This window comes from Paenibacillus rhizolycopersici, assembly GCF_014947195.2.
GTDB lineage: Bacteria > Bacillota > Bacilli > Paenibacillales > Paenibacillaceae > Fontibacillus > Fontibacillus rhizolycopersici.
This window is the reverse complement of the sequence record NZ_JADCNN020000002.1, coordinates 287052-344722: the sequence shown is the minus strand read 5'-3', so window position 1 is coordinate 344722 and position 57671 is coordinate 287052. Positions and strand designations below refer to the sequence as shown.

At 55.5% G+C, this 57671-nt stretch carries 39 protein-coding genes, 1 pseudogene and 1 riboswitch (2 of these 41 cut by a window edge); of the genes and pseudogenes, 31 read left to right on the top strand and 9 right to left on the bottom strand.

The features are described 5' to 3' along the window. On the bottom strand, positions 1-504 hold the 5' end (the start) of the coding sequence (locus tag IM700_RS03720; RefSeq protein ID WP_193416841.1) for a YeiH family protein. The gene continues 591 nt to the left of window position 1, outside the view; the window shows 504 of its 1095 coding nt (coding positions 1-504); it begins with the start codon at positions 502-504; the stop codon falls past the left edge of the window. Between the two features lie 130 nt (positions 505-634). Here IM700_RS03720 and IM700_RS03715 point away from each other — a divergent pair, with 130 nt between their 5' ends. Beyond that, entirely contained in the window at positions 635-1519 is an 885-nt protein-coding gene (locus IM700_RS03715) for a LysR family transcriptional regulator (protein WP_193416840.1), read from the top strand. Between the two features lie 201 nt (positions 1520-1720). Here the strand turns inward: IM700_RS03715 and IM700_RS03710 are convergent, their stop codons facing one another. Then, positions 1721-2473, bottom strand: a complete 753-nt coding sequence (locus IM700_RS03710; RefSeq protein ID WP_193416839.1) for an SDR family NAD(P)-dependent oxidoreductase — start codon at positions 2471-2473, stop codon at positions 1721-1723. Between the two features lie 254 nt (positions 2474-2727). On the opposite strand from IM700_RS03710, the gene IM700_RS03705 reads away from it, so the two are divergent. The 4 genes from IM700_RS03705 (at position 2728) to IM700_RS03690 (ending at position 7504) form a co-directional block, all read left to right on the top strand. Then, positions 2728-4008, top strand: coding sequence for a methyl-accepting chemotaxis protein (locus IM700_RS03705; protein ID WP_193416838.1), 1281 nt, complete (start codon positions 2728-2730; stop codon positions 4006-4008). A 208-nt stretch (positions 4009-4216) separates the two neighbouring features. Then, complete coding sequence (locus tag IM700_RS03700) at positions 4217-5935, top strand: methyl-accepting chemotaxis protein (RefSeq protein WP_193416837.1); 1719 nt, start codon at positions 4217-4219, stop codon at positions 5933-5935. 112 nt (positions 5936-6047) lie between these two features. Continuing rightward, on the top strand, positions 6048-7163 hold the full coding sequence (locus tag IM700_RS03695; RefSeq protein WP_193416836.1) for a threonine aldolase family protein: 1116 nt from the start codon (positions 6048-6050) through the stop codon (positions 7161-7163). Continuing rightward, positions 7160-7504, top strand: a complete 345-nt coding sequence (locus IM700_RS03690; protein ID WP_193416835.1) for a DsrE family protein — start codon at positions 7160-7162, stop codon at positions 7502-7504. Before IM700_RS03695 ends, IM700_RS03690 begins: the two co-directional genes overlap by 4 nt. Positions 7505-7562: 58 nt before the next feature. Here the strand turns inward: IM700_RS03690 and IM700_RS03685 are convergent, their stop codons facing one another. Beyond that, positions 7563-7895: an ArsR/SmtB family transcription factor gene (locus IM700_RS03685; RefSeq protein ID WP_193416834.1), complete on the bottom strand. Its 333-nt coding sequence runs from the start codon at positions 7893-7895 to the stop codon at positions 7563-7565. Positions 7896-8156: 261 nt separating this feature from the next. Beyond that, a riboswitch (cyclic di-AMP (ydaO/yuaA leader) is annotated at positions 8157-8331 on the top strand. Positions 8332-8490: 159 nt separating this feature from the next. On the opposite strand from IM700_RS03685, the gene IM700_RS03680 reads away from it, so the two are divergent. Then, positions 8491-10308, top strand: coding sequence for an APC family permease (locus tag IM700_RS03680; protein ID WP_193416833.1), 1818 nt, complete (start codon positions 8491-8493; stop codon positions 10306-10308). A 56-nt stretch (positions 10309-10364) separates the two neighbouring features. After that, a complete protein-coding gene (gene pyk, locus IM700_RS03675) occupies positions 10365-11780 on the top strand; it encodes a pyruvate kinase (protein WP_193416832.1) in 1416 nt (471 codons plus the stop codon). 45 nt (positions 11781-11825) lie between these two features. Here the strand turns inward: pyk and IM700_RS03670 are convergent, their stop codons facing one another. Together IM700_RS03670 and IM700_RS03665 are read right to left on the bottom strand one after the other, a co-directional pair. Next, positions 11826-13793: a PTS fructose transporter subunit IIABC gene (locus IM700_RS03670; RefSeq protein ID WP_193416831.1), complete on the bottom strand. Its 1968-nt coding sequence runs from the start codon at positions 13791-13793 to the stop codon at positions 11826-11828. 141 nt (positions 13794-13934) lie between these two features. Next, positions 13935-15881, bottom strand: coding sequence for a BglG family transcription antiterminator (locus IM700_RS03665; RefSeq protein WP_193416830.1), 1947 nt, complete (start codon positions 15879-15881; stop codon positions 13935-13937). A gap of 168 nt (positions 15882-16049) precedes the next feature. Between IM700_RS03665 and IM700_RS03660 the strand changes: the two genes are divergently transcribed. After that, complete coding sequence (locus IM700_RS03660) at positions 16050-16844, top strand: protein-glutamine gamma-glutamyltransferase (protein ID WP_155606829.1); 795 nt, start codon at positions 16050-16052, stop codon at positions 16842-16844. A 56-nt stretch (positions 16845-16900) separates the two neighbouring features. Here the strand turns inward: IM700_RS03660 and IM700_RS03655 are convergent, their stop codons facing one another. Next, positions 16901-17278 (bottom strand): hypothetical protein, encoded by a 378-nt coding sequence (locus tag IM700_RS03655; protein ID WP_239483561.1) that lies wholly within the window; start codon positions 17276-17278, stop codon positions 16901-16903. 187 nt (positions 17279-17465) lie between these two features. Here IM700_RS03655 and IM700_RS03650 point away from each other — a divergent pair, with 187 nt between their 5' ends. From IM700_RS03650 to IM700_RS03600, 11 genes are all read left to right on the top strand, one after another. Then, complete coding sequence (locus IM700_RS03650) at positions 17466-17921, top strand: VOC family protein (RefSeq protein WP_155606828.1); 456 nt, start codon at positions 17466-17468, stop codon at positions 17919-17921. Positions 17922-17983: 62 nt separating this feature from the next. Beyond that, the gene (locus IM700_RS03645) at positions 17984-18685 is read left to right on the top strand and encodes an SDR family NAD(P)-dependent oxidoreductase (RefSeq protein WP_193416829.1); all 702 of its coding nucleotides are present in this window, start codon (positions 17984-17986) and stop codon (positions 18683-18685) included. Between the two features lie 663 nt (positions 18686-19348). Then, on the top strand, positions 19349-21640 hold the full coding sequence (locus IM700_RS03640; RefSeq protein WP_239483560.1) for a helix-turn-helix domain-containing protein: 2292 nt from the start codon (positions 19349-19351) through the stop codon (positions 21638-21640). A 233-nt stretch (positions 21641-21873) separates the two neighbouring features. After that, positions 21874-22869, top strand: coding sequence for an ABC transporter permease (locus IM700_RS03635; RefSeq protein ID WP_239483559.1), 996 nt, complete (start codon positions 21874-21876; stop codon positions 22867-22869). Positions 22870-22884: 15 nt separating this feature from the next. After that, positions 22885-23790, top strand: a complete 906-nt coding sequence (locus IM700_RS03630; RefSeq protein WP_193416828.1) for a carbohydrate ABC transporter permease — start codon at positions 22885-22887, stop codon at positions 23788-23790. A 139-nt stretch (positions 23791-23929) separates the two neighbouring features. Then, a complete protein-coding gene (locus IM700_RS03625; RefSeq protein WP_193416827.1) occupies positions 23930-25594 on the top strand; it encodes an extracellular solute-binding protein in 1665 nt (554 codons plus the stop codon). 171 nt (positions 25595-25765) lie between these two features. Then, positions 25766-27487, top strand: a complete 1722-nt coding sequence (locus IM700_RS03620) for a right-handed parallel beta-helix repeat-containing protein (protein ID WP_193416826.1) — start codon at positions 25766-25768, stop codon at positions 27485-27487. Between the two features lie 24 nt (positions 27488-27511). After that, positions 27512-29950, top strand: coding sequence for a glycoside hydrolase family 95 protein (locus IM700_RS03615; RefSeq protein WP_193416825.1), 2439 nt, complete (start codon positions 27512-27514; stop codon positions 29948-29950). Between the two features lie 6 nt (positions 29951-29956). Beyond that, the gene (locus IM700_RS03610) at positions 29957-32332 is read left to right on the top strand and encodes a glycoside hydrolase family 95 protein (protein WP_193416824.1); all 2376 of its coding nucleotides are present in this window, start codon (positions 29957-29959) and stop codon (positions 32330-32332) included. Between the two features lie 333 nt (positions 32333-32665). Next, positions 32666-35164: a glycoside hydrolase family 38 N-terminal domain-containing protein gene (locus IM700_RS03605; protein ID WP_193416823.1), complete on the top strand. Its 2499-nt coding sequence runs from the start codon at positions 32666-32668 to the stop codon at positions 35162-35164. A 131-nt stretch (positions 35165-35295) separates the two neighbouring features. Further along, complete coding sequence (locus tag IM700_RS03600) at positions 35296-35664, top strand: MmcQ/YjbR family DNA-binding protein (protein ID WP_193416822.1); 369 nt, start codon at positions 35296-35298, stop codon at positions 35662-35664. A gap of 27 nt (positions 35665-35691) precedes the next feature. Here IM700_RS03600 and IM700_RS03595 read toward each other — a convergent pair whose 3' ends face one another. After that, on the bottom strand, positions 35692-36648 hold the full coding sequence (locus IM700_RS03595) for an AraC family transcriptional regulator (protein ID WP_155606820.1): 957 nt from the start codon (positions 36646-36648) through the stop codon (positions 35692-35694). Between the two features lie 120 nt (positions 36649-36768). Here IM700_RS03595 and IM700_RS03590 point away from each other — a divergent pair, with 120 nt between their 5' ends. From IM700_RS03590 to IM700_RS03540, 11 genes and pseudogenes are all read left to right on the top strand, one after another. Continuing rightward, the gene (locus IM700_RS03590; RefSeq protein ID WP_193416821.1) at positions 36769-40128 is read left to right on the top strand and encodes a DUF5107 domain-containing protein; all 3360 of its coding nucleotides are present in this window, start codon (positions 36769-36771) and stop codon (positions 40126-40128) included. A gap of 684 nt (positions 40129-40812) precedes the next feature. Continuing rightward, positions 40813-41757: an aldose epimerase family protein gene (locus tag IM700_RS03585; RefSeq protein WP_193416820.1), complete on the top strand. Its 945-nt coding sequence runs from the start codon at positions 40813-40815 to the stop codon at positions 41755-41757. A gap of 41 nt (positions 41758-41798) precedes the next feature. Continuing rightward, on the top strand, positions 41799-43589 hold the full coding sequence (locus IM700_RS03580; RefSeq protein ID WP_193416819.1) for a sensor histidine kinase: 1791 nt from the start codon (positions 41799-41801) through the stop codon (positions 43587-43589). Next, positions 43582-45213 carry a response regulator gene (locus IM700_RS23345; protein WP_193416818.1) on the top strand — a complete coding sequence of 544 codons (1632 nt, stop codon included), beginning with the start codon at positions 43582-43584 and terminating at the stop codon, positions 45211-45213. Before IM700_RS03580 ends, IM700_RS23345 begins: the two co-directional genes overlap by 8 nt. Positions 45214-45363: 150 nt before the next feature. Next, complete coding sequence (locus IM700_RS03570; protein ID WP_193416817.1) at positions 45364-46698, top strand: ABC transporter substrate-binding protein; 1335 nt, start codon at positions 45364-45366, stop codon at positions 46696-46698. 66 nt (positions 46699-46764) lie between these two features. Continuing rightward, positions 46765-47643: a carbohydrate ABC transporter permease gene (locus IM700_RS03565; RefSeq protein WP_155606814.1), complete on the top strand. Its 879-nt coding sequence runs from the start codon at positions 46765-46767 to the stop codon at positions 47641-47643. Then, complete coding sequence (locus tag IM700_RS03560; RefSeq protein ID WP_239483558.1) at positions 47643-48461, top strand: carbohydrate ABC transporter permease; 819 nt, start codon at positions 47643-47645, stop codon at positions 48459-48461. Before IM700_RS03565 ends, IM700_RS03560 begins: the two co-directional genes overlap by 1 nt. Before the next feature lie 35 nt (positions 48462-48496). Then, the gene (locus IM700_RS03555) at positions 48497-50698 is read left to right on the top strand and encodes an alpha-galactosidase (protein ID WP_239483557.1); all 2202 of its coding nucleotides are present in this window, start codon (positions 48497-48499) and stop codon (positions 50696-50698) included. 71 nt (positions 50699-50769) lie between these two features. Next, a complete protein-coding gene (locus IM700_RS03550; protein ID WP_193416816.1) occupies positions 50770-51624 on the top strand; it encodes a DsbA family protein in 855 nt (284 codons plus the stop codon). Positions 51625-52016: 392 nt separating this feature from the next. Next, positions 52017-53012 carry a copper amine oxidase N-terminal domain-containing protein gene (locus IM700_RS03545; protein WP_193416815.1) on the top strand — a complete coding sequence of 332 codons (996 nt, stop codon included), beginning with the start codon at positions 52017-52019 and terminating at the stop codon, positions 53010-53012. A gap of 91 nt (positions 53013-53103) precedes the next feature. Next, positions 53104-53403, top strand: a pseudogene (locus IM700_RS03540) (Hsp20 family protein); the annotation flags it as partial. On the opposite strand, the gene IM700_RS03535 reads toward IM700_RS03540, so the two are convergent. Further along, on the bottom strand, positions 53333-55621 hold the full coding sequence (locus IM700_RS03535) for a molybdopterin oxidoreductase family protein (protein ID WP_239483556.1): 2289 nt from the start codon (positions 55619-55621) through the stop codon (positions 53333-53335). The pseudogene IM700_RS03540 and the gene IM700_RS03535 overlap by 71 nt on opposite strands. Then, a complete protein-coding gene (locus IM700_RS03530; RefSeq protein WP_193416813.1) occupies positions 55590-56822 on the bottom strand; it encodes a nitrate/nitrite transporter in 1233 nt (410 codons plus the stop codon). The genes IM700_RS03535 and IM700_RS03530 overlap by 32 nt, the downstream gene beginning before the upstream one ends. Positions 56823-57299: 477 nt before the next feature. Between IM700_RS03530 and IM700_RS03525 the strand changes: the two genes are divergently transcribed. Beyond that, positions 57300-57671, top strand: the beginning of a protein-coding gene (locus tag IM700_RS03525) for an aldehyde dehydrogenase (protein WP_239483555.1). Its footprint extends 1053 nt past the window's final position; only the first 372 of its 1425 coding nucleotides appear in the window; the start codon lies at positions 57300-57302; the stop codon falls past the right edge of the window.

Here is a 57671-nt window from a genome sequence, read left to right as displayed (position 1 = left end):
GGCGGTATCGTCTTCCTTGGCTTTGAGAATCGGTGAAACGGCGGCGATCGCTGCCGCTCCGCACACCCCGGTGCCGATCCCCAGCAGCAAGGAGAGGGAGAGATCCGCCTTTAGCCATTTGCCGATCAGCAGAGTGGCGATCATGCTAAAGGCGATGGTTACGGCATCTCGAGCCAGAAGAGGCAGGCCCTGTTGCAACACGACGTCCAGGTTCAGTTTCAGCCCAAACAAAACGATTGCTAAACGGAGCAGCTGCTGGGAAGCAAACCGGATGCCTGGACGCAAGGATTCCGGGTATCCGACGAATTGCCGGTAGAGGACGGCTAGCAAGATCGAACAACCAAGCTGTCCGATCCGGTTGAAGCCGGGTAGTTGAGCAAGTCCAAAGCCAAGCATGGCGATCACAAGCGTAAAGCCGATGCCTCCGAACAGGAGCTCGGTTTTTTTTGCGGTTTCGGGCGTTGTCGGCAAGACTGTTTTAGAGGGTAATAAGGAAGTTGACATGTGATTTCACCTCCGTTGATTTGCCCATTTAGCTTAAATCCGCTTTAATAATAAGTAAAATAAATCATGTATATTATTATGATAAGTATTTGATTATGAATGAGATGATTGATCATAAGGAGGAAGCAAAATGGATCCGGCTCTTGAGGTATTTATTACTGTCGCGGAGAAGCAAAGTTTTACCCGAGCGGCCGAAATGTTGCATATGACGCAGCCGGCGGTTAGCCAATATATCCGTTCCCTGGAACAGGCGCTGGGAACCAAGCTGCTTGACCGCAGTAATAAATACGTACGCTTGAACCCGGCGGGACAAATCGTATATCATCATGCCCGGGAAATTTCCGGGTTGTATGCGCGGATGCAGTATCTCATCGACGACATGAAACACGCGGCGCGAGGGGATTTGTCGATCGGTGCCAGCTATACGTATGGGGAGTACGTGCTGCCGCATGTGTTGGCTGTGATGATGGCGGGGTATCCGGAAATCAAACCGACGATCACCATCGGTAATTCCAAGGAAATCGTGGAGTTGGTGGGAAGCCGTCGGCTGGACGTCGGCATCATTGAAGGGGAGGTTCGGGATGAACGCTACCGGATCGTGCCGATTGCCGATGACGCGATGTATGTGGTTGTCCCTGCCGGACACCGTTACGCCGAGCGTAGGGATCTTCGCCTTATCGACTTGCGCGAGGAAACCTGGATCGTCCGGGAAGCTGGCTCGGGGACACGCGAAGCAGTAGATCATCTGTTTGCTCAGCATCGTTTTCACCCGGAGCGATTAATGGAATTCGGCAGTACACAAATCATTAAGGAATCGGTAGAGGCGGGGCTTGGAATTAGCCTGTTGTCCAAAGCGGCGGTGCGAAAGGAAATGGCACTTGGAACACTGAGGCTGTTGGAGATGGAAGGTTTGCCGTATTCCCGTCAATTTTCTCTAGTTACACAGGCCTCTCCCTTTTACACCAAGGCAATGGAAGTGTTTATGGAACTGGCGCAGGAACTGCGGTCATTTTAGAACAATGTATACAGGCATGTGCTGGAGCAGGAAGGCATTAAGTTGGCATATCCATCCCATCGGGTCTTTCTCGAAACGGCGGCGGAAACGTCCGGCGAGATGAACGCCGCCGGTTCTAGGCAATATGAAGCTTGAGCCTGGGTAAACGATAAATGGTCTTTAATTAAGAAACATCCCGCGGGCCGCCGCGGGATGTTCTTGTTATATCGTATAGGGTACCGCTTCGAACGTCTCTGCCTTCGCGATAGCTTCCTCCAGCGACAGACCGGTGAAGCTTTGCGCCGGGAAGTAGCGTCCGCTCTTCTTGTCGTCGACGAAAGCGCCGACCACGATCCCCGGCAGCACGCTTTCCACTGAGTTCGGGGCCTGCGGGCCACCCAAATCGGTCCGGCACCAGCCTGGATCGTTCAAATTGATCATGACGTCGGTGCCTTCGAGGCGAGAGGCCAAATCCTTGGTGAACTTATCGAGCGCTGCTTTGCTAGCCGCGTAACCGGCTTGCTCCGGCTCGTTTTTGATCCCGCTGGTGGTGTTGATGACTCGGCCAAAGCCGCGTTCGACCATCTTGGGGATCAGGCGGTTGCAAATCGTCGTGATGGAAATGAAATTAATTTGAAAGCTTTGTTCGAAATCCGAGACCGGGGTCTGCCAATAATCGGTACGGTAGGCGATTTGGACTGCAGCATTATTGAAGACGATGTCCACCGGCGTGCCGTTGGCTTCGATTTCATCCAGCATCGCCACGACTTCTCGGTGGTTGGCCAGCTCAGCTTGAACGGAGTAGACTTGGACACCGAATGCCCGGATCTCCTGCTCCATCTGCCGGGTATGCTCCTGGTTGCGGCTGTGCAGGATCAGGTTACATCCCTGCTCGGCCATAAACATCGCCGTTTGATAACCTACTCCGCGGCTGGCTCCGGTAATGAGCGCCCATTTTCCTTTCATATTGACCATTCCGATATCCTCCCTGTTTGCGATTCTTCTACGTTGATGTCATAACCCATCTCATTTTACTAGAATTGAAAGCGGTTTACCATCATCCACTCTTATTTGACTGTAGTGATTTGGGACTATATAATGGACAACACATGTAATATTTGGAACTTATGACCTATCTAAATACTAGGAGGAGATCCCTGAATCGCTTCAAATTTTGCTAGAGGAAGTTTAAATTATACCCTACTACGAACAAGACAGGTGATGCTAAGATGAATCGAATTCGTAACATTTCTATCCGTACGCGGATCATGGTGCTCGTCTTTTTGGCGATGTTCGTCTCAAATACCGCTCTAGTCGTAACGTTATCCTATAGCCAACATCATGATTTTTTCAAGCTGATTACGCCATCCTTAGGGTTAAAGGCATTGATCATTTTTATTGTTTTTGAAATTTTCGCGGTAATCATCTCCGAAGTGTTGTTGGTTCGTCCGCTCAAACAAGGGGCGAAGCTGGCTAATTCGATGGCCGAGAACGATTTGTCCGCTGAGATTCGGGTGACCCAGCAAGGAGAAGTGGGCCAGATGATTCAGTCGCTTCAGAAAGCCAGAGATAACTTGAAGCACCTGATTGCAACGATCCAGTCCTCTTCTGAACGGGTGACGTTGTCTTCGGAAGAGCTGAACCAGATTATTGAGCAGGCCAATGGGCAAGTGCATGAAATCAACGAAGGGGTCAAGCTCCTGCTGAACGTGTTTACCCAAAACGCGGAAAGCATGAAGCAAACCGCCGTTGCCATTTCAGAGATTACGAACCATTCGCAGACGACGGCAGAACTGGCCAACCAAATTGCAGAGCGAGCCCAGTTGGTCATAGATTCCGCGGAAGACGGAAAGAATTCGGTGGACTCCATCGTTGAAGCCATTAATGATCTGGCGGCGAATACGAAGCACGTCAGCGGCGAAGTGCTCGGGTTAGAGGAACAGAGCCAGAAAATTACCGAGGTCGTTAGCATTATTAAGCAAATTTCCGAACAAACGCATCTGTTAGCCCTCAACGCTGCCATCGAGGCAGCCCGGGCCGGGGAAGAGGGGAGAGGATTTGCGGTCGTCGCCGGACAAATTCGAAAGCTGGCGGAGGATACGAATCAATCCTTACAGGAAATCGGCAGCTTGGTCGAAGATATGACCGTTCGAACCGGCAGCGTCGTGGTTGCAGTCGCCCAGACCGAGGAGAAGGTCCAACAGGGCGTAACGCAATCAGGAAACGTCAAGACGATGATCAAACAGATCTTGGACAACATGGAGAACACCTTTGCCATGCTGACCGAGATTTCCGATGGAGTGACCACCCAGGCGGCTTCGCTCGAGGAAATGAGCGCAACGTTGGAGGATGTGAATGGCACCATCGAGTCGGGGCTAGAGGTATCCGGCGAGATTCAAGGGCAGCTGGGTACACAGGAGAAGATCTTCGGCGATATCGGGAAAACCTCCGGTAAGCTGGTAGAATTGTCCGAGAATATGAACGGATTAACGAACGTGTTTAAGCTTTAATATTTAACAACCATATGAAAAGAACGCTTGTAGATGACAGGCGTTCTTTTTTATATGCAAAATGTCGAATAGTGTCAGAAAATAGCGGAGATAAAATGAATTTTATGTCGAAATAAGGCGTTTTGTGTCTATATTGTCTCGGGATTTTAGCCGATATAGTAATCAACCTACTTGATTTTACAGAAAATAAATAATAGGAGGGGTTATATTGAGCGCCTGGATCCATCGATTAAGAAACATCAAGATCGTGCATAGCGTCGTGATGTTGTGGGTGTTGTCTCTGCTAGCCACTACGGCAATTGGGGTTGTAGGGATCAACTCGATTTTTCAAATGAATTCCACGACGGAGGAGATTACCTCTGAGATTATTCCCAAGCTGAAGGATTGGGAGGACGTGAACGGTCACATGGGCAACTTGCGCAATACGGTGACGAAAATCATCGACCGCGATTACGATGAGGCCATGATCCAAACGTATGAGGATTTGAACGGTCAAATCTCGGCTATCCTGGATCGGAATGTGGCGGCTTCCCAAGATAACCCGGAAGAAGGAGAGTTGGCGAAGAAAGCCGCTCAAAGTTATGAAAAATACGTATCCTATCTTCCTACCTTGATCGAACAACGAAAGCAAGGTCTTGTCGCCGATCGGAACTTGACGAACGTGGAAATGGCCGAGGCAGGCAATCAATTGACCCAGGACATTCTAAACATCGTCGATTACCAGAAACGCGTGGCTGAAGAGAAAAGCGAGGCTTCGAAACAGCTCTATGAAGCGAGTATCCGGTTTTTTGTCGTGATTTTCGGCGTGGCACTTCTACTCGTTAGCGCCATCTCCATTCTCGTCGTCCTGATGATCCGCTCCTCCATGAAGGACTTCATCTCCAGGGTCGAACGGGTTGCGGAAGGCGATGTAACCATACAATTTAACGGCAAACTCAGCAATGAATTCGGGATGATGAACCGGGCTTTAAACAAGACGATTAGCTCGATTCGCACGATTTTGCAAATCATTGGGCAAGATTCACAGAAGTTAACCCAGCAAACCATTGCGCTGACCGCCTCCTCCGAGGCGATGAAAACGAGCGTTGGCGAAGTCTCGACGGCCATCCAGGAGGTTTCTCTCGGCTCCGTCAATCAAGCGGAGGAATTGGCTTCGATGACAGAGTCCTTCCAGGCATTCGGAGACCGATTGGACGAAATCACCCGCTCCTTGGAGACGGTAGATGGGGCAGCAAAGCAAGTGAACGATAAAGCACAGAACAGCAGTGGCAAACTGGCCGAGTTGGTCACCTCCGTGAGGGGGATTGCCGATTCGTTCGAGGAGACGCAAAGCAAGGTTCATAACTTGACGGGGAGCCTGACTCGCGTGACGGAAATTACTCGATTGATTAGCGACATCTCCACGCAAACCAATCTGTTATCGCTGAATGCGTCTATCGAAGCTGCGCGCGCAGGTGAGGCGGGCCGGGGGTTTGCCGTGGTAGCTGGAGAAATTCGCAAATTAGCGGAACAAACGCAGCATTCTTCACAAGGAATCGACGAGCTGCTGCAGGAGATCGGATTGGAAATGGACGGAGTATCGGCAACTTCGGCCAGAACGGGCGAAGTACTGGCTCGGCAGTCAGAGGTCGTCATGACGACGATGGAGGTTATTCAGGAGATTATCCGTTCCATTCGGGAAATGATGCCGCAGATCGAAGATATCACCGGTTCTGTGGTCACCGTCAACGAGGATAAGAACCGGGTTCTTCTGACCGTGAGCTCGGCTTCTGCCGTAGCAGAACAAAACTCAGCCTCTTCAGAGGAAATCTCCGCCTCGGCCATCGAGTTGAACGGCACCACCCAGGATATTGCCCAGGCGATTAAAGAGCTTGAATCGCTTTCGATTGAAATGATTCAAGAAGTGGAGAAATTTAAATTGGTGTAAAGAAGAGACAAGTCCTACCGGGCGATCATCGATTCCTGCTCCGAATCGAGCTATAATAAGCATGAATTCACAGTTTATGCAGACAGCTTGGAGAGAGGAGCGGCGAAGAACGATGTATGGAAACGAAGGATCATCGGACAAGAAATCGTTAAAGGCGGCTTTCGACCGGACGGTCTATCAAGTGGTGGGCCACGGTAAACGAAATGTGGGGGTGCTGCAGCAGGCTTTTTCCGGGATCGATGGTGAGCTGGACAGCGACATGTACGGTATGGGACCGTCCCTGGAAGCATTCGAAGCAAATATGGCCGGGGTGCTGGGCAAAGCCTCGGCGGTGTTCTTTCCCAGCGGTACGATGGCCCAGCAAATCGCCTTGCGAATCTGGTGCGATCGCAAGGGGACGAAACGCGTAGCCTATCACCCCTTATGCCATTTGGAGATTCATGAGGAAGACGGCTTGAAGGAACTGCACGGAATCGAACCGATTCTTCTGGCGGACAAGGACCGGCTTATTGGATTGGAGGACGTACAGCAACTTGGCGAGGACGTCTCGTGCCTGTTGTTGGAACTGCCCCAGCGCGAGATCGGCGGCCAGTTGCCGCCGTTCGAGGAGCTCGTGGCGATTTCCGAGTTCTGCCGGGAGAAAGACATCAAGCTCCATCTGGACGGAGCCCGGCTGTTCGAAGTTCTTCCCTACTATCAAAAAACCGCGGCGGAAGTGTGCGTCCTGTTCGACAGCGTCTACATCTCCTTCTACAAGGGCATCGGCGGAATCGCCGGAGCCATATTGGCCGGAGAGCCGGAGTTCACAAAGGCATCCAAGGTGTGGAAGAGACGTCACGGCGGTGACCTGATCAGCTTGTATCCGTATTATCTCAGCGCAGATTACTATTATGAGCAGCGCGTTGGGAAAATGGATTTGTATTATCGGCAGGCGCAAGAGCTGGCAGAGTGGTATAACCGATGCCATCAGATGAAGACGGTCCCGGCCGTTCCGGTTTCGAACATGTTCCACGTCCATGCGGATGTCCCCAAGGAACGGCTGGAGCATAGCCTTGTTGAAGTGTACCGGGAAACCGGCGTTGGGTTAACCGCCGTCCTCAAGGAGAAGGCGGATGGAGGCTGTTCCTTCGAGGTGAGTCTCGGAGACCGTTATGGCGAGGTGCCGAAAGACCGGATGCAGTTGACGTTTGAACTGCTCGATCAGAAGCTGAGAGGAGAATCGCTTTGAACCGAAAAGTTATTTTTCTAACGACCGACAGCTTCGGGGACGGTGACCGGGAACTGGGGATGCAGCTGTTGGAAACGTTCCTAACGTTGTTGAAGCAGCGGGAACAGGAGCAGCTTCCGGCGGCAGTATTTTGTGTAAATCGGGGTGTTCTTGCCCTAACGGAGCAGTCGTTTGCTTCGTTGCACCTGAAGGAGCTGGCGAGTCGCGGTGTGCCGGTATTGGCTTGTGGGACCTGCGTTAACTATTACGGCATCCAGGATCAACTCGCAGCTGGCGAGGTGTCCAGTATGGGGCGTTTTATGGAACTGGCTGCGCAATATGAGGTCTTGACGCTGGCTTGATCTCGGCCGAAGAAATCATCAAAGAAACACCGTAAGAATTACGGCATTTGCCGTTTTCTTACGGTGTTTTTTGTTGATCCGGGCTTTGAATTTCCTGTAAGTATTCGTCAAGCCGGTTAAACCGCTCTTCCCATAAGTTTCGGAACGAGGCGATCCACTCGTCCAGCTCCTGCAGGGGTTCCGGCCGAAGCCGGTAAATCCGGCGATTCGCAACAGGTTGAACCTCGACGATGCGGGCTTCATTCAGCACCTTGAGATGCTTCGATACCTGCGGCTGCCGGACTTGGAGCCGATCCGCGATTTCTCCTACGGTTAGTGGACCGTATCGCAGCAGTTCAACCATTTTCAGTCGATGGGGTTCGGCAAGCGCGCTCAAAGTTGCAGTATTCATCGGTCTCACTTCCTTATTTCGAGTATACCTTATTTGGTCGCAAATATTCCAGTAGGGGAATATGAATAATTCACATCACTGTCGACCATCGTCTTATTTCCTCGTAAATTCAAGTCCGTACGAAATAATTAGCGTAGAAGAGCGATGTATACGCGTACCTCGACAATGCGGATCGCATTTCGTTGCCAATCCGCCTTAAACTCATCTTTACACTTTTTAGGGCGGGGAGTATGATTCATCAGTGGTAATTTTTATATGGCAAATACCTGATCGCTGAATTCTTTATTCAGTAAGAAACGGGGGAACCAACCGAAACGGGTCGTGAGGCTTCGTTTCTGGGGTGAATCGCTTGTTTTGGCTATCCTGGCCATGAGCGTAGGGCTGCTTTCGTGCCCGAATCCGTCAGCTAACTCCGTAAGCGTCCGAAAGAGGGAATTGTCGCGGATATTCGCTTGAGTTTCAAATAAAGCGGCCGCGGGAAGGTCCAACTTTCCTGCGGCCTTTTTGTGTTGTTCTCTGCGGGAATGGGGAGCCTATAGAACCACGAATGGTTAGAGATATAAGGTTATTTAAGGGATGAAGAGAGGAAATCACCATGGTGAACAAAATTAAGCGAGTACTGATCGGCAGACCGATGAAAAGTACCGAAATTGAAGGGGAGAAACTGAGCAAGCTCAAGGCGTTGGCAGTACTGTCCTCGGACGCTTTATCGTCTGTGGCTTACGGGACGGAGCAAATTCTGATCGTCTTGATGGCGGCGGGATTTTCGGCCGTCTGGTATTCCATCCCGATCTCGTTTGCGGTTCTGGGGCTTTTACTTATTCTGATTTTGTCGTATCGGCAAACGATTTACTCCTACCCCGCCGGGGGCGGGGCGTATATCGTGGCGATGGATAACCTTGGGCGATCGACAGGTTTGCTGGCCGGCGGCTCGCTCCTGGTCGATTATGTTCTGACGGTGGCGGTCAGCTCGTCGGCGGGAACGGATGCCATTACATCCGCTTTCCCGGCGCTGCATGATCAACGGGTGTTGATTGCGCTGCTAATGATCACCTTGTTAACGCTGATGAATCTTCGAGGGGTAACGGAGTCAGCATCCGTATTGGCTATTCCGGTATATCTGTTTGTCGCGTCCATCTTTGTTCTGATCCTGTCGGGGTTGTTTAAATATTTGACCGGTGGAATTCACGCGAGCGTGCCAGAGATGGGGACGGCGGTTTCCGATATAAGTCTGTTCCTGCTGCTCAAGGCGTTCAGTTCCGGCTGTTCGGCCTTAACCGGGGTAGAGGCGGTATCCAACGCCATCCCGAACTTCAAGCAGCCGGCGGAACGTAATGCTGCAGCTACGCTGGTGATGATGGGTGTCATTCTCTGCACCATGTTTATCGGAATCAGTGCGCTGGCCTATTGGTACGGTATCGCTCCTGATCCGAAAGCAACCGTTGTCTCACAGATTGCCGAGTCGACCTTCGGCCGGGGCGCGTTATACTACGTCATCCAGGCGATTACAGCGCTGATCCTGTTCCTGGCCGCCAACACGGCTTACTCAGCCTTTCCCTTGCTGGCGTTTATGCTGGCCAAAGACAAGTACATGCCGCATGCGTTTATGGTGCGCGGGGACCGGCTCGGTTTTTCGAACGGAATTATTTTCCTTGGCGTGGCTTCGGCGTTGCTGGTTCTCGGGTTCCATGGCAACACGGAGAGCTTGATTCCGTTATACGCGGTTGGCGTATTTATTCCGTTCACCTTGTCGCAGCTCGGGATGATGATTCGATGGCTAAAGCTGAAGCCGCAAGGATGGGTGTTCCGGTTTGTCATCAATACGATTGGGATGCTGACAACGCTGGGGATTACGCTGATCTTCATCATCACCAAATTTTCGCATATATGGGTCGTATTTATCTTCTTACCGCTGGTGATGTTTATCTTTTACCAAATTCATCGTCATTATTTAAATATTGCCGACCAGCTTCGAATCCAGATGGATACGGAAAAACCTTGCATCAAAGGCAGCACTATCGTCGTGCCGGTTGCGGGCGTTACTCGCGTCGTGATGAACTCGTTGAGCTACGCCAAATCGCTGACGGACAACGTTGTCGCCGTGTATGTCGGGTTTGATGACGAAGAAATTGACCGCATGGAGAAGAAGTGGAAGGAATGGAACCCCGGGGTTCGGTTAATCACGCTCCGTTCCAGCTTCCGCAGCATCATCCGGCCCATCATGAAGTTCATCGATACGGTGGAATGGAAAACTGCAGAGACCGACCATATTACCGTCCTAATTCCGCAGTTTATTACCCGGCACTGGTGGCAGAATATTTTGCATAACCAATCGAGCCTTTTGCTTCGGGCCTATTTATTCAATAAAAAGGACATTGTCATTGCAACCGTTCCTTACCATCTGCAAAAATAATTCGTTTCGCCGGCTTGACGCATACTAACCTAAACGTTACCTAAGGAGGTTTCAAGGTGCTGCGGACAAAAATCATTTGCACGTTAGGCCCCGCCTGCGACTCGGTTTCCGTGCTGAAGGAAATGATTCAGGGCGGGATGACGGTCGGCCGACTGAATATGGCCCACGGGGAGCTGGAGGAGCATGTGGCCCGCATACAGCGGGTGCGGCAAGCCGCGCAAGAACTGCATAGCTTTGTACCGATTATGATGGATATCAAGGGGCCAGAGGTGCGCATCGGGAAATTGCGGGAACCATTCTGCGAGCTGATTGCCGGAGAAGAGATGGTGCTTACAACAGAGCCGCTAGACGGAGACGCCGCGAAAATCTCGGTCAACTATCCCGAAATGCCGCAGGTTGTGCAAGCGAATGATCGAATCCTGATCGATGACGGGTTGATCGAGCTGCGCGTCATATCGGCCGAGGGGGCTGAAGTCCGTTGCCGCATCATCAGCGGCGGGAAGCTCAAGCCGAACAAAGGCGTCAATCTGCCTGGGATCAAAACTACGCTGCCTGGCGTGACAGAGCGAGACATTCGGCATATTCATTTTGGCCTGGAGAACGGGGTGGAGATGATCGCCGTATCGTTTGTTCGCAAAGGTGACGATATCCGTGAAGTTCGGCGGATTTTGCAGGAGAATAATGGAGGACACGTCCAGATCATCTCCAAAATCGAAAATGAGGAAGGCGTGCAAGATCTGGAGGATATCATCGAGGCTTCGGATGGAATCATGATTGCGCGCGGCGATCTTGGGGTAGAAATTCCGGTTGAGGAAGTGCCGATGCTGCAGAAAGAAATGATCGACAAGTGTAATCTGGCAGGCAAACCGGTTATCGTCGCCACGCATATGCTGGAGTCGATGCAGGTGAATCCAAGGCCGACGCGCGCGGAAGTCAGTGATGTTTACAACGCCGTGATGCAGGGAGCCGACGTCGTCATGTTGTCTGGCGAGTCTGCCGCAGGGAAATATCCGGTAGAAGCGGTGCGAACCATGGCTGCCGTCGCGCGCAAGGCCGAATCGATGATCGACTATCGGGAAGCATTCAATCGGAGAAGAAAGCTGCACGGCACCAATATCACGGAGGTGATCAGCCAAGGCGCGGTTAGCGCCTCGCTGGAGCTGAGCGCTAAAGTGATCATCACGTCCACCGAAAGCGGCTTTACTGCCAGGATGGTCTCGAAATATCGACCCGAGGCGCCGATTCTGGCGATTGCCCATCACCCGCATGTCTTGACCAAGTTGATTCTGTTGTCCGGGGTGTACCCTTATTTAGGGGGGCCGGTAACGACAACGGATGAGATGTTAACCTCAGCGATCGACAGCGCCCGCCGAGCGGGTTATGTCCAGGACGGCGACACCGTGGTCTTCTCGGCAGGATTACCGTTAGGCCAGGCGGGAACAACGAATCTGATCCAAATTCAACAGGTATAACAAAAATCCCCCGGACCGCCTTGGCGGCTCGGGGGATTTTCTTTGTTAGTGGACTTGATCCAGGAGCTCATAGGCTTCCTGTTTGGATTTTACTTGCAGCAATTGCTCGCGGAACCCGTCGTCCATTAGCTTGCGGGACAGCATTTGCAGAATTTTTAGATGCTCATTGCCTTTGTTCTCGGCGGGGACGGCGATCATGAAAATCAGCTTCGCGGGCGAACCGTCCGCGCTGCTCCAATCGACGCCTTCGGGCTTTATCCCGAATACGACCTGGGGTTTTCGCACCGCTGCCGATTTCCCGTGCGGCACCGCGACGTTCATTCCGATTCCGGTGGAACTCTCCTCCTCGCGCTTCAGGATGGCCTGTTTAAACTCAGCCGGGGAGGTCAGTACGCCTTCAACGTTCAGCTTGGCGATCATCTCGTCGATGACCCCGTCCCGCGTTGAAGCCGACAGGGAAGGCTCAATTAAATCCAAGCTGATGATATCGGTTAGTTTACTCACCGGGCGATGGACTTCGGAAACCGGCGTGCTCGCCGGGCGGACGGCTTCCGGACGCGGTGTTTCTATAGCCGGAGCAGCCTCCTCCACAGCGCTTGCCCCAACCAATTGAGGTTCAACCTGGTCTTTCTTCAGCAGCTTGATCATCAAGGCGGTGACAATGGAGCCAACGATGACGGCTACGAAGAACATGAGGATGTTATCGACAGCCCCAAGCACGGCAACGATCGGTCCGCCATGGGCGACACGGTCACCGACGCCGCCCAGCATGGCGATCACGGAACCGGCCATCGAGCCGACCATGATGCTGGGAATGACGCGCAGCGGATCTTGCGAAGCGAACGGAATCGCCCCTTCGGTAATCCCAAACAGGCCCATCGTAAAGGCGGCCTTCCCCGATTCCCGTTCTGCATCATGGAACTTGCGCTTGAATAAGAACGTGGCCAGACCCAGTCCGATCGGCGGAATACAGATCGCGACGGCGATCGGACCCATGATTTGATAATTGCCCTCCGCGATCATCGCGGAGCCGAACATGAACGCAACCTTGTTGACCGGGCCACCCATGTCGAAGGAGATCATAGCGCCGAGGATCAATGCCAGCAGAATCGAGCTGGCTCCTTGCATGCTGGCAAGCCAGCTCGTCAGCGATTCGAATACCTGAGCGATCGGACCGCCGAGCAAGTAAATGAAAGCCAAACCGACGATTAACGAAGAGAGGACCGGGATGATGATAATCGGCATGATCGGATTGATGGCCTTCGGCACCTTCCACTTCTTGATCCATAGCGCGACGTAACCGGCCAGGAAACCGGCGATGATCCCGCCGATGAACCCGGCTCCGGCTTCACTGCCGTAGAAACTGCCGTTTGCGGCGATATAACCGCCAATGATCCCGGGAGCTAAGCCGGGCCGGTCGGCGATACTAAAGGCGATGAACCCGGCTAATACCGGAACCATGAACGTAAAAGAGGCGGCTCCGAGCTTCTCAATCGTCTTCCAGAACGAGTCCTCAGGAATTTGCAGGCCGCCCGGTGTGGGCACGCCACCGATTGAAAGAGCGATGGCGATCAAGAGACCGCCTACGACGATAAACGGAATCATGTACGAAACGCCGCTCATCAGGTGGCGATAGAAGGCATTTTGCTGCTTGGCGCCGGTCTGCTTCGCCGGTGTGCCTTCGCTGCCGCCTTGGCCTTGGTATACCGGTGCTTCGCCGCGAACCATCTGCTTGATCAGCGTTTCCGGATTGCGGATGCCTTCCTGCACGCCAACGGCAATCAGCTTCTTGCCGACGAATCGGCTTTTGTCTACCGATTTGTCGGCGGCGATGATAATGCCGTCCGCTTGGCGGATATCTTCATCGGTGAACTGGTTCTCCACCCCGATCGAGCCCTGAGTCTCGACCTTCATCTCGATGCCTAGCTTGTCGGCGGCTTTTTGTAGATTTTCCGCCGCCATGTACGTATGGGCAATCCCGTTGGGACATGAGGTAATCGCCAATAATTTCATGGATGTTTCCTCCTGTATTCAAAGATCGAAATCGTTTACATCACCCATCTTATCGTAAAAAGAACGGCGGAAAAGAACTTTAGATTACCGCAAGTTCCGGAAAAACCGGATTATATCCTGCATGAGTTGTTTGAAGATGCACTACAAGCTGCCAAGGAGTTCCTCGGGCGTTTCCGCACGCACCATTCGCTCGATCGTCGAGGGTTGTTCGCTAAGAAGGGACAAGCGTTGAAACAGCTTCTTCATCATCTCTTGCTCCTGCGGGGCAAGCGCCAGCATGAACACAATGGACACCTTCTCCTCCTGCCAATCCAGCGGCTCTTCCAGGGTAGCAACGGCAATCCGTGATGTCCGAATCAACTTAGGATCGCCATGCGGGATTGCGATCCCGCCGCCGATGGTCGTGGACGAGAGCCGCTCCCGCAGTAACGCCTGATGTGCATAATCCTGTTCGACGAACCCCTGCTCTGCCAGCCGATTGGCCAACAGCTCGATCAATTCAAATCGATGGTTGATCGCAAGTCGCGGAAAGACGAGCGAGGGCTGAGTATACGAACTTATAATCGAACCGGCGTGATCGGTATGACCGGATCCATGATCGAGCTTGCCGATGAAGTCGGTAATCTTCTGCACTTCGCCGGCCTCCAGCAACGGGGACACCGTGATGGAGGGGGTGTTCACATGTTCCAGCGGAATCGTGGAGATGATAAAGTCGACCGTATGGTTCGCCAAATACCCAACAAGGTCCGCCTTCCGAACGGAATCCAGTACTTGCAGCTCGGGGAATTTTCGCTCCAACTTGGAGCGAAGAATTTGTGACATGCCTACCCCCATGTGACAGACGGTCACGACTGTTTTCATTTCTTCGGCGGGCTGGCTGAGTCGCTCCACCGCGGCTTGGAAATGCAGTGTCAGATAAGCCGCTTCCTCTTCGGGAATGGCAAAGGGATACCCTACGCTTAACTCCTTTGTTGCAGAAATGACCATGTCGAACATGTACGGATACATTTTCTTAATGTCCTGCAGCATCGGGTTCGAGACGGTGAGTCCATAGCTTAACCGATTTAACGTGGAATATAAATGAATACGCAGCCCTTCCATCAAGACTTCATCTTTGCCAAAATCCACCCAGGTTAAGGCAGACATTTTCCGGATTAACGTTTCCGCCAAACCGCGGGCTTCGGCCGTTTCCGCCGCCGTGTCCGTTCCGGGCTCCGCCGTTTCGATCCGCGCCCGGGAGCGGATTTTCCCTCCGAGAATATGGGCGGTCAAATAAGCCGCCTCGTTCTCCGGAAACCGTACGGCAAAGAGGCGTTCCAGTTTTCGGATAAAAACTTCGATCCTGCGGAATTCCGGTTTCTCACGGACAATGATCTTCTCCTGTTCAGAGAACTTAATCGGCTGCTTCAGCTTCGTCCGTCGAATCATTAGCAGCGTATGGATCAGCAAATTGTCCAACGCCTCGTCCGTAAACGCAAGCTGCGCATCAAGCTCAAGCTGCTTCAGCTCCCGGGTGACGATATCGAGCTCGTGGGCGGCAAATCGATCCTTGATGAAGGCCTGGCCGGCTTCTCCGGTCAGTTGGGATAACTTGGACAATGCCGAGCGCTTGTCGCGCTCTTTCCCCTCGATCAGGACACCAACCTTCTGTTTGGAAACGACGGACAAGTCTCGTTTATCCAACCATTCACGTAAGGAGTCCAAATCCTTTTTGATGACCGATTTACTCGTATAGTGCTTGTCGGCCAGCTCCTGAATCGTTATCGGTTTCGTCTCCATAAGCAGTTGATACGCTACAGCGATCAGCCGTTCCTCGCCCGTTTCCTGTTCTTTGCTCTTGGTGGACTGAAGAAGCCAGGCGGCGATTTCGGACTTGTCTTGCTCGGTCATATCCAGCGTAACCCCGAATCCGGGTTTGCGGACTAGCCGGGCGTTGGATACCTGGGCCAAATCTCGGTTGATTTCATCTAAATCGTTGCGAATGGTTTTCTCGGAGCAATTGAAATGCAGGGCGATATCCCGGACCACCAAGTGAGGCCGAGTATCGTTGAGCAGCATATGTATAATCTCTTTCTGACGGTTGTTCATCGTTTGCGTCACCCCTTGGATATGGGAGTTAAGTGCCTTTTTAGGCTATAACGCGCTTCGTCTAGCTTTTCTGGAAAAGGCAGATTCGATACGGGTGGGCACCAAACCGGGCATCTCCACGTACACTAACCTAGATTCACCTGAAAATTGACAAGGAGGGGAATAGGTTTGATCCTTCTGCCGCCAAAAGATAAAAGGCAACTATCCGAAATGATGTTGCCTGCGTTTCAACGGGAAATTGTGCAGGCCCAAGAAAGAAGCCCGGTACCCTATCGTTACGGTTCTTTGGACGAACTGCTGTTTGAACTGAATCTGCGGAACTCGATCGTCGATTCGGCCCTTGCGCTGAATGAGAGCGGTGCCCAATTTGCCGTATACCGTAAGTCCCGATGCAATGAAATGTATTGGAACCGTACGGAGGAAGGGGGGTTCCGGTTAAGAAACGGAGCGGCGCCTGCCGATGCGATTTACGATATTTACCGGAACGGACCGCTATATGGCTTCGAATGCTCGATGGCGATGATGATTGTGATGTATAAAGCCGTATTGGATCAAATCGGCAGCCGGGCGTTTAATACGTATTTTACCAATCTGCTCCTTTACGATTGGCAGTATGACAGCGATCTGGGTTTTCGTCAAGGAAGTCTAAGGCTTGGCCCGTATCCGGGGGATATCCTCTATTTCAAAAACCCGGACCATCATCCCGAGACCCCGGAATGGCAAGGGGAGAACGTGATTATGCTGGGGGAAGATCGCTTCTATGGTCATGGGATCGGCATCCGCTCATCTTCCGGGATCATCGAGGCGCTGAACCGGCGAAGAAAACCCGGCAGCCGGAAATCGGCCTACCTGCTCGATACGATTATTTATCCCAATTACGAGCATATCCGAAGTCTGCGGGGCGTTTATGCCCGGATTGGCCAGACCGTGTACCGACGCCGCAACTCTCAAAGCCAGGCTTAAACAATAACAAGGCCTCCTGTTTCGGCAGGAGGCCTTGTTATTAGCAAACCTTTCTCTTAAAAGAAAAACGGAAAGAACAATCTTCTGAAGAAGAAGAACGGGTAAGGCCGGCGAATAAAGCGGCGGAAGCGACGCGGATAACCGAAGCCGCCGTAACCAAAGCCTCCACCATAAGGGAAGCCGCCGTATGGATAACCAAACCCCCGGTCCTCCATTTCCCCGACGGGAACGAGCAGGTAGACATGTTCGTCGTCCATGCCGTCGATAATCCCTTCGTACATTTGGCCGTCGCTGCCTTCCATTTGCATTAAATGGTGATGATATTTTTTACACATTTCCATCATCTGTTTTTTGTGGTCGTACCCCATCGGTTCTTGGCTCATCGGGCTAACTTGGCTTGGAGCACCGCCATAAGGCGTATACATATTAGGCATTCGAATCCATTCCTCCTTTTTTCTTGGTGCAGTATATTCGCGGTTATGGGCATTTGTGCAGTAGGTTCTTGTACCTGTTTTGCCACGATCGGTTTGTACCAGAAGATGCTCGAATATGCTAAGATGGGGATGCATTGGGCCATGGCCTCATCAAATCACATATTTGGGAAAAGAGGAGCGACCACACATGGACAAACAACCATTGGGCACCAAGATCATTACGCAAATTGGAGTCATCGTTAGGGATATCGAAGCCGTTTCGCAGGCCTACGCGGATTTTCTAGGCGTGGAGAAGCCGGCTTGGTTTTGGACAGACGCCGTGGACGTGGCAAAGACGGAATATCTGGGAGCCCCCTCTCCGGCTCGTGCCAAACTGGCGTTTTTTGATTGCGGTCAGCTGCAGTTGGAACTCATCGAACCGGACGAACATCCGAGCACTTGGCGGGATTTCTTGGAGGAGAAGGGGGAAGGTATGCACCATATTGCCTTCGTAATCGAAGGGATGAAGGAGAAGATTCAACTGCTTGAAGGACGCGGCATGCCGTTGGCACAAAAGGGAGAGTACACCGGCGGACGATACGCCTATATGGATGCAACGCGCGATCTGAAGCTGTGGATCGAGCTGCTGGAGAACGATAAATAGAAATTGCATCTTCATAAATGTAAACGGATTCATATCAACCGAAGAAAGCAGGGTTGGATTGTATGAGACTGATCGTAACGGGAGCAGGCAAGGGACTCGGTTTTGAAATCGTGGGGGAAGCGCTGCGCCGCGGCCATGAAGTGGCCGCCGGCATTCGTTCGTTGGAAACGAACGTGGAGGCATTGGAAGATCTACAGGAAGGAGCGCCAGGTAAACTGACGTTGCTTGAGCTTGATGTGGACGAAGAGGAGTCGGTCGCCAAGGCGAAGGAGGCTATGGCCGGCAGATGGGACGCCGTTGATGCGTTGATCAACAACGCCGGGATTTTGCTTGCGCGGGAGCAGCCGATTGAGCGATTGGAATTCGCTGCGGTGGAGAATACGTTTCGCACGAATCTGTACGGCCCGATGAAAATGGTGAAGCATTTCCTGCCACTGCTAAAGGCCGGAAACCGGCCGTTCATCCTGAACGTGTCCTCGGAGGCAGGGTGCCTGGCCGGGGCTTACGGCGGTGACTATCCGTACGCGTTGTCCAAGGCGGCGCTTAACCATTTTACCGCCCAGCTGCGCAAGGAGCTGGTGCCGCTGGGGTTCGGGGTGTTCGCCATGCATCCGGGGTGGATGCGTACCCCGATGGGGGGCAACCAGGCGCCCGGCGACCCCTTGGACACCGCGCGGGCGATCCTCGATTTGGCCGAGGGCAAGCTGGAGGCGGATACCGGCGCGGTAATGATCGGCATCGACGGGATGGCGATGCCGCTGTAGGCTCGGCGGATGGTGGAATGCGGGTTAAGGTGGCGCCTATACCGTAGGGATTTGGCGTCACGGTTGGGCACCGTTGCGGCAGTAGCTGTTGTCCCGGCGTGGTACCCTTGTTGGAAGAGGCACAACGTCCCGGCGAGGAAGGCCAGCGACTTCCTGCGATAACGGGTTTTATGTCCTTATTTCGGTTGCGATGGCTGTTTTCGGTCAAATAGGGGAACTTTTTTCCGTTATCGACTCGCAGGAACCCCATTTTAGCTTGTTTTGCCTAGATTTCCTATAAATAAGGCCCTTTTTGGGCCTTATTTGTGTTGAATCCGTCTTAAGGGGAGAAATAAGGCCATTTTTTACCGCTATGCTCATCACACGCTTGTACGCCGTACTCTCAACACCGCATTCGTAACTTTGAACAGTTCTTCCCTCGCCGAACGATTCTGCAAACCCGCGCCAATGCGCGGTTTCACTGCGGACAAGCCGGGAAAAATGTACGCCTTCCTACCCAGGAGTACCTATCCAAGCGGGGCAAACCTCGATATGCTTTGACTAATGGGGCGCTTATTTCTCGCTAGACAGAATAAAACGGAACTAGATATAATGATGAAACCAAAAAGGCGGGCGGCTCGGCCTGAAATGACAGCGCTACCAATAAAGATGGGGGGTCATCCCATGCTTCGGCATTCCCGGGTTTTCCGCAGCTTTCTGATTTCTTACGTTGCCATCTTGCTTATCCCCTGCATCGGCGGGTACATCTCCTATCGAACGTCCATTACCGTTACAGAGTCGATCTCGATTGAGAACAGCGTCATCCAGCTGGAAAAAAGCCAGGAGTTGCTTGAGCACCGGATGGCGGAAGTGGAGGGCATGACCCGGCAATTGGCGATCAGCCAGGAGATTAACGCCCTGATGAACGATCGCGGTACCGAAAGGGACGTTTACGGCATCTGGAAGGCGATGCGTAACGTGTTGACGTTCGGGCAAACCAACGATTTTTTGCGAAATTATTTTATTTATCTAGCCAACTACAATTTGATCGTGACCTCCGGATCCTCATTCCGACCGGAGCACTATTACGATTACTTTCATTACGACAATTTGTCGTTCGAGGAGTGGGAGCAGCAGGTACTCGGCAAAACCCATCGCAGCGAAATCAAGCCGCTGACCCCGTTCAGCGAGCGGGATGTGAAGACCTCGGTCATCACCTACATGCAATCGCTGCCGCTCGACAGCTTTAATGATACGTCGCCGGCGATCGTCGTCGTCCTGATCGACCAGAAGACAATCGCAGGGTTATTGTCCGGCTTAACCGAACAAAGCGGCGGGTGGGTCCACATTTATGACGCGGAGGGAAACACGATCTTCCTGCAAGGGGAAGCGGCGCAGGATATCACTAGGCTGCAGGCGGATCCCCAATTTGACAAGAAGAAGACGAGCCAATTTTACGGCGGCGATCTCGTGATTACCACGCGTTCGGACAAGAATGGCTGGGTTTACCAAGCGGGTATTCCTCGAAGCACGTTGATGGAGAAGCCAAACCAGATCAAGCAGATTTCCTGGATGATTACCGGTGGCGCGATGTTTATCGGTTTGCTGGTGGGCTTGTTCCTTGCGTATCGCAACAGCCTTCCGATCAACCACTTGATCGGGGTCATGAAGGAGCAGTTCGGGAAGGACGAAGACGCAGGGCGTAACGAGTTCGACTTCTTGAGCGGAAATATCGCCGGGATGATCACGAAAAACAAATTGCTGGAGTCGGAGCTTCACCGCCAGCTTCCGCTGGTGCGAGACGCTTTCCTAAAGCGGTTGATCGCCGGCGAATTCGAATCGCGGGATGAAATCGTCTCGGCAGCGGCCCAGGCCGACATCGCGTTACGGCAAGGTGAAGGTTACGTTGGGATCCTGCAAATCAACGGATATGCGGGCATGGATACCGTGGAGGTGCTGAACGAGCTGAACGCCGCAAGGCTGCTCATGAAGCAAGCCGTTACGGAGCTCGCCGGACCTGTACCGATGACCGATTCGGGTTCGGACAAAATCGTTCTGCTATTCTTCTCCGAGGCCGACCGGCTCCCGGGACCCGCGGAGGAGGAGCGAATCTCGGCACTGATGGAGAAGCTCGTCCAGCATGTGTTTGCCGAATACAAAATCTCGATGCAAGCCGGATTCGGTGAACCGTTTGCCGGCGTTACGGAGGTCGGCCAATCTTTCGACCAGGCGAAACAGGCGCTGGAATATGCCGTGTACCTGAACAAAAAAGGCATCATGTGGAGCCATGAGACGCAAATCGAAAACACGACCTATTATTATCCGCTGGATACCGAGCATCGTCTCATCAGCACGATTCGCGCCGGGGAGCTGAAGGAGGCACGAAAGATCGTCGACTCGATCTTCGCGCAGAATCTGGATCAACGCGAGTTGTCCGTCGAAATGAAACACCAACTGGTCGGGGAAATGAAGGGCACGTTCCTCAAGCTGCTGGATCAGAAAATTTTTCTGGAATCCCCGCTGTTCGAGAGCGTCAAGAAGCGAATCATCGAGATCGCATTTACCGGGCCGCTTGAAGCGATCCAGCAGGAAATCCACGTGATCATTCAGGAGTTGTGCGGTTATATCGCCAACAAGAAGAAGGATTCGCATGCCCAGCTGATCAAACAGATCTATCAGTACACGGCTGAGGCTTACGCAGACCCCGACCTGACGCTGTACCGGGTTGCAGAACACGTAGAGCGACCGGAGAAATACATTTCCCAGCTGTTTAAAGAAGTCACCGGAGTGAACTATTCTGACCATTTGATCAAAGTGAGGATGGACCAGGCTGCGGTGCTACTGAAAGAGAGCGGCTATACCGTGGACGAGATTGCTGCCCGGGTGGGGTACAACAGCTCGCATTCGTTCCGTCGGGCATTCAAACGATTGACGGGGATATCGCCGAGCGCTTATCGGCAGTCTTGCCAGGATTAACGGAACGCATCCTCCCCATGGGCTTATCTATATCGCTCCGCCATTGCAGTGGCCGTACCTTCCGATTCAGGGAGGCGCGGCCGCTGTTTTCTTTTTGCGGAAAAATGGCTCCAGACCCGAAGGATGACCCCCGAAAAACGGGAGATCTGTACGTCAAAAGACGGAAGTGTACCTGTTCAATCCCGCCAAACATGCCCTATGATCGACTCGTAAAGAAAACGCTACCAACCACGATGACTTCACGTTTAGGGGGAATTGTTCTGGATAAACAAATTGCTCTTCAACCGGATTACGTGCCGGACGTCACGCGCAAGGCCAGTTATTGGCGGGTTGCGCGCCGCAACATCAAGAAGCACTGGCAACTGCATTTGCTCGTGATTCCTCCGGTGCTATTCTTTCTTATTTTCAAATATTACCCGATGTTGAATGCGGCGCTCGCGTTTAAGGACTACAACGTCATCAAGGGCATTTGGGGCAGCCCGTGGGTGGGCTTCAAACACTTTCAATTGTTCTTTGAGAACCCGCAATTTTGGACGCTGGTGAAGAATACGGTGCTCCTCAGCGGTTACTTGATTCTGGCCGGATTCCCGATTCCGATTGTTCTGGCGCTGATGATCAACGAAATTCGCGGCGGCCGCTTCAAGAAGTTCGTGCAGTTGGTCTCCTTTGCCCCATATTTCATTTCAACCGTCGTCATGGTGTCAATCATTATGCTATTTCTGGCGCCCCGACTTGGTTTTGCGAATATTGCGCTCAATTACTTCGGGTTGGAGTCGATTAACTTTCTGGGCGAACCGGGGATGTTCCGTTCGATTTACGTCTGGTCCGATATTTGGCAGACCGCGGGCTATAATGCCGTGATTTATTTGGCGGCTTTGGCGGGGGTCGATCCGACTTTGTATGAAGCGGCCAAGGTGGACGGGGCTTCGCGGTTCCAGAAGATTCGCCACGTCGACTTGCCGGGTATCGTACCGACCATTGTGATCATCTTGATCCTGAACGTCGGCAATGTTATGGCGCTGGGCTTCGAGAAGGTGTATCTGCTGCAAAATCCGCTGAACCTGGTTAATTCCGAAATTATCGCGACTTATGTTTACCGCATCGGTTTACTGAACGCCAACTACAGCTTCGCAACCGCGGTCGGCTTGTTTAATTCCGTCATCAATCTCGTTTTGCTGCTGACCGTCAACGGTCTGGCCAAGCGGCTTACGAAGAACAGCATCTGGTAGGAGAGGAGTTAGGATATGGCAGCTACAGCAATCCCCAAGAAAAGAATCAAGGAATCGGCGGGAGACCGGATCTTTATCGGTGTCATCTATGTCATCCTGACCCTGCTCGTCATCGTTGTGCTCTATCCGTTGATTTATATCGTGAGCAGCTCGATCAGCAGCCCGGCGGCCGTCACCTCTGGGCAGGTCTGGTTATGGCCGGTGGAGCTATCTTTTAAAGGCTTCGAAGAGTTATTCCGCAGAGGAGAGGTGATGACCGGTTATCTCAACTCGATCTTCTATACGACGGTCGGTACCCTGATCAGCGTCACGTTGACCATCATGATCGCTTATCCGCTGTCGCGCCGGGCGTTCTTCGGACGGAACGCGCTGATGATGGTCATCACCTTCACGATGATCTTCAGCGGCGGCTTGATTCCGACCTATATGGTCGTGAAGGGGCTAGACCTGATCGATACGCGCTGGGCGCTGTTGATCCCCAATGCAATATGGGTCTGGCAGGTGATCATCGCCCGCTCGTTCTTCCAATCCTCCATTCCCGAGGAGCTTCTGGAGGCAAGCGAAATCGACGGCTGCAGCGATTTAAGGTTCATATGGAGCGTTGTGCTGCCGCTGTCCAAACCGATCATTGCCGTGCTTGTACTGATGTATGCGGTTGGCCAGTGGAACGCTTATTTCGATGCTTTGATTTACTTGAAGACCGCAGACCTGTTCCCGTTGCAGCTCATCTTGCGGAGCATCATTATCCAGAACAACAGCGGGAGCAACATGGATGCGATGGCCATCGTCGAGAAGCAGCAGCTTGCCGAGCTGCTCAAGTATTCACTCATTGTGGTCGCCACGCTGCCGGTACTGGTCATTTATCCGTTTGTGCAGCGCTATTTTGTTCAAGGTATGTTGGTCGGTTCGGTTAAAGGCTGAGAGGGAAGTACACCTCGAAATGACGGTTGCGCCTGGGGGGTTCTGACTTCATTATAGAAGGAGGTGATGCTCTCGATTTGCACCAAGAGAGTTGCGGAAGGGAAGCGAATGACATCTATTAAAAAGGGAGCGATCAAATTTGAAAAAAACCCTGCTTAGCATGTTCATGCTGGTACTGGCGATTACGCTGGTGATCAGCGGCTGTTCGGGAAAAAATACAGAGAGCTCGAACAACGCCCAGGGCAACGGTTCGTCGGGCGCCGAATCGACCAAACCGGTGGAAGTCAGCGTCTTCGCCGTTCAGGAATCGGGCATCGATATTCCGACCAATAAATTTACGAAGTTTTTGGAAGAGAAGTTTAATATCAAGTTTAACTGGCAGATCAACCCGTCCGACGGTGCGAAGGAGAAACGCCAAATCTCGTTGGCGAGCGGCGACTATCCGGAAGCCTACCTGCTGACCGCTTACATCGACGAATTCTCCCAAGCCGACGTGCTCAAATACGGGCAACAAGGCGTATTGATCCCGCTGAACGACCTGATTGACAAGTATGGACCGAATATCAAAAAAGCGATGGAAGAATCACCGGAAATGAAAGCGCTGTACACCGCCCCGGACGGAAACATCTACGGGCTCGGCGCTTACACGGAATGCTTCCACTGCTCTTATCCGAATAAAATGTGGGTGAACACGGATTGGCTCCAGAAGTTGAACCTGGAGGAGCCCAAAACGACGGAGGAATTCAAAGCAATGCTGCAGGCGTTCAAAACAAAGGACCCGAACGGCAACGGCAAAGCGGACGAGGTACCGCTTAGCGGCTCCACGGAGGATTTCGGCGTACGTATCGTGCCCTATTTAATGAATGCCTTCGTCTATGATGATGACCGCAACTATTTAAACATGGAAAATGGAAAGGTGGTTTCCGCAGCGATCAAGCCGGAGTGGAAGGAGGGCTTGGCTTACATCAAATCGCTGTACGATGAAGGACTGATCGATCCGGGTGCCTTTACGCAAAACGCCGAGGCTTACAAGAAGATCGGCGAAAACGCGGATGCGGAAATCCTTGGCGCCGGCGCAGGCATGCATCCCGCAATTTTCGTAAACATCGATCCGGGCAACACCCGTTCCGCTCACTACAATCCGCTGGCGCCTTTGTCAGGACCGGGAGGGGCTTCGTTCGCCACGCATGATGCTGGCGGCGTGACCTCGGGGGCTAAATTTGTCATTACGAATAAAGCCAGCGAAGAAGTGCAAGTCGCCCTAATCAAAGCGATCGACTACATGTATACGCCGGAAGGGCAAACCAATGCCGGCACAGGGATGAAAGGCATCGACTGGACCGATCCGGAGCCCGGTGACAAAGCCCTTGGCGAAGGGGTAACGCCGATGGTCAAGACGATTCAGATGAAGGAAGGCGAAGCGCCGCACAATGCAGGCTGGAGCGGGATGGGTCACTTCTACATGCCGAAGGAATACCGCGACACTTGGGTTCAAGGTGAAGACATCTATGCTTCGGACGGTTATGAACGCAGATTGTACAACGCCACGCTTCTGTATCAGGGACATGAACCGAAGGAGATTTTCCCGATCTGGTCGATCTGGATTGATCCAAGCGAAATTGACGAAGCCAGCATGCTGCAAACGAACTTGAAAAACTACATCGAGCAAAGCCAGCTGCAGTTCATCACCGGCAACAAGGACTTGAATAAGGATTGGGATGCTTATGTGCAAGGCTTGAAGGACTTGAAGCTGGATCGCTATCTGGAAATTCTGCAGAAGGCGTATGACCAATCGGCGAAATAACTCGAATATTTCGCGTCGCAGCTGCTTTCGGGCTACCGGCGGCGCGGATCACGGAAGCCGGCCTCTTGGGCCGGCATTCTGTTTTTCTTATCGAGATGATGGAGTCGAAGATGGACGTTTTTAGGCATTTTTCTGCCAAAACAGAGATAGATGGAGAGGAGCGGATGTGATATGTTAGGCGAAGATCGTGCGGCCGTAATCTCCTTAGGGGATTATGGAGCCCGGCCGGATACGGAGGAAGATGCACAGCCGGCCATGCGTCTAGCATTGGAGGCGGCCGAACGAGCGGAAGGCCCGGTTGTGCTGGATGTGCCATGCGGACGGTATCATTTCTATTCGCAGGCGGCCATCCGGGCTCCTTACCATGTGACCAACACGGCAAGCGAGGAGGAATTGCCGGATGTTACGAAGACAATCGGGTTGCTGCTAAAAGGACAGCGGCACCTGACCCTCCGGGGGAACGGGGCGATGTTCCTGTTCCATGGCAAGCAGACGATGCTGTTGATCGACAGCTGCGAAGACATCGCCATCCGCGACCTTCACTTCGATTACGCTATACCGACGGTAACGGAGATGACGGTGAAACGGTGCGAGCAAGAGGAGGGCTGGATGGAGGCAGAAGTGCATCCGGATTCGAGCTATGAGGTAAAAGAAGGCAGGCTAGCATGGATCGGCGAAGACTGGCGTTTTCGGACCGGGCCGATGCAGCTCTGCGATCCGGTCGATAATACGACCTGGCGGGTGGATAATTGGCTGGAGCGGACGACTACGCATACGGAGGAGGTCCGCCCTGGACGACTGCGGTTTAATTTTGACGGCGGCTTACCCGAGGGGATGGTCCCCGGGCGCATCGTCCAGATGCGGGACGGCCTCCGCGATCAGGTCGGCGTCCTTGTGAATGAAAGTGAGGACATCGCGTTTTCCGGCTGCGGCCTGCATTTTATGCATGGGCTCGGGATGGTCGGGCAATTCAGCAAGAACCTCGTCTTCGAGCGGTTGGACTTGTCGCCGCGCGCCGAAACCGGCCGGACCGTCGCCGGCTTCGCCGATTTCATCCACCTATCGGGCTGCCGGGGACGGATCACGATTCGGGATTGCCGCTTTGCGGGCGCGCATGACGATGCGATCAATGTCCACGGCACGTATTTGCGGATCGTCGGCCGTCCGGCACCGGATCAATTGGTCGTGCGGTTTATGCATCCGCAGACTTATGGGTTACCGGCTTTCCGCGCGGGCGATGAGATCGGCTTCGTCGATGCGGATACGCTGGTGACGTATGGAACCGGCGAGGTGCGTGAGGTTCGTCGGCTAGATCCACGCGAGCTGCTGCTCACGCTGGAGCGGCCTGCTCCGGAGGAGAGGGGATCGCGGGATGTGATCGAGAATGTTACCTGGTCTCCGGAGGTGGAAATCACGGGTAATCATTTCGCCCGCATTCCGACACGCGGAGTGCTGGCTTCCACACGCGGGTCGACTTTGATCCGTGACAACCTATTTGAACGATTGCGGATGAGCGCCATTCTAGTTGCCGCCGACGCGAATTCCTGGTTCGAATCGGGTGCGGTGGAGGATATGGTGATCGAGGGGAACCGGTTTGTCTCCTGCGGAGGGGAAACTTGCGCGGCGATCATGATTGCGCCGGAAAACCGGGAAGCGCTCCCGGATAAGCCGGTTCATCGTGGAATTGCCGTCGTCAATAATCACTTCGAGTCTGAGGGTTTCCTGTTGTCCGCGCACAGCACGAAGGATTTGATCTTTCGCGGGAACGAAGTTAGGCTGGCATCCTCCGGCGGGTTCGACCTTAGGAAAGCCATACAACTGGAGGCCTGCCCGGATGCGGTGATTGTAGATCATGATGATCATAGCAGTGACGGGTTGAAGAACGAGAAATAAGATTGGGCAGGGGAGGAAGGAACAATGGAGCAAAACACGAAGCTGCAGTATGAAAGACCGGCCGCGGTCTGGACCGAAGCGCTTCCGGTTGGAAACGGGCGTCTCGGCGCGATGGTTTACGGCGGGGTGGAGCGGGAAACGATCAGTCTAAACGAGGATACGTTATGGTCCGGTTATCCGCGCGATTGGAACAATCCTGCCGCTCGGCAGGTATTACCCAAGGTACGGAAGCTCGTCCGGGAAGGCCGCTTTGAAGAGGCGGACCAACTGGGGCGTCAAATGCTGGGGCCGTATACGGAATCTTATTTGCCGCTCGGCGATTTGCAGTTGACGTTCGAGCATGGGTCCGCCTGCCGGAGTTACCGCCGCACGTTGGACTTGGCGAATGCCGTCCATCTGACGGAATACGCTGTCGGTGAGGTGACCTATACACGTGAGATCTTCGCGTCTCACCCGGATCAGGTCATTGTACTGCGGCTGACGTGCAGCCACCCCGGGGCGCTCGCCTTCCACGCCCGGCTAGACAGTCCGCTCCGCCATGCCACCACGACGGAAGAAGGCGTACTGGTGATGCGGGGGACGGCCCCGGAACGGGTGGAGCCGAACTATGTGAGCTCGGATCGTCCAATTCGCTACGGCGACCCGACTGTCTCGCCGGCGATGGCCTTCGAGGGCCGGCTGGCGGTTGTGAATACCGACGGCCGGATCAACGTCGACAGCTCCGGTATTCACGTGTTGGATGCGACGGAGTCGGTGTTGGTTTTCAGCGCGGCAACCAGCTTCGAGCGGTTCGACCGGATCCCGGGGGCGGGCCGGAACGGGCCTGCTCCGGCTGAGATTGCGGCGGCGCGCGCCAAAGCGGACCTGGCCGGCGCATTAACCGGGCGCTATTCGGATCTTCGGGCCCGGCATATCGAAGACTACCAAGCCCTGTTTGGCCGCGTCAGCTTGCGGCTTGGCGAATCGCCTGCACCGGAAGGGTTGGACACGGAGCGGCGGATCGTGGAATATGGCGCCTCCGATCCGGGTTTAGTCGAGCTCTTATTCCATTATGGCCGGTATTTGCTGATCGCAAGCTCTCGTCCCGGTACGCAGGCGGCTAACTTGCAGGGGATCTGGAATGCGATCACCCGGCCGCCTTGGAGCAGCAACTGGACGCTAAACATCAACGCGGAGATGAACTATTGGCCGGCAGAAGTGTGCAACCTGGCGGAATGCCACTGGCCGCTCCTGGAGATGATCGGCAACCTAGCCGAGAACGGGGCCAAAACGGCCGCAATCAATTACGGCACCCGGGGTTGGACCGCCCATCATAACACGGACATCTGGGGACAAACGGCCCCGGTGGGTGATTACGGCGACGGCGATCCGGCGTGGGCATTCTGGCCGATGGGCGGCGTCTGGTTGACGCAGCACTTGTGGGAGCATTACGTCTTTGGCGGGGATGTCGCTTATTTGCATGATTTTGCTTATCCCATCCTGAAGGACGCCGCTTTATTCGCCCTCGACTGGCTCATCGAAGACGAGTTGGGCCGTCTGGTAACTTCGCCTTCAACCTCGCCGGAGCATAAATTCCGCACGGCCGAGGGCGTTGCGGCCATTAGTGAAGGGGCGACGATGGACCTGTCGCTGATTTGGGAGTTGTTCACAAACTGCATCGAAGCAGCCGGGGTGCTTGGTATCGACAAGGCGTTTCGTGAAGAGCTGAGACAGGCCCGCGAACGGTTGCTGCCGCTGCAGGTCGGGAAGTATGGTCAGTTGCAGGAATGGAGTCGGGACTTTGAGGACGAAGACGTCCATCATCGGCATACCTCCCATCTGGTGGGCGTCTATCCCGGCCGCCAGCTGTCGGCGGAAGAGACGCCGGAGCTGTTTGCCGCGGCACGAAAGGTACTGGTGCGTCGGGGTGACGAAAGCACGGGCTGGAGCCTGGGCTGGCGGGTGGCTTTGTGGAGCCGGTTCGGCGATGGAGACCGGGCGCTGCGGTTGCTCGGCAATATGCTGCGGCTGGTAAAGGACGGCGAAACCGAGCGTTATAATCACGGCGGCGTGTACGCCAGCCTGCTGGGCGCGCATCCGCCGTTCCAGATCGACGGCAATTTCGCCGCATCTGCCGGCATCGCCGAGATGCTGCTGCAGTCGCATCTCCCGGCGCTGGCGCTGCTGCCCGCCTTACCGGAGGCTTGGCCGGACGGCGAAGTCCGGGGCCTTCGCGCCCGCGGCGGCTTCGAAGTGAACCTGCGCTGGGCGAACGGGAAATTGGCCGAGGCGGAAATCGCCTCCAGGCTGGGTCATGCCTGCCGCGTTCGAGCGGGGCTCGGCGGAGACACGCCGTTTCTCGTTTACCACGGCGGTGTTGAGGTTGCGGCGGAGCGGACGGTGGAAGGCGAGACGCAATTTGCTACGGAAGCGGGAGAAACGTATCGGCTGGTACCGCAGTACCTCGCGTCCGGGAAGGAGTGAAGGCGGATGAAGGTGGACGTAACAGATCAGGGGGCAACCCGGCTCTGGTATGACAAGCCGGCCATGGGGTGGCCGCAGGGGCTGCCCGTAGGCAACGGGCGGATCGGCGCCGTCGTGATGGCTGCGCCGGACCGCGAGGTCTGGAATCTGACCGAGTTGACGTATTGGTCGGGCCGAGCGGATGAGGGGGCACCCGCCACCGGAGGCAAGGCGGCGCTGGCGGCAATCCGCGAGCGGCTGTTCGCCGGCGATTACGCCGGCGCCGACCGGCTGGCGAAGCAGGCGTTGCAACCGCCCAAGCCGAACTTCGGCACCCATCTGGCGATGTGCGATGTGGTGATCGAGTTTGCCGGGAGTGGCGAGGGAATTCTTAACGGCACCGGCGGTACTTGCGACGGCACCGGCTTCCGGCGCGAGCTGGACTTGGCGACCGCCCTGCTGACGACGACCGCCGGCCCTCCCGGATCGACCCTGGTCCGCGAGCTGTTCGCTTCCCATGCCGACGATGTCCTCGTCTCGCGGATAGGGAGCGAAGCGGCGGGCGGCGTCTCATTTACGCTCGCCATCGCGGGGCTCACGCCCGAGTTCGCGGTTTCGGCGGAGGGGGACGCGGCGCTAGAATTCCGCGGCCGGGCAACGGAGACGGTGCATAGCGACGGCGCTTGCGGCGTCATGTGCCGCGGCCGCATCGAGATCGAGACCCGGGGCGGCAGCATCCGCGTCCAGGACGGCCGGCTGGTTGTCACCGGAGCGGACGAAGCCTGCATTTACCTGGCTGTCGCCACAGACTACCGCAGCGAGTCGCGCGCGTGGGAGCGGGCGGCCCGGCTTCAGACCGCCTTGGCGTTGTCCAAGGGTTACGAGTGCCTGCGGGCGAATCATTTGGCCGACTATAAGCCGCTGTTCCGACGGGTATCCGTTGATCTTGGCCCTTCCGGGGCGGCGGATTTGCCTACGGACCAACGGATGCAGCTGCTGCGGAAGGAAGTCGGCAGCGATCCCCAGCTATTCGCTTTATTTCTGCAGTACGGCCGCTATTTGACTTTGGCCGGCTCGCGGGAGGATTCGCCGCTGCCTTTGCATCTGCAAGGCGTCTGGAACGATGGCGAAGCTTGCCGCATGGGCTGGAGCTGCGACTACCACCTCGACGTGAATACGGAGATGAATTATTATCCGACGGAGGTGGTCCACCTTGGCGAAAGCCAACTGCCTTTGATGCGGTATCTGGAGGATTTGGCCCGGGCGGGCCGGAAGACGGCTCGCGACACCTACGGTTCGCCGGGGTGGGTAGCGCATGTATTCTCCAACGTATGGGGATTTACCGAGCCGGGCTGGGACACCTCGTGGGGATTAAACATCACCGGCGGGTTATGGCTTGCCATGCAAATGATTGAGCATTACCGGTACGGGCTGGACCGCGCGTTCTTGGAGAAGCAGGCGTATCCGGTGCTGCGCGAAGCGGCGTTGTTCTTCCTCGACTACATGACGGTGCATCCGAAATACGGCTGGCTCGTGACCGGTCCGTCGAATTCCCCGGAGAACCATTTCTACCCGGGGCGTCCGGAAGAAGGTCACTGGCAACTGTCGATGGGACCAACGCTGGACCAGGTGCTGGTGCGGGAGTTGTTTACATTTTGTCTCGAGGCCGCGGAGCTGCTGGGGGAGGATGTGGAACTGCGCGAGCGCCTGGTCTCCGCCATCTCCATGCTGCCCCCGTTGCAAGTCGGCCAAAAAGGCCAACTGCAGGAATGGCTCGAGGACTTCGAAGAGGCCCAGCCGGAGCATCGCCACTTATCGCATCTGTTTGCGCTGTATCCCGCCCATCAGATTACGCCGGAGGAAACGCCGGAGCTGGCGGCCGCGGCTCGGGTAACGCTGGAAAACCGCATGCAGCAAGATGAACTCGAGGATATCGAGTTTACGGCCGCGCTGTTCGGATTATTCTTCGCCCGGCTGCAGGACGGCGACCGTGCCTTGAAACATATTTCGCACCTGGTCGGGGAGTTGTGCTTCAACAATTTGCTGAGCTACTCCAAGGCCGGCATCGCCGGCGCGGAGACAAACATCTTCGTCATTGACGGCAATTTCGGCGGTACCGCAGCGATTGCGGAAATGCTGCTGCAAAGCCGTCCGGACGGGGAAATTCACCTACTGCCGGTGCTGCCGGCGGCGTGGCCGACTGGCCGGGTGACGGGTCTAAGGGCCCGCGGAAACGCCGAGGTCAATCTCGCCTGGGAAGCGGGACGATTGACCGACGTAGTCGTGCGCGCCTATTCGCCGGGCACGTTTACGTTATGCTTGGGTGACCGCCGCATCGCCTTCGAGGCCGCTGCCGGTGGGGAATATCGGTTTGACGGCGCGCTTGCGCCGCAAACGTTATAGTTTAGTGGGGCGATCCCGAAGCGGAAGTCGATGACGAACTCCGTGGGATGGCCCCTGTTTGCTATTTTCGGCGGTTGGATGATCATTCGGTCATTCCCAGCGCGAATACCTGATTGAGCGGCGCTATTTTTTCAGAACCTCGCCATCGGCGAGCGAAAATAAAGGCATTCTCGCCGGTTATTTCTCCGCAGGCCCTCTTCGTTGGGAAAATGTACGCCACACACCGCAAAGGTACCTTTACGCTCCCAACTTTACACGGTAACATCATGCCTGGAAAGCGCCTCCAACGGGGAGTGCGCCTTCATCATGGAAAGCAAGACAAGGGGGAGACCTGTGAAAAAACTGCATTTACTCAGCAACGCGCATCTGGATCCGGTATGGCAATGGGAGTGGGAGGAAGGAGCGGCTGCGGCGATTTCGACATTCCGGGCGGCTGCGGATTTTTGCGAGGCGTACGAAGGATATATTTTCAATCATAATGAAGCGATTTTGTATCAATGGGTCGAGGAATACGAGCCGTCGTTGTTCACCCGTATCCAAACGTTGGTCCGAGAAGGCAAGTGGCACATTATGGGCGGTTGGTATTTACAGCCGGATTGCAATATGCCGTCGGGCGAATCGTTCGTGCGGCAGATCCTGCTCGGACGGGAGTATTTCCGCGAGAAATTCGGCGTGCAGCCGACCACCGCGATCAATTTCGATTCGTTTGGCCATACGCGAGGCCTCGTGCAAATGATGCAGCAGGCGGGTTATGATTCATACATTTTCATGCGTCCGGACGAGTTCCCGGCGTTGCCGGCCCGGGATTTTATCTGGGAGGGCTATAACGGCAGCCGGCTGATGGCTCACAAAATCGAAGGCAGCTATAATTCGGCGCTGGGGAAAGCCCATGAGAAGATCGGCGAGTGGTTGGGAAATCACGGCGATGAACCGATCGGCCTGATCCCGTGGGGCGTGGGCAACCATGGAGGCGGACCGTCCCGCTTTGATCTGGACCGGATCGGGGAGATGATGCAGCAGCCCGAGTCCTGCGGCGGGTTCGAATGGGTTCATTCCACACCGGAGGCTTATTTCCGGGAGCTGCCGGAGGCCAAAGCGCTACCTTCCTACGCGGGGGATTTGAATCCCCGCTTCGTCGGTTGCTATACATCAATGATCCGTGTTAAACAACGGCACCGGAAGCTCGAGAACGAGCTGTATCTAACGGAGAAAATGCTGTCCGCCGCCGCGCTGCAGCACGGCCTTCCCTATCCGGCGGAGGAATTGCGTGCTGCTCTGCAGGATCTGATGATGGCGCAGTTTCACGATATCTTGCCGGGGACGTCGATCCAGCCGGCTGAGGAGTCCGCGCTGCATTTGCTCAGCCATGGGTTGGAAACCGCCTCACGCCTGAAGACGCGGGCCTTCTTCGCCCTGGCCGCCGGACAGCCGAAAGCGCAGCCGCAGGAGTATCCGGTGTTGGTTTATAACCCGCACCCCTTCCCGGTCCGGGGCATCTTCGAATGCGAATTTATGTTAGAGGACCCCAATTGGGGCGAAGGATTCTCCAACCCTGTCGTTTACCGAGATGGCGTGCCCGTTCCTTGCCAGGCGGAGAAGGAGGAGAGCAATCTGCCTCTTGATTGGCGGAAGCGAGTCGTGTTTGCGGCGGAGCTGGCGCCGTTGTCGATGAACCGCTTCGACTGCCGGATCGAAATGCGGGATCACAAGCCGCTCCCGACGCTGCGGGAGGAGAACGGGTCCTATCGGTTCCGGAGCGAGGACTTGGAGGTCACGATCAACGCTCGCACGGGTCTGATCGACGAATACCGGATTCGCGGCGGCGAGTCTCTGCTTCAGCCGGGGGCGTTCGCCGTGCTGGCCCTCCAGGATAACGAGGATCCTTGGCGCATGGATACCCATGCATTCCGTGACGTCGTTGGACGGTTCGAGCTGATGGATCCGGCAGAAGGTAGCGCCTTTTCCGGTATCCAGGCGACCCTGCCATCCGTTCGCGTCATCGAGGACGGCTTGGTGCGGACGGTGATTGAGGCGGTGTTCCGGTACCGGGATTCTTTTCTCGTTCAAACCTACAAACTGCCGAAGCAGGGAACGGAGATCGAAATCGGGTTGCGGGTTTACTGGAATGAGAAGGATACGATGCTGAAGTTGGCGGTGCCTACGGTGTTTGGCGGCAACGGGCAGTTCCGCGGCCAGACGGCCTTCGGGATCAGCGAATTGCCGGAGGACGGCACCGAGGCCGTCGCCCAAAGATGGGTCTCCGTCCTGGGCCGCACCCCTAGCGGCTTGCAGCGAATGTTAACTTGCGTCAACGACGGCATCTACGGCTGCGATTACCTGGACGGTGAATTGCGACTATCACTACTGCGCAGCCCGGGTTATTGCGCCCATCCGATCGGCGACCGGCCGATCCTGGCGCAGGACCGCTTCTCGCCGCGGATCGACCAAGGGGAGCATCGGTTTACCTTCTGGCTTTGCGCAGGGGAACTCGCGGAGCGAGCCGCACGAATAGATCGCGAAGCAACTGCGCACAACGAGCGGCCTTATGCGTTGTCTTTTTTTCCATCCGGGGAAGGGGAATTGTCCAAATCCCTGCTGGAGCTGGGAGATGAAGTCATCCAGCTAAGCGCCTTCAAGCAGGCGGAAAATAGGAAGGGGTACATCATGCGATTGTTTGAGCCTACGGGGCAGGCGAGAAAGACGACGATCGCCATCCCTTCGATGGGCATCCGGGAGGAGGTTCACCTGGGCGGCTTCGAAATTGCCACTTACCGGATCGATCCGGAAGCGGGAACCATTCAAACAACCGGATTATGCGAGAACCTTGTATAGTCGGGATGGGGAGAAGCTGATTAATGAATCTGGGCCAAGAGTCCACAGAACCCCAACCCCAACAATGCTTTTCCTCGCTTGGCCATCATGATATAGTAACACCAGAAACCTGCGAGTGAGGGGGAAGATCGGTGTATAAGAAGTTGGTTAATTATTGCTTGTCCAAAAAAGGGGCCGTCCAGGAATATCCCTTTGGTCCGGAGACTTTGGTGATGAAGGTCGGCGGGAAAATGTTCGCTTTACTGCCCGTCACGTCCGATGATGGGGCGGCGAGCATCTCCTTGAAATGCGATCCCGTTATCGCCGCCAATCTGCGGGAGCAGCACGCGAGTGTCAAACCCGGCTACCATCTGAACAAAAAGCACTGGAATACGGTCACAGTGGACGGCAGCTTACCGTTGGACGATGTGCGAGCGATGATCGATCATTCTTACGATCTGGTGCTCGGCGGTTTGACGAAAGCGGCCCGCGAAGCCGTCTTGATGCGCATCAGCGGATGACATTCAGCGGAGCTTGCCTTGCCGGGTTTATCCTTTTGGAATGCTTCGGTATTCGGTTGGAGAGTAACCCATAATTTTCTTGAATAGTCGCGAAAAATAATACGGGTCGGACATGCCGACCGCACCGGCGATCTCCTTGACGCTCAAGCCGGTGAGGTCGAGTAATTGTCCGGCCCGCTGCATTTTGAGCCGCAAAAAATACTCGATCGGCGGGAGGCCCGCCTCCCGGTTAAACAAATAAACGAGATGCTGCTTTGACAGACCGACCTGTTTCGCCAGCTCGGGGAGGGTGACGGTCTCCGCGAGCCGTTCGGTCATGTAGCGGACGGCCTCGTCGAAATAACGCTCGCGTTTGCGGTCCTGCGCCGAACGTTCGGCGCTGAGCCCGATGCTGCTGAGCAGATGGCGCATCGTCTGCGCGACGTGGATCTGCACGGGCAGGGAGTAATGCTTGTCGTGAAGCAGGCGGTAACACTGCTCCGATTGCTCCAGTAACTGAGAATGAACGCTGAGTGGCAGCCGGACGGGTCCGTCCTGATCCAATCCGTAGGTGCGAATCAACGCAGCGGTATCCTCGCCCTGCAGATGAAACCAGTATATGCTCCAGGGCTTGTCGGTCGAGGCCCCGTATCGATGCGGCGCACCGGCCGGGATGACGGCCAGCTGTCGCTCTGTCAGCTTGTAGCTCCGTTCGGTTAGGTTCGACGTCCTCGTTGTCCCCACCGCATCGCCGGGTTCGTCGCCGCCGGATTCCCCCTTCCATTCCACCCATCCTTCGCCTTCCACGCAATAGATGAAAATATGAGCGTCTGCCCCATCCGGCCGTTCCCGAAAGTGGTGCTGCGCGTGCGGAAAAAAACCGATATCGCTGACGAACAGCGGGCGGGTCAGCGCGGAAATCATCAATTCTTTCAGCATATAGTCCGGTTGAACGAACAGCTTTTGGGATTCGAACCCGTCAGGTTTACGGATGTTCTTCTCCATACGGAACACCTCCAATAAGAATATAATCCATCATCTCCCGTATTTCGTCAATTGGAATTCCTCTGTGCTCGCGGTACATTGGGGTTACAAACGTTATAACAACGATGGGGAGGATTGGATATGAACATTCAACAGCGGGAGGCTTCCAAACGGGCCGCGGTACGAGTCTGGGAAGAGGATAAGCTCATTCCGACGTACGGGGTGGGGGAGCCGGACAAAAACCCGATGTTTTTGGAAAAACGCGTTTATCAAGGCAGTTCCGGACGGGTCTACCCGCATCCGGTCATCGATAAGATTCACGACGAGAAGCAAGAGGTCAGCTATCGGTTGGCGATTCTCGAGAACGAATATGTTCGTATCGAGATCATGCCGGAGCTGGGCGGGCGGATTTACCGTGCGCTCGACAAAACAAACAACTACGATTTCGTCTACTACAACCGTGTCATCAAACCGGCGCTGGTTGGCCTGGCTGGGCCATGGATTTCCGGGGGGATTGAATTCAACTGGCCGCAGCATCACCGGCCGAACACCTATGGTCCGGTCGAATACCGGCTGGAGCAAGGCGAGGATGGCAGCGCCACCGTCTGGGTGAGCGAAATCGACCGGATGTACGGCACCAAAATGACCGCCGGATTTACGCTGTATCCCGGCAAAGCCTATCTAGAGATCTCCGCGCAGCTGTACAACCGTACGCCGGAGCCGCAGACCTTCCTGTGGTGGGCTAACCCGGCCGTGGCGGTCAATGACCATACGCAGTCCGTGTTTCCGCCGGACGTTACCGCCGTATTCGATCACGGCAAACGCGATGTCTCGCGGTTTCCAATTGCCACTGGCACCTACTACAAGATGGATTACTCGGAGGGCGTAGATATTTCCCGTTACAAAAATATCCCGGTGCCTACATCCTACATGGCTTACAAGTCCGACTACAACTTCGTGGGCGGATACGACCACGGGGTGCAGGCCGGTCTGCTGCATGTCGCGAATCACCATATCTCCCCGGGGAAGAAGCAATGGACTTGGGGGAACGGCGAATTCGGCCAGGCTTGGGACCGCAACCTGACGGACGAGGACGGTCCTTACATTGAGTTGATGACCGGGGTGTACACCGATAATCAGCCGGATTTCACCTGGTTGCAGCCGTATGAGGAGAAGACGTTTAAACAGTATTTCATGCCCTACAAAGACATTGGCGTCGTGAAAAATGCTTCCATCGAAGCGGCCGTCAACCTCGAGGTCGATGAGACGGCGCGGACGGCAACGGTGTTGGCTTATGCGACCTCCGATTATGAAGGGGCGATCGTGGAGTTGAAGGGCTCACGCCGGATCTATGTATCCGACACGGTGCGACTGTCGCCGGCGGCTACCTACAAATCGGTTGTTTCGCTGGACGAAGGCGACCAACCGCATGATCTGATAGTGACCGTGCGTGACGGCGAAGGACGGCTGCTGATTTCGTACCGTCCGGCCAAGCCGTCGATTGAGCAGGTACCGGAAGCCGCCAAACCTTTGCCGAAACCGCAGGAGCTGAAGACAAACGAGCAGTTGTATTTGGCCGGCCTTCACCTGGAGCAATACCGTCATGCGACGTTCGAGCCGGAAGCGTACTATCTGGAAGGCTTGAAACGGGATGCGGGAGACATCCGCATCAATGTCGCTTACGGCACGTTGTTGCTGCGCCGGGGCCGGTTTGCCGAAGCGGAAGCGCATTTCCGTTCAGCGGTGAAGTCGCTCACCTGGCGTAATCCGAACCCGTACGACAGCGAAGCGCTGTACCAGCTTGGGCTGGCGCTGCAATTCCAAGGGCGGGACGAAGAGGCGTTTGCCGCCTTCTACAAATCCGTCTGGTCCGCCGCCTGGCAGGACAGCGGCTACTTCTCGCTGGCCGCGATTGCTTGCGGCCGCGGCAGCTATGCCGAGGCGCTCGAGCTGGCTGAGCGCTCGCTCATCCGGAACAGCCGCAACTATAAGGCGCGGCTGTTGAAGGCGGCGCTGCTGCGGAAGCTCGGGCGGACGGCGGAAGCGCTCGGCTACTCGGCCGAGACGCTGGCGCTCGACCCGGCCGACTTCGGCGCCGCCAACGAGCGCTGGGCCGCGCTGCTAGCCTCGGGCGACGCTGTCGCCGCGAACGCGGCCTTGGCTGAGCTCCGGCGGTTCATGCGCGATGACGCGCATAACGCCCTGCAGCTGGCCGCGGACTACCTCGGCTTCGGCTTGTATGATGAAGCCGTGCAGGTGATGCAGCGGATTGCGCCGGACGCGGCCACGCCGGCTTACCCGATGCTGCACTACACCTTGGCCTATGCCCATGAACGGGCTGGCCGCGGCGAATTGGCCGCGTTGCATCGGCAGGCAGGCGCCGCCGCCCCGGCGGATTACTGCTTCCCGAACAGCCTGACGGATCTGCTCGTGCTGCAAAGCGCCATCGTTGCCGACCCGAGCGATGCCAAAGCGCATTACTATCTCGGCAACTGGATGTACGACAAGAAACGCCCGGATGACGCGATTGCCCACTGGGAGGCGTCCCGGAAGGAGGACGCCGGGTTCCCGACTGTGCACCGCAATTTAGCGCTGGCATATTTCAACAAGTGCAATGATGCGGAGGCCGCGCGGGAGGCACTGGAGATGGCGTTCGCCTTGAACGCGGACGATGCCCGTGTGTTTTACGAGCTGGATCAGCTCTACAAGAAGCTGGGCCGTCCGGCGGCGGAACGACTTGCGACGTTGGAGCGGCATCCGGCGCTGGTGGGCAAACGCGACGATTTGTACGTAGAGTACGTCACGCTGTTAAATACGTTGATGCGTCATGAGGACGCCCTGCGGGCGCTGGAATCCCACAAGTTCCATCCTTGGGAGGGCGGAGAAGGCAAAGTGACCGGGCAATATCGGTTAGCCCTTGTCGAGCTCGGCAAACAAGCGTTGGAGGCCGGAAACGGGGTGCTGGCGATTGAGCGGCTGGAGCGAGCGCTCGTTTATCCGGAGAATTTTGGGGAAGGCAAACTCGCCGGGGCACAGGAGAACGACATCCTGTATTACTTGGGCTGCGCTTATGAAGTATTGGGCCGGCTAGAACAGGCAACGGCGTATTGGCAGGCCGCCTCGCAAGGACTGGAAGAACCGTCCGGCGCGATGTACTATAACGATCAGCCGCCGGAGATGATTTTCTATCAAGGGCTGGCCTGGTGGAAGCTGGGCGTGGAAAAGGAAGCCAAACGGCGGTTCAACAAACTGATCGACTACGCCGAGACCCATCTGTTCGACGAGGTGGAATTTGATTACTTCGCGGTTTCGTTGCCGGACTTCCTTGTGTTCGAGGACGATTTGAACAAACGTAACGTCATCCATTGCCGCTTCATGCTGGGACTAGGCTTGCTGGGCCTCGGCCGGACCGAAGAGGCCGCCGTCCGGTTCGACGAAGTGCTGGCCCTGGAGCCAAGCCACCCAGGTGCATTGATCCACAAGCGGATGTGCCGCCGGTAACCCCGGCGGGCTGGCCGCTGGGCGAACGAGGCATTGAACAGCGAGCACGAAACGATGAAAGCGATGAATCAATGAGCCATAAACCCAGCGTGCGGGGTGGTGCTGGCGCTAGTGTGAGTGTGAGTGCGGGTGCTGGTGCGTAGACGTGCCCATAAATGTGCAAGTACCAGAGCGTGGATGGGAAGAGCGGATGGAAGCGTCGATGAAGCGTGGATGGAAGTGTCGATGGAAGCGTGGATGGAAGCGTGGAGGACGTGCGCTAACGCTTGCCACAATTCTTGTTTGGCTTAAAATGACGCATATTATTTTTTAACGCTGATCAGCGTGCTTATGGGGGCGATTGAGCCCCCTTTTCACTATAAAATGAGCAAATAAGGTGTCTGGTAAGCGTTAAATCCAGCATCGCTCTTTTTTTGCTCAAATAGCGTCGGTCACAAGCGTTAGAAGATCCAGATCCCGTGACATAGAGGAAAACCTGCGGGAAGTGGGCACAAAGAACAAGGAACAAGGAGCTTGGCACAAGCCACATGGCATAAATCCACAAGCCACAAGCCACATGGCACATGACATAAAGCCACCGGCCACGTGGCATAAAGATACAAGCCACGTGGCATAAATCCAAATCACAGGCGACGATTCAACAACGTACCACCTTAGCGATCCGGTTGGAGGAGGAGTAGGCGAATGATACAATGGCGAAAGACCCAGGTGGAACGCTGGGACGCCTGGACAGGGGAAACCAACCTCATAGCGGTGACTGTGGTTCCGGAGCTGGGCGGCAAGGCCGTTTCGCTCCGGAATCGCAAGACCGGGCGCGAGTGGCTCTGGCACAGCGGCAAACTGCTGGGGAACCGTGGTTACGGCACGTCCTTCGGTGATGGCGATGAAAGCGGCTGGGACGAAATGTTCCCGGCCATTAACGCCGGCGTTTACCCGCACGAGCCCTGGCAAGGGCGGCCGATTCCCGATCACGGGGAGGTCTGGTCCCGGCCCTGGGAACACCGCGTCACAGATTCGGAGGCATTGAGTTGCTGTATCAACGGCGAACAATTTCCATACGTCCTAGAGAAGACGTACACCTTTCCTGCCGAGGGCACGCTGCGCATCGATTACGCCGTAACGAACCGCTCGGAGTCGCCGTTCTCTTTCCTATGGGCGGCCCATCCGTTGCTGCAGGTACGAGAGGGCATGAAGCTCCACGTCCCGGCCGATTTGACGGAGATCGAGGTCTCCTATTCCGCGGAAGAACGGTTGGGCATCTTCGGCGACAAGCACGCTTGGCCGCTGGCTCACGGCGCGGCCGGAGAGCCGATCGACCTACGCACAGTGGAGCCCAATGCCGGTCAATTCGCGGAGAAATATTATTTCTCCGGCCGGCTCAGCGCCGGCTTTGCCGGGATCAGCGATCCCGCGACCGGCGAGGCGCTGACGTTCCGCTTCCCGGCGGACCGTGTGCCGTACTTGGCCGTTTGGGCCAACTACGGCGGTTTCGGCGGCAACTACCAGCTCGCCCTGGAGCCGGCCACGGGCCGCATGGATGAACTCGCCCATGCCGTGCGCCAAGGCGAAGCCGCCACCGTTCCGGCTCGCGGCGTGTATCGCTGGCATCTGGACGTAAACATGCTATAAACTTTTGAAACTTACCATCTATGACCCCAGGGGGAACCGATATGATCAAACGTCTATTCATGAACCAAAGCATCCGCGCCAAAATCGTCTGGAGCACCGTATTGATCTCGCTGGTCCCCTTGTTGGTTCTGTCTTACCTTTTTTACCAAAACAGTACCCGTTCCTTGGAGCAGGCGATGGTGCGCAGCTCGGACCAGAACGCCGAATATTTGTCCGATTATCTGGACGAGTATTTTCGCAGCTTTTCCACATCCGCCCTTCAGGTTTACGGCTTTAAGCGGGTCATCGACCTGATGGAGTACGGCACCAATTACAACGACGCCGATATCATCGACGTCAGGGAATCGCTGGCCAGCTATTACCGTCTGGCGGTGAGCAACAACGCGGACATCATCAAAATCATGGTCTACGGGAGCGATCATACGCTGCGGGACAGCTGGACCCGTGCCGATAGCTACAACGCCATCGCGCTGGATCGGAGGATGCCGCATTACGGCGATGTCGCCGAGCTGCCGTTTCAACATTCCCTTATGTTTACGTATCAGGATCCCGCGATCAAGCAGGATCTTTTTGTCTATGCATTGCCGATTTACGATCCGTTTTACCGCAAGAAGTTCGGGACCTTATTGTTTTACGTCCTTGGCAAAGACTTCACGAAAAAAGTAGAGACCTATAACCGGGAGCCTAATGTGATTGTGCTGCAAAACGGTCAAGGGGAAACCTTCTACCGGACGAACGACAATTACATAACAGAGATCAAGCCTTACCGACTTCCTGACGAATTGAACGACAGCAACGAGCATACGCTGCAATTTACGGAGGGCCAGAAGCTCTTGGTCAGCAGCTCGCCATTGGATCACGCCAATATCGGTCTGAATATCGTTTATCCCAGTACGGAACTTGCCCATAACCGGCAAATGACGCTGAGGATTACCCTCGGAGCGTTAGTCCTGGTTATGCTGGTGATCGCGGCGTTCTCCCTGCTGGCCCAGCAGTTCATCACGAGGCCGATCCAATATCTCGGAAAAGCGATGAAAGCCGTTCGTAAAGGCAACTTTGACGTGACCCTGCCGACGAACCGTTGGCAGGATGACCTGTCCGAACTCACCGGAAGCTTCAACTTCATGACCCGGACGATCCAGGAGCTGATTGAAAAAGAATACAAAATGCAGCTGCGCAACAAGGAAGCGCAGTTTATGGCCCTGCAGATGCAGATCAATCCGCATTTTCTATACAATACGCTGCAGACGATCGGCGGCAAAGCGGTGCTGGCTGGCGATTACGAAATTCATGAGATGTGCCGGGCCTTAGGCGATATGTTCCGCTACAGCTTTTACGAGGGGAATATGGAATCGACGATCGGGGCGGAGCTGGCGCACCTGAACAACTACTTGTATATCCAGCAGTTCCGATTCGAGGAATCACTTACAACCCGATTCGATGTGCAATCGGAGTTGATGGATGCCCGGATCATCCGTTTCGTGCTTCAGCCGATTCTTGAAAATATCATGGTGCACGCTTTAGGCAAAACGAGACGGAGCGTAGTACGGATTGAGGTGTTTGCGTTGCGGGAGGACGACCATATCCGGATGTCGATTTCTGATGACGGACCCGGTATGGAACCGGACAAGCTAGAGGCTCTTCGGGCGGCTTTGGCTCATCCTGCTTCCAAGGTGTTCTCGGGAGTATCTATCGGCCTTCGCAATGTTCACGAACGGATCCGGCTGTTTTATGGGACGCCTTATGGGCTTGAGATCGACAGCCGACCGGGGCAGGGGACGACGGTAAGTCTGACGATTCCTTACAGACAAGGGGAGACAGAGGATGTATAAAGTCATGGTCGTGGATGACGAGACGCTAGGACGCAAATCGATTCGAAAAATGATCAGCGAGCTATTGCTGGACGTCGAAGTGATCGCTGAAGCCCAGAACGGCGAAGAAGCGCTGGAACTGATCAAAATCGGCAAACCGCATATCGTGGTCACGGATATGAACATGCCGGTCATGGACGGACAACGCTTTTTGGAGGCGTTGCATGAACGATACGGCGATATTCGGGTCATCGTCATCAGCGGATATTCGCAATTCGAGTATTTGAAGGCGGCGATCCGCTATCAGGCGTGCGAGTATTTGCTTAAGCCGGTGTCTGTCCCGGAGCTGCGCGAATCCATGGTTCAGGCGATGGAGGCGATCCGTCGCTACATGAGCTTGCAGCAGCAACAGAGGGAAACGCGGGAAATGCGCCGGATGAAGCGAGGGGCTTTCCTGCAAAATGTAACGGCGCAGCGGATCGCCAATCGGACAGATATCATGCAGCAAGCAAGGGAAATGCAAATGGACGCGAGTGAGTCCTACCGTCTCGTCGTGATTCGTTTCCGCCGCTTTTCCGAGGTGGCTCGTACCGGTTTTCACGGGAATGCCGAATTGTTAATGTTCAGTATCGATAATATCTTGCGTGAAATCCTTGGTGACGAGCGGATGCCTACTTTCATCTCGGACGACGGCATGGGTTGTTGCCTGATCGTCTCGGAAGACTCTCCCGAAGGTGAAGCCTTTGCAACGGCCGAAGAGGGAGGCACCCCCGGGTACAAATGGCTGGAAGCCCTTCACAAAGCCGTTCAGCGTACGCTGAAGCTTGAGGTGCTGGCCGGTGTTAGCGGTGTGTGCGAAGGGTACGAGGAACTCCGCGAGGCGTATCGCGCCGCTGAACGTACCCTTCTTCATGAATGTCTGCATGGGTCGGGATTGACGGTGTCGCTGGCGAATCCATCGGAGCAACCGCGGAACACGGCGGCTTTGACTTCGTTTGATGTCTTGGCGATCCGTCAGGCATTTGCCTCCGGCTCCGCTTCGGACTTCCGTAGACTGTTGGAGGATTACCGAACGCGAACCAACCGTTCCGTCGACATTACGATCGGACAGGTCCAGCGGGAGCTCATGATCATCCGGGAGGCGGCGGAGTCAGAAATGAAAGGCATCGCCGCGGCGCATCCTGCGCTGTACGAAACCGCCGCCGTCGCAGGGGTCACCGAACCCGGTGAGCTTCGCCGATTGCTCGCCGAATGGGCGGATGCCGCCGAGGAATACGGGGCGGGTCGGCGTGAAACGGATTCGGCGCAATTGATCGGACAACTCGTCGACTATTTGGATGCCCATTATTTCGAAGACGTTAGCTTGATTGATGCGGCTACCCGATTTCATTTGGATCCCAGTTACCTTAGCAAGCTGTTCAAGTCCGTCACTTCTGAGAACTTCATCGAATACGTGACGCGCAAACGGATCGAGAAGGCGTGTGAGTTGCTTCGTTCCTCCGAACGGAAGATCAGCGATATCTCCGAATTGGTGGGGTACGAAAACCAGCGTTATTTCAGTCAGGTGTTCAAAAAAAATACCGGGCAAACCCCCTCCGAATACCGCGATGCCCATGCGGACCAAACCGGAAACACAAAAAATTGAACATCGGACGCACAATTTATTTTATTCCGGCCGGGGCGGCGGACCGATACGATAAAGACAGGACGAAGGCGCGCCGAGCCAGGCAAAAAATGGCTCGATGCGAAGGCCGTTCGTACCGACTTTAACGACCTAGACGAGGGGGAAGCTCAATTGAAGAAGTGGATGTCTGTCAGCCTCTGCATCCTGATGTTAAGCGTTTTGCTAGCCGCTTGCGGCGGCGGGAACAATTCGGCAACGCCGGCCACGGATAACGGCGGCGGAAATACGAACACCGCCCAAGGTTCCGAGAACCAGACCGATTCCGGTGAGCCGGTGACCATCAAATTCATGCATTTCAAAAGCGATTTCACCGACCAGATTAACCAAATCGTGGAGCAGTTCGAAAGCCAAAATCCGAACATCAAGGTCGAAGTGCAACCGGTGAAATACGACGATTACTATACCCTGCTGAAGACGAAGTTGGCAGGCGGGGACATCATCGACGTGTTCACCCTGAACGCCGGCTTCAACACCCAGTTGTTTGCCGATGGCGGTTACCTGATGGACTTGACCGGCCAACCGTTCCTAAGCAACTTCGACGAGAATGTGGTGAAAGGCCAAGCAACCGACGGGAAAAATTACGTCATGCCGCTGAACGCCAACCCGATCGCCGTGTTCTACAACAAGAAAATTTTCCGCGACTTGGGCCTTGAGGTACCCAAAACCTGGGACGCAATGATCGCCGCCGCGGAGAAAATCAAAGCCGCCGGCAAAACGCCGTTCGCCTTGGGGTGGAAGGATGCCTGGACGCTGACCATGTGGGATACCCGCGATATGCCAAGCAATTCGGCGTTGATCGGCCAACCGGACTTCTTCGAGAAGATCGAAACCGGCGAAGCGAAATTCGCCGATAATCCGGCCGTAAAAACGACGATGGAACACGCGCTCAAGCTGTATGAGCTGGGTAACAAGGATCAGCTTGGCGTGGATTACAACGGAGCTGTCGATCTTTTCGCCAAAGGGGATGTCGGCATGATGTACATGGGCACTTGGCCGTTGCCGGACATCGAGAAGAAGAATCCGGAGCTTTACAACAATGACCTTGGCTACTTCCCGTACCCGTTCAGCAATGACGAGAATGCCAACAAGCTCGATTTCAATGCGGACGCTTCGCTGGCGATCGGCAGCAAGACGAAACATAAGGAAGCCGCTATAAAATTCCTGGAGTTCATGAGCAGCAAGGAAGGCGGCGACGCCTGGGTCGAGAACATCAAATCGCTTAGCTACGTGAAGGGTACCTCGACGGATATCGCTCCGGCGCTCAAAGACCTGCAACCGTACTTCGATAACGCGCAAACTTACGACTCTCAGCTCTATCTGGCTAAAACGACAATCGATTGGCGCTCTCAGTTCGACCAAAACCTGCAAAGACTGTTCTTTAATAAAACGACCGTGGATCAAATCCTGGCCGATATGGACGACTGGGTGAGCAAAAATCACAAATAGAGCGAACTTGACGGAAGGCATGGGCAGGGGCCTGTGCCTTTCGCCGGTTTAGGAGAGGGTGAACCGATGGAAACTTTAAAACGCACGGCGAAAAATGAAATGTGGTACGTCTTGTTTATGCTACCGGGGATGGCTCTGTTCGTGCTGGCGGTCGTGATTCCGCTGGTGATGGGAGCCCGGTATTCGTTCACGAATTGGGACGGGGTTTCCGATTCTTTTGCTTCCGTAGGCTTCGATAATTACGTGCAGGCTTTTGGGGATCCGAGCTTTTGGGACGCCCTGTGGAACACGTTTAAATATGCCATTATTCTAACCATTCTGGTTAACGTGCTATCTCTGCTGCTGGCTTTGGTGTTGGACGCTTTCTTGCCTTTGCGCAACCTGTTTCGGACGGTCTTTTTCCTGCCGAGCGTCATCTCGATCGTGCTGGCGGGGTTCGTTTGGAGCTATAACTATAGCACGGGAATTCCGAACTTGCTGAGCCATCTCGGTCTCGAGGTATCCAGTCCGCTCGGCAATCCCGATTACGCGCTGTTCGGCTTAATCCTGATCGCTTTATGGCAAGGGGTCGGGTCGCCGATGATTATTTACATCGCCGGCCTGCAAGGCATTCCGGGCGAGTTGTTCGAAAGCGCCCGCATCGACGGGGCGGGAACTTGGAAGACGTTCCGGCACATCACGTTGCCGTTGCTTGCCCCTTCCGTTACGATCAACCTGCTGCTCGTGCTCACCGGCTCGCTGAAGGTGTTCGATCTCGTTTACGTCACGACGAACGGCGGTCCCGGCTTTGCGACCGAGGTCATGTCCACCTATATCTACCGGACTTCGTTCGCCTCGTTTAAGGGAGGATACGGGATGGCGCTGTCCATGCTGTTCTTCCTCATTCTCGTCCTCGTGACGGTCGTGCAGATGTCCATTTCCAGAAGACGGGAGGTTGAGCTGTAATGAAAGCGAACAAAGCCATCACCTTCATCCTGTTTCTGGCACTGGCGGTCTTATTTCTCTTTCCGCTGTATGTAGCTCTGTTGATGTCGCTAAAAACAGCGAAACAAACGTTCGATAACTTCTACGCGCTGCCGTCCAGCCTTAACTTCGCCAACTACGTCCATGCCTGGGAGACTTCGAAATTCCCGCTGGCGATCATGAACAGCTTGATCGTCACGGTGGTCTCCGTCGTGCTGATCGTGCTGGTATCCGCTTTGGCTGGCTACTCCATTGCGAGAAGAAACAAGCCCTTTTACAACCTTATGTTCATGGTGTTTCTATCCGGCATGATGATTCCGTTTCAAGTCACCATGCTGCCGTTGTACAAGCTCGGCAAAACGCTTCAGATGCTCGATACCCATTGGGGAATCATTCTGATTTACGGCGGGTTCGGCATCCAGACGGGCGTGTTGTTCTACGCCGCGTTCATCCGCCAAATCTCTCGCGAGATCGAGGAGGCAGCCAAAATTGACGGCTGCAGCACGCCGGGGATTTTTGCCCGAATCATCATCCCGTTGCTCAAACCGGTGACGGCGACAGTTGTCGTTCTGAACGCCTTATATATCTGGAATGACTTCCTGCTGCCGCTCTTGTATTTGCAGGATAACCAATATCGTACGATCCCGTTGCAGCAGTATTTCTTCTTCGGACAATACAGCAGCGACCTGAACCTGGCATTTGCTTATGCCGTCATGGGCATGATTCCGGTTATTGCGTTCTTCCTGTTGATGCAGAAGTTCATCATCAAAGGCATTGCCGCCGGAGCGGTCAAAGGCTGAGGTTAGGGAGCAAGCGGGAAGGGGAGAGTGATCATATGCCGATTAACGTGTTGGAAGCAGCAAAAATATTTGAACTACGCACGAAAAACTCGTCTTACGTATTTGGCGTCAACGAAAACGGGACGTTGCAACACCTCTACTGGGGCGAGCCGGTGGAGGCTGCGGAATGTGCCGATTTGCTTCGCCTTCGTCACCACAGCTCCTTTGATGCCGAGGCGAACCGGGAATGGGAGGAGTATGGAGGTTGGGGCGGTACCTTATATGCAGAGCCCTGCCTGAAGGTGAAATTCCAGAACGGCGTTCGCGATTTGCGGTTGCGATATGAAGGGTATGAAGTCGGGAGCCGCTTGGCGGCGGACGATTTGATTGTTCGGCTGCGCGATGAGTATTACCGTTTGCGGGTGGAGCTGCGCTACCGGGTTATCGAGAAATACGATCTGATCGAACGTTCGGTAACGATCGTCAATGAGGAGGACGTTCCCGTTCGGATCGATCAGGTCATGGCGGCGGCCTGGTCCGCCCCGGCCGAGCCTTCCGTCCGCCTGACGCATGTGACCGGCCGCTGGGCCGGTGAATATCAGCTCCGGCGGGCGCCGCTCACCGAAGGCAAGAAAGTGCTGGAATCGCGGCAGGGTTTCACCGGTGCGCATGCCAACCCTTGGTTTGCGCTGGATGACGGCAAAGCGGACGAGTTGTCCGGGAACGTCTGGTTCGGTGCGCTGGGTTGGAGCGGCAACTGGAAAATCGTCCTGGAGTCCTCCACCTTCGGCCAAGTCCGCGTCGTCGGCGGGGTCAACGACTTCGATGGGGCGTTTACTTTGGGACCGGGAGAGAGCTATACATCCCCCGTGTTTACGGGTGGTTTCGTCTCCGGCGGCTTCGGAGAGATGAGCCGGAAGTTGCACAACTATCAACGGGAGTACGTGCTGCCCGGATCCCGGGAACGGAAAGTGTTGTACAACTCCTGGGAAGCGACGGAATTCGCGGTGAACGTCCGGGAGCAAATCGAGTTGGCCAAACAAGCGGCCCGGATCGGCGCGGAGCGGTTTGTCGTCGACGACGGTTGGTTTGGCGCGCGCCACAGCGACCGGGCCGGTCTCGGCGATTGGCAGGTGAATCCTCAGAAATTCCCGAATGGGCTGCAGGAGCTGATCGACGAGGTGAAACGGCTCGGCATGGACTTCGGATTATGGGTCGAACCCGAATCGGTCAATCCGGACAGCGAGTTGTATCGGAACCATCCCGATTGGGTGTATCAATTCCCCACGCGCGAAGGAACGCTGCTTCGCAATCAATTGATGCTGAACTTAGGCAAGCCGGAGGTCAAGGCGTTCGTGCTTGAGTTCATGACGGGGCTACTCAGCACCTACGACATCGCCTTCATCAAATGGGACATGAACCGAACGATCACGGAGCCGGGGGCCATCCCGCTGCGCGAGCATGCGGAGGAATCGGTGTGGATCAAGCACGTCGATAGCTTGTACGAGATTTGGGCCGAGCTCCGGCGCCGTTTCCCGCGGGTGGAGTTCGAGACCTGTGCCGGGGGCGGCTCAAGGATCGATATCGGCATGCTACGGTTTGCAGACCAGGCTTGGATCAGCGACAATACGGACGCCCGGGACCGGCTGACGATCCAGGAGGGCTTCTCGTACGCTTACAGCCCCTCCGTCATGATGTGCTGGGTAACGGAATCCCCGCATGGCCTGAACGGCCGGCGGCTACCGCTGTCGTTCCGCTTCCACAGCGCCATGCTAGGCGGGCTCGGCATCGGCGCGAACATCGCCCGCTGGTCGGAGGCGGAAATCGTCGAAGCCAACCGTTATGTGGCGCTGTACAAACAGGTGCGCCATTTGGTTGCCGAAGGCGACCTTTACCGGCTTGCCTCCTTCGCCGAAGGCGATGTGGCCGCGTGGCAGTATGTCTCGCGAGACCGGGACGAAGTCGCCGTGTTCGCTTTTCGGCAGGCGCAGTATTTCGGCGACACGGAGCTGCGGTTGCGCCTCCAAGGCTTAGAGCCGGATGGGCGGTACCGGGTAGAAATACCAGAGGAAGAGCTGACCGTGGAGGCGGACAACACCGCCGATCAGCGCGCGGCCGAATCTACCGGCATCACCACCGACTTGGCCGCAGACAACGTCCGGCACGGCTCCACCTTGATGCGCCTCGGCCTGCCGCTGACCTTGGCAGGCGATTACGCCAGCCGGTTTGTATACTTGCGGCGACACTCTGTGACCTAAATTACGTCCCTTGCCGTGGGCCATACGCTAGAATGAGGACGAAACGAATCCATATGGAGGTAGGATAGCGGATGGCCCATAACAAGGGGAGCAATCGTAACGGCAGCGGGAAACCGGTTCCGAACAACAAGACGGCGTACAACAGGACAACCCAAGGCAAGAAGAACGCTGGTAAGGGGACTGTAGGCAAATCTGCGGGCGGAAAAGGAACAGGCCGGGGGACTGCGAAATCCGGTCTGATTTTTGTGATCTCGTTGATATTGATCGGGGCCTTGGTAATCACCCTGGCGATCGTTTTTCTCAAAGATTCGGGTTCCTCCAGTTTGAAGGATCTCCCGAACTACACGGAAATCAAAGGCGACTACACCGCCGAAGGCTTGAAGTATGAGAAGCAGCCGCATTTGGGAGAACCGAGCGCGAAGGTCAAGGTGATTGAATTCGCCGATTTTAAATGCCCGGCCTGCAAGAAGTGGGAAGAAACCTACATGCCTCAGCTTCAAAAAGACTTCATCGATACCGGCAAAATTGAGTTGTTCTTTACCAACTTCGCGTTCATTGACCGGGATTCGATCATGGCGGCCAGCGCGGGCGAGGCGGTTGCGGCGCAGAGCAACGAGAAGTTCTGGGAGTTCAAGAGCAAGTTATATGCGCATCAGGGCGATGAGACAAAAATTTGGGCGACACCCGAATTTTTGCTGGACTTCGTGAAGAAAAATATCAACGGTATAGATTACGACCGCTTCGCAAGCGATCTGAAAAGTCATGCCTACATGTTGCCGGTCAAAGAAGATTTCAAAACCGCCGGCTATTACGGAGTAAACGGAACGCCGCAGTTCATGGTCAACGGGGAATTGCTGCCGAGCTCCTCTTACGAGGAATTGGCGGCGGCGATCGAAGCGCAACTGGCGGAGGTTGGCGGGCAATAGGATCATTTCGCACGCTTTGCACGATTATCCCCTTTGATCAGCTTGCCGAGAACTGGAGAAGAGCTCGACTCACTCCGGGTCCCTGGCCCTCCTGAATGAAAGGGATAATCGTGCAAAGGCAGCATAAGGGACATCAAGGCGCGCCGGAAATCGGCGCTGATGCACACAAGGTAGAAGGCACCGGCCGACCGAGGACATCGGCCGGCCTTTTTCTTATGCCGCATATTTTTCGATCGTTGGACCGGATTTCTCATACTTGCTTTTCGGCAGGAATTCCGACATGTCGGCGTTCCGGAAAAAAACTTTGTTGGCGCCCCCCACAATTTTTGATAGGGCAACGTAATAAACAACAAACCCCAATTAACGACAATCATTGAGGAGGACACAACAACATGAAAAAAAGCTGGATGATCGCATTTTTCTGCGTGGTGGCATTAAGCTTGACGACCGGCACGGCGTCGGCGAAAGCGGAGCAAGGGAATAACGGCAAGGGAGCCGATAAGAAAACGGAGGCCGGCATCCAAGTGGATGCACAGCAAACGAAAGCTAACGGCAAGAAGGTAGAGAAGCAGTTGGAAGGGACGGTAGAGGAGCAGGCGACGGAGGAAACGCAAACCCCGGAGGGCGAAGAATCCACGGATACGCAAAAATCCGAAAAGCCGGGCCACAACGGCTACAAAGGTTTGTTGAAAGCGATCCAAAACGTCAAGGACAAGCCGTCGGGCGCGGTATTGGCCGATTTGCTCCTGACGAAATACGATACTAAACTCACGGATGAGATGAAGGCGGAGCTTACGCAAATCAAGGAAGATGCGGCGGCTTTATCCAAGGCGGCGGACCTGTTGGAGCAAGAAGGCAGCGTGACTGATGCTGTTTATTTGCAGGAGGAAGCGGTTTTGGCGGACTTCACGAACATCGAATCGTACAAGAAGCTCGGCAAACTCTATGAGAAGCTCGGGAAAAAAGGAGTTAAATTGTTCGTCAATGGCGAACAGCCTACAACAGACGTAGCTCCAATCGTACAGGATGGCAGCACGCTGGTCCCATTCCGGGCCATCTCCGAAGCCTTTCAGGCGGAAGTCGCCTACAACCCGGCGGACAAGTCGATCACGGTGACGAAGGACGGCGTAACGCTGAAGCTAATCATCAATAGCAAAACGGCTTACGTGAATGGCGAACAACAGACGCTGGACGCGCCGGCTACCGTCATTGACGGCAGCACGGTTGTTCCGGTCCGGTTCATCAGCGAGGCTTTTGAAGCGGTCGTGCAATGGGAGCCTAGCTCCCAATCGGTTGTCATCTATAATGAGAGCGCCGATCCGGCGGCAAGCAATGAAACCACGACCACGACCACAACCACCACGACAACTACAGAACAGCAACCCTAAATCGAAATAGGAAAAAGCGACCTTCCCAGGTCGCTTTTTTATTTGAACCGCCATTGATATAGCTCGAAGGTCAAAGAAAGGGGGATGCATGATGTTTGATTCGATTCCTTTTGGCAGACACAGAGAGGATGCGTTTAGTCAACTGGCGAAGACGTTCAACGATGTGTTCCAAGATGACTTTTTTGCACCGTTGAAGAATTCGCCGTTATCCTTCAGAACCGATATTCGGGAGACGGAACCCGCGTACCTGGTCGAAGCGGAACTGCCCGGTTTCCGCAAAGAAGACATCGAGATTGACTATGCCGCGCCTTACCTGACGATCAAAGCCGTTCGCGACGAAGATCACAATATCGAGGACACGAAACAGCAAATCGTCCGGAAGGAACATCGCTGAGGGCGTCGGCCTTCGCCGAATGGACTAGGGCGGGGGCGGCCTCCTCAGTCCTAGCCCGTTCCGCTCGGACGGCGCAGATTTTGAATTCAGGCATTCGGCTGACGGGGTGCAGGGCATCGTTCGTCAGCCGGTTGATCGCTAGGTCGCCGCCCCAGTGGAACGGAACAAAAATCGTGCGCGGATGAATGTCCGGCGTCACCTTGGCGGCGAAATCCAGCGACCCGCGCCGCGTGGTCAAGCGGATGCGGTCGCCTTCGCGCAGGCGAAGCTGCTCGGCCAGAGCCGGGTGGAGCTCCGCCACCGGCTCCGGCGCCTTCTTCGCCAGGGCATCCGTGCGGCGGGTCTGGGCGCCGCTCAGGTAGTGCCCGCCCAGCCGGCCGGTCGTCAGCAGATACGGGTACTCCGTATCTGCCGTTTCCGCCGGCGGCTGCGGCGTGATTGCGTGCAGGCGGGCCCGGCCGCCCGCACGGGGGAAGACGCCGCCCGCGAACAGGCGCGGCGTCCCGGGGTGCGCCTGGCCGGGCCCGGGGCACGGCCAGAACAGCCCTTGCGCTTCCTGCAGGCGCGAGTAGCTTAAGCCGCTATAATCGGCTTTGCCCCCGGCGGAAGCGCGGCATAACTCGTCGAACACTTCGCTCATCGACGAGTAGGAGAAATAACGCCCTCGGCCCAGCCGTTCGGCGAGGGCGCACAGCAGCCAGGCGTCCGGCATGGACGCGCCGGCCGGCTCAAACACCCGGGGCCGGTAGAACACCCGGCCCTCGAGGTTCGTCATCGTCCCTTCCACTTCGAGGAAGGACGTGCCGGGCAGCAGCCAATCCGCGTAGGCGGCCGTCTCCGTCTCGAACAGGTCGACGACGACGAGCAGGTCCAGCTTCTCCAGCGCCTCGGCGACCCGGGCGTTGTTCGGGCTGGACACGACCGGATTGGAGCCGAGGACGATCATCGCTTTGATGTCGCCGTCCAATACCTTCCCGAACAGCTCATACGCGGAGACCCCTTTGCCGGGCAGTTCGCCAGGATCAAGTCCCCAGACGCCGGCGACATGCGCCCGAGCGTCCGGGTCCTCGATCGACCGGTAGCCCGGCAACTGGTCGGCCTTGAGTCCATGCTCGCGGCCGCCCTGCCCGTTGGCCTGCCCGGTGACGGAGCCGAAGCCGCTGCCCGGTTTACCGATGTGCCCGCACAGCAGGCCCAGGTTGATGTACTGCAGCGTATGCTCCACGCCGTTCACCTGCTGCTCCAAACCCCGCGCGGTCAGGATGATCCCACGCTTCGCCTCGGCAAATCCCCGGGCCACCTGACGGATGATTTCCTCGGGGATCCCGGTTAGCCCGGCGACCCGCTCCGGCGAGTCGTCTCGAACCGCTTCCCGCACTGCCTCAATCCCTTCCGTGTGCGCGGCCACGAATTGGGCATCGTACAACTGTTCTGCCAGAATGACATGCAGCAGCCCGCTGATTAGCAGCGAATCCTGTCCGGGTTCGATCGTCAGCTGGTGGTTTGCAATCTTGGACGTCATCGTCCGCCGAGGATCGATGGTGACGATGACGGCTCCTTGTTTTTTGGCAGCAAGCAGGTAAGGCATTAAGGTTGGTTGGCATTCGGCGATATTGGTACCGGCGAGGATGAGATAATCCGTTTTAGGAATGTCTTCGAGCGGGAAGGGGAGACCGCGGTCGATCCCAAACGCCAGCTGCTGCGCTGCCGCCGCCGAGGACATGCAGTATCGTCCGTTATAATCGACGTAACGGGACCGCAAAGCGACCCGGGCAAACTTGCCAAGCAGATAACACACCTCGTTCGTCAGTGATCCGCCGCCAAATACGGCTACGCTGTCAGGGCCGTACTGTTCCTGAAGCTGCCGAATCCGCTCGGCGATGCCGTCCAGCGCTTCGGGCCAAGCTACGGGAGACCAAGCCGACGAGGTTCCTTCGGAGGACCGAGACGCCGCCTCCCCTTTACCCCATCCCTGTTCCGAAAGCCTGCGTAGCGGCTGCATCACCCGCTCTGGATGAAGCGTATGGTCCAAGGCGTGGAAGCCCTTTTGACATAATCGACCTGTGGCTACGGGGAAGTCTGGACTGGGCTTAACTTCATACCCCGCGAAGGAACCGGGGGCCGAGTGCAACTCCAGACTGCATTGCATGCTGCAGAAGGGGCAGTGAGATCGCATACGTCCGTCAGGATGGGCGGCTGTAGGAGTAAGCGTCATATGCAGCCTCCTTCCGCTTCAGGAACGTTCTTTTCCACTCGCCGTGAATTAGGAAGACCGTGAGAATACAAGCCAACGCAATACAGCTGAGAATGAGGAAACCTGGCGTATAAGAACCGGTCCACTGCTTCAGGAGCCCAAGGATGTTCGGCAGAAAATAACCGCCGAGCCCGCCGGCCGCCCCCACGATCCCGGTGATGACCCCGATTTCCTGCTGGAATCGCTGGGGGACGAGCTGGAACACGGAGCCGTTGCCCATGCCTAGGCACATCATGCCGACGAATAGCAGCACGGTTACGACGGACAGCGGCGGCAGCGACGAGACCGAAGCCATCATGAGGGCTACCCCCGCGTACAATGCGAGCAGCATGCGTACTCCGCCGACCCTATCGGCCAGCCAGCCGCCCACTGGGCGGAAGAAGCTCCCAGCGATCACGCACAAGGTCGTGAAATCGGCAGCTCGCACCGCGCTAAGTCCATATTCCGTATTAAAAAATATCGTCAAGTAATTCGACAATCCTACGAAACCGCCGAATGTCACCATATAGAACAGGCAGAACAGCCACGTATCTCTGTGGCGGAGCACGGTTGCGTAATCGCGAAGTTTTTTGGGCTCCGGCTGGTTGGGACTATCCTTCGCCAGCAGGGTAAAGACGAGGAAGACCAGCGCAACCGGAATGAGGGCGAGCCCGAACACGACCTCCCAGCCTCCATAATGCTGGGCGATCCGGTTGGCGAATAGCGTGGAGAAGACGGTGCCGCTATTCCCGGCCCCGGCGATCCCCATCGCCAAACCTTGGTATTGCGGCGGATACCAGCGGCTGGCCAAAGGCAGGGCCGCTGAGAACGAAGCGCCGGCAACGCCCAGAAGCAACGCCACCACGTACAATTCTCCCAGCGAATTGACGAATTGCCAGCCCCAGACGAGCGGCACCAGGGTGACGGCCATACCGATCTGACCGGTCCGCTTGGGGCCGATCCGGTCGGCTAACACGCCAAGCACGAGGCGAAGCACGGAGCCGCCAAGGATCGGCAAGGCGACGAGGTTGGCTTTCTCCGCCGCGTTCATCGGGTAATCCTGCATCATGATGACGGCCAGCGGACCGATCAGAACCCATACCATAAAGCTAACGTCGAAGTACAGAAAGGCGCTCAACAACGAGGGCTTATGCCCACTTTTCATAAAACCGGTACGTTCCATCCTTCCATCTCCTCTCCAGGATTCATCCCCTTCAACCGGGATGTTTCTGTTTCCTTAGGTCACGCCGAACCGGGCGCGCAAAACAAAAAGGAGCCCCGGGCAATCTTGCGATTGACCGAATGGCTCCTTTGCCGACCGGCGGCACAGCGTTGTGCGAAACCGGATTATATGCGCCACGACGTTGTGAACGTAGTTAAATTATAGAAGCTGGGAAAAGATCGTGTCAATATAAATTACAAAAAACGTTCATAAAGTTGACCGAAAACCATCTTGACGGTTGGATAAACAAATTATTTACGTTTAAAACCATATTTTACGGATTTATATGTTAGGAAATATGACATAGAAACCTTTCTGGTACACAAACCTACGCTGGGCCCATCATTCGGGTCGAAAGATGCCCAGCGATCTGATTTCGGGTTACAATAGAAGAACAGACCTAAATGACGCCGAATTCGAGAAAAAGAGGGATCCGCTTTGAGTGAATCGAAAGCTCCAACCCAAGCTGCAAATGAAGTTCAACCCGCTGTGCAAACTGTTGCCAAAGTCGTTCGTGCTCAACAGCAATTCGTCCGCAGCGGCGCCACGCGATCGGTAGAATTCAGGCTGCGCCAACTGGAGCGTTTGAAGACGGCAATTGCCTGTTACGAAACGCGCATTTTGGAAGCGCTGCAGTGGGATCTGCGCAAACCCGAGCTTGAAGGCTACAGCACGGAAGTTGGCTATGCTTACGACAGTATCGGATACGTGATGAAGCGACTAAAGCAGTGGGCCAAGCCGGAGCGGGTCCGCACGCCGCTAACCCATATCGGCTCCAGCAGCTATATCTACCGGGAGCCTTACGGCTCG

Excerpts from the sequence above, each read along its gene's own strand:
- IM700_RS03655 (WP_239483561.1), bottom strand. The coding sequence starts at position 17,278 with ATGCCTAATATGTATACGCCTTATGGCGGTGCTCCAAGCCAAGTTAGC.
- IM700_RS03630 (WP_193416828.1), top strand. The coding sequence starts at position 22,885 with ATGGCAGCTACAGCAATCCCCAAGAAAAGAATCAAGGAATCGGCGGGA.
- IM700_RS03665 (WP_193416830.1), bottom strand. The coding sequence starts at position 15,881 with ATGAACAACCGTCAGAAAGAGATTATACATATGCTGCTCAACGATACT.
- IM700_RS03635 (WP_239483559.1), top strand. The coding sequence starts at position 21,874 with ATGACTTCACGTTTAGGGGGAATTGTTCTGGATAAACAAATTGCTCTT.
- IM700_RS03710 (WP_193416839.1), bottom strand. The coding sequence starts at position 2,473 with ATGGTCAATATGAAAGGAAAATGGGCGCTCATTACCGGAGCCAGCCGC.
- IM700_RS03565 (WP_155606814.1), top strand. The coding sequence starts at position 46,765 with ATGGAAACTTTAAAACGCACGGCGAAAAATGAAATGTGGTACGTCTTG.
- IM700_RS03620 (WP_193416826.1), top strand. The coding sequence starts at position 25,766 with ATGTTAGGCGAAGATCGTGCGGCCGTAATCTCCTTAGGGGATTATGGA.
- IM700_RS03645 (WP_193416829.1), top strand. The coding sequence starts at position 17,984 with ATGAGACTGATCGTAACGGGAGCAGGCAAGGGACTCGGTTTTGAAATC.
- IM700_RS23345 (WP_193416818.1), top strand. The coding sequence starts at position 43,582 with ATGTATAAAGTCATGGTCGTGGATGACGAGACGCTAGGACGCAAATCG.
- IM700_RS03705 (WP_193416838.1), top strand. The coding sequence starts at position 2,728 with ATGAATCGAATTCGTAACATTTCTATCCGTACGCGGATCATGGTGCTC.
- IM700_RS03530 (WP_193416813.1), bottom strand. The coding sequence starts at position 56,822 with ATGGAACGTACCGGTTTTATGAAAAGTGGGCATAAGCCCTCGTTGTTG.
- IM700_RS03560 (WP_239483558.1), top strand. The coding sequence starts at position 47,643 with ATGAAAGCGAACAAAGCCATCACCTTCATCCTGTTTCTGGCACTGGCG.
- IM700_RS03640 (WP_239483560.1), top strand. The coding sequence starts at position 19,349 with ATGCTTCGGCATTCCCGGGTTTTCCGCAGCTTTCTGATTTCTTACGTT.
- IM700_RS03715 (WP_193416840.1), top strand. The coding sequence starts at position 635 with ATGGATCCGGCTCTTGAGGTATTTATTACTGTCGCGGAGAAGCAAAGT.
- IM700_RS03545 (WP_193416815.1), top strand. The coding sequence starts at position 52,017 with ATGAAAAAAAGCTGGATGATCGCATTTTTCTGCGTGGTGGCATTAAGC.
- IM700_RS03615 (WP_193416825.1), top strand. The coding sequence starts at position 27,512 with ATGGAGCAAAACACGAAGCTGCAGTATGAAAGACCGGCCGCGGTCTGG.
- IM700_RS03590 (WP_193416821.1), top strand. The coding sequence starts at position 36,769 with ATGAACATTCAACAGCGGGAGGCTTCCAAACGGGCCGCGGTACGAGTC.
- IM700_RS03610 (WP_193416824.1), top strand. The coding sequence starts at position 29,957 with ATGAAGGTGGACGTAACAGATCAGGGGGCAACCCGGCTCTGGTATGAC.
- IM700_RS03595 (WP_155606820.1), bottom strand. The coding sequence starts at position 36,648 with ATGGAGAAGAACATCCGTAAACCTGACGGGTTCGAATCCCAAAAGCTG.
- IM700_RS03670 (WP_193416831.1), bottom strand. The coding sequence starts at position 13,793 with ATGAAATTATTGGCGATTACCTCATGTCCCAACGGGATTGCCCATACG.
- IM700_RS03650 (WP_155606828.1), top strand. The coding sequence starts at position 17,466 with ATGGACAAACAACCATTGGGCACCAAGATCATTACGCAAATTGGAGTC.
- IM700_RS03680 (WP_193416833.1), top strand. The coding sequence starts at position 8,491 with ATGGTGAACAAAATTAAGCGAGTACTGATCGGCAGACCGATGAAAAGT.
- IM700_RS03550 (WP_193416816.1), top strand. The coding sequence starts at position 50,770 with ATGGCCCATAACAAGGGGAGCAATCGTAACGGCAGCGGGAAACCGGTT.
- IM700_RS03585 (WP_193416820.1), top strand. The coding sequence starts at position 40,813 with ATGATACAATGGCGAAAGACCCAGGTGGAACGCTGGGACGCCTGGACA.
- IM700_RS03580 (WP_193416819.1), top strand. The coding sequence starts at position 41,799 with ATGATCAAACGTCTATTCATGAACCAAAGCATCCGCGCCAAAATCGTC.
- IM700_RS03695 (WP_193416836.1), top strand. The coding sequence starts at position 6,048 with ATGTATGGAAACGAAGGATCATCGGACAAGAAATCGTTAAAGGCGGCT.
- IM700_RS03685 (WP_193416834.1), bottom strand. The coding sequence starts at position 7,895 with ATGAATACTGCAACTTTGAGCGCGCTTGCCGAACCCCATCGACTGAAA.
- IM700_RS03535 (WP_239483556.1), bottom strand. The coding sequence starts at position 55,621 with ATGACGCTTACTCCTACAGCCGCCCATCCTGACGGACGTATGCGATCT.
- IM700_RS03555 (WP_239483557.1), top strand. The coding sequence starts at position 48,497 with ATGCCGATTAACGTGTTGGAAGCAGCAAAAATATTTGAACTACGCACG.